Source organism: Blastococcus sp. SYSU DS0552, assembly GCF_054050815.1.
In genome coordinates this window covers 1-55054 of sequence record NZ_JBJHAB010000013.1, presented here as the reverse complement: position 1 = coordinate 55054, position 55054 = coordinate 1, and the positions used below count along the sequence as shown (strand labels likewise).

Annotated in this window: 58 protein-coding genes and 1 riboswitch (1 of these 59 cut by a window edge); of the genes, 33 read left to right on the top strand and 25 right to left on the bottom strand. The window is 75.2% G+C overall.

Annotated features, from left to right (window positions below; translation table 11 throughout):
• Nucleotides 1–624: the beginning of a M18 family aminopeptidase gene (locus ACI8AG_RS14230; protein WP_456597569.1), read on the bottom strand. The gene continues 672 nt to the left of window position 1, outside the view; the window shows 624 of its 1296 coding nt (coding positions 1–624); its start codon is at nt 622–624; its stop codon lies beyond the left edge, outside the window.
• A gap of 72 nt (nt 625–696) precedes the next feature.
• On the opposite strand from ACI8AG_RS14230, the gene ACI8AG_RS14225 reads away from it, so the two are divergent.
• The 5 genes from ACI8AG_RS14225 to ACI8AG_RS14205 all read left to right on the top strand — a co-directional run bounded on the left by ACI8AG_RS14225 (nt 697) and on the right by ACI8AG_RS14205 (nt 5280).
• Nucleotides 697–1584: an AAA family ATPase gene (locus tag ACI8AG_RS14225; RefSeq protein ID WP_456597568.1), complete on the top strand. Its 888-nt coding sequence runs from the start codon at nt 697–699 to the stop codon at nt 1582–1584.
• On the top strand, nt 1577–2758 hold the full coding sequence (locus ACI8AG_RS14220; RefSeq protein ID WP_456597567.1) for a vWA domain-containing protein: 1182 nt from the start codon (nt 1577–1579) through the stop codon (nt 2756–2758). Before ACI8AG_RS14225 ends, ACI8AG_RS14220 begins: the two co-directional genes overlap by 8 nt.
• Entirely contained in the window at nt 2739–3914 is a 1176-nt protein-coding gene (locus tag ACI8AG_RS14215) for an XdhC family protein (protein WP_456597566.1), read from the top strand. The genes ACI8AG_RS14220 and ACI8AG_RS14215 overlap by 20 nt, the downstream gene beginning before the upstream one ends.
• Nucleotides 3915–3919: 5 nt before the next feature.
• Nucleotides 3920–4492, top strand: a complete 573-nt coding sequence (locus ACI8AG_RS14210) for an MOSC domain-containing protein (protein ID WP_456597565.1) — start codon at nt 3920–3922, stop codon at nt 4490–4492.
• 110 nt (nt 4493–4602) lie between these two features.
• Nucleotides 4603–5280 carry a hypothetical protein gene (locus ACI8AG_RS14205; RefSeq protein ID WP_456597564.1) on the top strand — a complete coding sequence of 226 codons (678 nt, stop codon included), beginning with the start codon at nt 4603–4605 and terminating at the stop codon, nt 5278–5280.
• Between the two features lie 26 nt (nt 5281–5306).
• Here the strand turns inward: ACI8AG_RS14205 and ACI8AG_RS14200 are convergent, their stop codons facing one another.
• The 3 genes from ACI8AG_RS14200 to ACI8AG_RS14190 form a co-directional block, all read right to left on the bottom strand.
• On the bottom strand, nt 5307–6107 hold the full coding sequence (locus ACI8AG_RS14200) for a vWA domain-containing protein (protein WP_456597563.1): 801 nt from the start codon (nt 6105–6107) through the stop codon (nt 5307–5309).
• A 215-nt stretch (nt 6108–6322) separates the two neighbouring features.
• Nucleotides 6323–7216, bottom strand: coding sequence for an AAA family ATPase (locus ACI8AG_RS14195; protein WP_456597562.1), 894 nt, complete (start codon nt 7214–7216; stop codon nt 6323–6325).
• 141 nt (nt 7217–7357) lie between these two features.
• On the bottom strand, nt 7358–8530 hold the full coding sequence (locus tag ACI8AG_RS14190; RefSeq protein WP_456597561.1) for an NDMA-dependent alcohol dehydrogenase: 1173 nt from the start codon (nt 8528–8530) through the stop codon (nt 7358–7360).
• A gap of 122 nt (nt 8531–8652) precedes the next feature.
• Here ACI8AG_RS14190 and ACI8AG_RS14185 point away from each other — a divergent pair, with 122 nt between their 5' ends.
• Complete coding sequence (locus tag ACI8AG_RS14185) at nt 8653–10095, top strand: bifunctional 3-(3-hydroxy-phenyl)propionate/3-hydroxycinnamic acid hydroxylase (RefSeq protein WP_456597560.1); 1443 nt, start codon at nt 8653–8655, stop codon at nt 10093–10095.
• A 105-nt stretch (nt 10096–10200) separates the two neighbouring features.
• Nucleotides 10201–10725 (top strand): hypothetical protein, encoded by a 525-nt coding sequence (locus ACI8AG_RS14180; protein ID WP_456597559.1) that lies wholly within the window; start codon nt 10201–10203, stop codon nt 10723–10725.
• On the opposite strand, the gene ACI8AG_RS14175 is transcribed toward ACI8AG_RS14180, so the two are convergent.
• The 3 genes from ACI8AG_RS14175 to mftR form a co-directional block, all read right to left on the bottom strand.
• Nucleotides 10722–11138 (bottom strand): DUF1707 SHOCT-like domain-containing protein, encoded by a 417-nt coding sequence (locus ACI8AG_RS14175; protein WP_456591161.1) that lies wholly within the window; start codon nt 11136–11138, stop codon nt 10722–10724. The genes ACI8AG_RS14180 and ACI8AG_RS14175 overlap by 4 nt on opposite strands.
• Nucleotides 11139–11170: 32 nt before the next feature.
• A complete protein-coding gene (gene mftD / locus ACI8AG_RS14170; RefSeq protein ID WP_456591162.1) occupies nt 11171–12403 on the bottom strand; it encodes a pre-mycofactocin synthase MftD in 1233 nt (410 codons plus the stop codon).
• A 117-nt stretch (nt 12404–12520) separates the two neighbouring features.
• Nucleotides 12521–13105, bottom strand: coding sequence for a mycofactocin system transcriptional regulator (gene mftR, locus ACI8AG_RS14165; protein ID WP_456591163.1), 585 nt, complete (start codon nt 13103–13105; stop codon nt 12521–12523).
• A gap of 117 nt (nt 13106–13222) precedes the next feature.
• Between mftR and mftA the strand changes: the two genes are divergently transcribed.
• From mftA to mftC, 3 genes are read left to right on the top strand one after another with little or no spacing between them, the layout of a single operon-like run.
• Nucleotides 13223–13357 carry a mycofactocin precursor MftA gene (gene mftA, locus ACI8AG_RS14160; protein ID WP_456591164.1) on the top strand — a complete coding sequence of 45 codons (135 nt, stop codon included), beginning with the start codon at nt 13223–13225 and terminating at the stop codon, nt 13355–13357.
• A gap of 8 nt (nt 13358–13365) precedes the next feature.
• Complete coding sequence (gene mftB, locus ACI8AG_RS14155; protein WP_456597558.1) at nt 13366–13683, top strand: mycofactocin biosynthesis chaperone MftB; 318 nt, start codon at nt 13366–13368, stop codon at nt 13681–13683.
• Complete coding sequence (gene mftC / locus ACI8AG_RS14150; RefSeq protein ID WP_456591166.1) at nt 13680–14906, top strand: mycofactocin radical SAM maturase; 1227 nt, start codon at nt 13680–13682, stop codon at nt 14904–14906. The genes mftB and mftC overlap by 4 nt, the downstream gene beginning before the upstream one ends.
• A gap of 42 nt (nt 14907–14948) precedes the next feature.
• Here the strand turns inward: mftC and ACI8AG_RS14145 are convergent, their stop codons facing one another.
• Nucleotides 14949–15428 (bottom strand): pyridoxamine 5'-phosphate oxidase family protein, encoded by a 480-nt coding sequence (locus tag ACI8AG_RS14145; protein ID WP_456597557.1) that lies wholly within the window; start codon nt 15426–15428, stop codon nt 14949–14951.
• Between the two features lie 38 nt (nt 15429–15466).
• Nucleotides 15467–15844 carry a YchJ family protein gene (locus ACI8AG_RS14140; protein WP_456597556.1) on the bottom strand — a complete coding sequence of 126 codons (378 nt, stop codon included), beginning with the start codon at nt 15842–15844 and terminating at the stop codon, nt 15467–15469.
• A 33-nt stretch (nt 15845–15877) separates the two neighbouring features.
• Here ACI8AG_RS14140 and mftE point away from each other — a divergent pair, with 33 nt between their 5' ends.
• Nucleotides 15878–16573: a mycofactocin biosynthesis peptidyl-dipeptidase MftE gene (mftE, locus tag ACI8AG_RS14135; RefSeq protein WP_456597555.1), complete on the top strand. Its 696-nt coding sequence runs from the start codon at nt 15878–15880 to the stop codon at nt 16571–16573.
• A 36-nt stretch (nt 16574–16609) separates the two neighbouring features.
• On the opposite strand, the gene ACI8AG_RS14130 is transcribed toward mftE, so the two are convergent.
• Nucleotides 16610–17620 carry an iron-siderophore ABC transporter substrate-binding protein gene (locus ACI8AG_RS14130; RefSeq protein WP_456597554.1) on the bottom strand — a complete coding sequence of 337 codons (1011 nt, stop codon included), beginning with the start codon at nt 17618–17620 and terminating at the stop codon, nt 16610–16612.
• A 218-nt stretch (nt 17621–17838) separates the two neighbouring features.
• On the opposite strand from ACI8AG_RS14130, the gene ACI8AG_RS14125 reads away from it, so the two are divergent.
• From ACI8AG_RS14125 to ACI8AG_RS14105, 5 genes are all read left to right on the top strand, one after another.
• Nucleotides 17839–18312 (top strand): cysteine hydrolase family protein, encoded by a 474-nt coding sequence (locus ACI8AG_RS14125; RefSeq protein WP_456597553.1) that lies wholly within the window; start codon nt 17839–17841, stop codon nt 18310–18312.
• The gene (gene mftF, locus ACI8AG_RS14120) at nt 18309–19718 is read left to right on the top strand and encodes a mycofactocin biosynthesis glycosyltransferase MftF (RefSeq protein ID WP_456597552.1); all 1410 of its coding nucleotides are present in this window, start codon (nt 18309–18311) and stop codon (nt 19716–19718) included. The genes ACI8AG_RS14125 and mftF overlap by 4 nt, the downstream gene beginning before the upstream one ends.
• Before the next feature lie 106 nt (nt 19719–19824).
• Entirely contained in the window at nt 19825–21090 is a 1266-nt protein-coding gene (locus ACI8AG_RS14115) for a multidrug effflux MFS transporter (RefSeq protein ID WP_456597551.1), read from the top strand.
• A 68-nt stretch (nt 21091–21158) separates the two neighbouring features.
• A complete protein-coding gene (locus tag ACI8AG_RS14110; protein ID WP_456597550.1) occupies nt 21159–22487 on the top strand; it encodes a GAF domain-containing protein in 1329 nt (442 codons plus the stop codon).
• A 49-nt stretch (nt 22488–22536) separates the two neighbouring features.
• Nucleotides 22537–23853, top strand: coding sequence for an MFS transporter (locus tag ACI8AG_RS14105; protein ID WP_456597549.1), 1317 nt, complete (start codon nt 22537–22539; stop codon nt 23851–23853).
• On the opposite strand, the gene ACI8AG_RS14100 is transcribed toward ACI8AG_RS14105, so the two are convergent.
• Nucleotides 23775–24230: a hypothetical protein gene (locus ACI8AG_RS14100; protein ID WP_456597548.1), complete on the bottom strand. Its 456-nt coding sequence runs from the start codon at nt 24228–24230 to the stop codon at nt 23775–23777. The two genes, ACI8AG_RS14105 and ACI8AG_RS14100, sit on opposite strands and share 79 nt — an antisense overlap.
• A 359-nt stretch (nt 24231–24589) precedes the next feature.
• On the opposite strand from ACI8AG_RS14100, the gene ACI8AG_RS14095 reads away from it, so the two are divergent.
• The 5 genes from ACI8AG_RS14095 (at nt 24590) to ACI8AG_RS14075 (ending at nt 31405) form a co-directional block, all read left to right on the top strand.
• On the top strand, nt 24590–25126 hold the full coding sequence (locus ACI8AG_RS14095) for a (2Fe-2S)-binding protein (RefSeq protein ID WP_456597547.1): 537 nt from the start codon (nt 24590–24592) through the stop codon (nt 25124–25126).
• On the top strand, nt 25123–27591 hold the full coding sequence (locus ACI8AG_RS14090) for a xanthine dehydrogenase family protein molybdopterin-binding subunit (protein WP_456597546.1): 2469 nt from the start codon (nt 25123–25125) through the stop codon (nt 27589–27591). The genes ACI8AG_RS14095 and ACI8AG_RS14090 overlap by 4 nt, the downstream gene beginning before the upstream one ends.
• The gene (locus ACI8AG_RS14085; RefSeq protein WP_456597545.1) at nt 27588–28445 is read left to right on the top strand and encodes an FAD binding domain-containing protein; all 858 of its coding nucleotides are present in this window, start codon (nt 27588–27590) and stop codon (nt 28443–28445) included. Before ACI8AG_RS14090 ends, ACI8AG_RS14085 begins: the two co-directional genes overlap by 4 nt.
• 94 nt (nt 28446–28539) lie before the next feature.
• Nucleotides 28540–29640 (top strand): SRPBCC domain-containing protein, encoded by a 1101-nt coding sequence (locus ACI8AG_RS14080; protein WP_456597544.1) that lies wholly within the window; start codon nt 28540–28542, stop codon nt 29638–29640.
• Between the two features lie 214 nt (nt 29641–29854).
• Nucleotides 29855–31405, top strand: coding sequence for a DUF222 domain-containing protein (locus ACI8AG_RS14075; RefSeq protein WP_456597543.1), 1551 nt, complete (start codon nt 29855–29857; stop codon nt 31403–31405).
• 10 nt (nt 31406–31415) lie between these two features.
• On the opposite strand, the gene ACI8AG_RS14070 is transcribed toward ACI8AG_RS14075, so the two are convergent.
• The 3 genes from ACI8AG_RS14070 to ACI8AG_RS14060 are packed head-to-tail and all read right to left on the bottom strand — an operon-like array spanning nt 31416 to nt 33381.
• Complete coding sequence (locus ACI8AG_RS14070; RefSeq protein ID WP_456597542.1) at nt 31416–32039, bottom strand: alpha/beta hydrolase family protein; 624 nt, start codon at nt 32037–32039, stop codon at nt 31416–31418.
• Nucleotides 32036–32707, bottom strand: a complete 672-nt coding sequence (locus tag ACI8AG_RS14065) for an HAD-IA family hydrolase (RefSeq protein ID WP_456597541.1) — start codon at nt 32705–32707, stop codon at nt 32036–32038. The genes ACI8AG_RS14070 and ACI8AG_RS14065 overlap by 4 nt, the downstream gene beginning before the upstream one ends.
• On the bottom strand, nt 32704–33381 hold the full coding sequence (locus ACI8AG_RS14060; protein WP_456597540.1) for a DedA family protein: 678 nt from the start codon (nt 33379–33381) through the stop codon (nt 32704–32706). Before ACI8AG_RS14060 ends, ACI8AG_RS14065 begins: the two co-directional genes overlap by 4 nt.
• A gap of 71 nt (nt 33382–33452) precedes the next feature.
• On the opposite strand from ACI8AG_RS14060, the gene ACI8AG_RS14055 reads away from it, so the two are divergent.
• On the top strand, nt 33453–34751 hold the full coding sequence (locus tag ACI8AG_RS14055; protein ID WP_456597539.1) for an amidohydrolase family protein: 1299 nt from the start codon (nt 33453–33455) through the stop codon (nt 34749–34751).
• A gap of 2 nt (nt 34752–34753) precedes the next feature.
• Here ACI8AG_RS14055 and ACI8AG_RS14050 read toward each other — a convergent pair whose 3' ends face one another.
• Nucleotides 34754–35209 carry a hypothetical protein gene (locus ACI8AG_RS14050; protein WP_456597538.1) on the bottom strand — a complete coding sequence of 152 codons (456 nt, stop codon included), beginning with the start codon at nt 35207–35209 and terminating at the stop codon, nt 34754–34756.
• A 182-nt stretch (nt 35210–35391) separates the two neighbouring features.
• Between ACI8AG_RS14050 and ACI8AG_RS14045 the strand changes: the two genes are divergently transcribed.
• Both ACI8AG_RS14045 and ACI8AG_RS14040 read left to right on the top strand, forming a co-directional pair.
• The gene (locus ACI8AG_RS14045; protein WP_456591187.1) at nt 35392–35748 is read left to right on the top strand and encodes a metalloregulator ArsR/SmtB family transcription factor; all 357 of its coding nucleotides are present in this window, start codon (nt 35392–35394) and stop codon (nt 35746–35748) included.
• A complete protein-coding gene (locus ACI8AG_RS14040; protein ID WP_456597537.1) occupies nt 35745–36230 on the top strand; it encodes an SRPBCC family protein in 486 nt (161 codons plus the stop codon). Before ACI8AG_RS14045 ends, ACI8AG_RS14040 begins: the two co-directional genes overlap by 4 nt.
• 19 nt (nt 36231–36249) lie before the next feature.
• Here ACI8AG_RS14040 and ACI8AG_RS14035 read toward each other — a convergent pair whose 3' ends face one another.
• Complete coding sequence (locus ACI8AG_RS14035) at nt 36250–37053, bottom strand: MBL fold metallo-hydrolase (protein ID WP_456591189.1); 804 nt, start codon at nt 37051–37053, stop codon at nt 36250–36252.
• A 62-nt stretch (nt 37054–37115) separates the two neighbouring features.
• Here ACI8AG_RS14035 and ACI8AG_RS14030 point away from each other — a divergent pair, with 62 nt between their 5' ends.
• From ACI8AG_RS14030 to gdhA, 6 genes are all read left to right on the top strand, one after another.
• The gene (locus tag ACI8AG_RS14030) at nt 37116–38630 is read left to right on the top strand and encodes a TldD/PmbA family protein (protein ID WP_456597536.1); all 1515 of its coding nucleotides are present in this window, start codon (nt 37116–37118) and stop codon (nt 38628–38630) included.
• Complete coding sequence (locus ACI8AG_RS14025; protein ID WP_456597535.1) at nt 38627–40015, top strand: metallopeptidase TldD-related protein; 1389 nt, start codon at nt 38627–38629, stop codon at nt 40013–40015. Before ACI8AG_RS14030 ends, ACI8AG_RS14025 begins: the two co-directional genes overlap by 4 nt.
• A gap of 232 nt (nt 40016–40247) precedes the next feature.
• Complete coding sequence (locus ACI8AG_RS14020) at nt 40248–40550, top strand: hypothetical protein (protein ID WP_456591192.1); 303 nt, start codon at nt 40248–40250, stop codon at nt 40548–40550.
• Between the two features lie 97 nt (nt 40551–40647).
• Entirely contained in the window at nt 40648–41139 is a 492-nt protein-coding gene (locus ACI8AG_RS14015) for a hypothetical protein (RefSeq protein ID WP_456597534.1), read from the top strand.
• Nucleotides 41140–41316: 177 nt separating this feature from the next.
• Complete coding sequence (locus ACI8AG_RS14010; RefSeq protein ID WP_456597533.1) at nt 41317–42345, top strand: C40 family peptidase; 1029 nt, start codon at nt 41317–41319, stop codon at nt 42343–42345.
• Nucleotides 42346–42422: 77 nt separating this feature from the next.
• Nucleotides 42423–43772 carry an NADP-specific glutamate dehydrogenase gene (gene gdhA / locus ACI8AG_RS14005; RefSeq protein ID WP_456591195.1) on the top strand — a complete coding sequence of 450 codons (1350 nt, stop codon included), beginning with the start codon at nt 42423–42425 and terminating at the stop codon, nt 43770–43772.
• On the opposite strand, the gene ACI8AG_RS14000 is transcribed toward gdhA, so the two are convergent.
• On the bottom strand, nt 43769–44803 hold the full coding sequence (locus ACI8AG_RS14000; protein WP_456597532.1) for a uroporphyrinogen decarboxylase family protein: 1035 nt from the start codon (nt 44801–44803) through the stop codon (nt 43769–43771). The genes gdhA and ACI8AG_RS14000 overlap by 4 nt on opposite strands.
• 63 nt (nt 44804–44866) lie before the next feature.
• Between ACI8AG_RS14000 and ACI8AG_RS13995 the strand changes: the two genes are divergently transcribed.
• On the top strand, nt 44867–45400 hold the full coding sequence (locus ACI8AG_RS13995) for a gamma carbonic anhydrase family protein (RefSeq protein ID WP_456597531.1): 534 nt from the start codon (nt 44867–44869) through the stop codon (nt 45398–45400).
• Here ACI8AG_RS13995 and ACI8AG_RS13990 read toward each other — a convergent pair whose 3' ends face one another.
• The 8 genes from ACI8AG_RS13990 to ACI8AG_RS13955 form a co-directional block, all read right to left on the bottom strand.
• Complete coding sequence (locus tag ACI8AG_RS13990) at nt 45401–46600, bottom strand: cysteine desulfurase-like protein (RefSeq protein WP_456597530.1); 1200 nt, start codon at nt 46598–46600, stop codon at nt 45401–45403. It abuts the gene before it with no gap.
• A 25-nt stretch (nt 46601–46625) separates the two neighbouring features.
• On the bottom strand, nt 46626–47696 hold the full coding sequence (locus ACI8AG_RS13985; RefSeq protein ID WP_456597529.1) for a threonine aldolase family protein: 1071 nt from the start codon (nt 47694–47696) through the stop codon (nt 46626–46628).
• Between the two features lie 25 nt (nt 47697–47721).
• Entirely contained in the window at nt 47722–48300 is a 579-nt protein-coding gene (locus ACI8AG_RS13980; protein WP_456591200.1) for a YdeI/OmpD-associated family protein, read from the bottom strand.
• A gap of 41 nt (nt 48301–48341) precedes the next feature.
• Nucleotides 48342–49418, bottom strand: coding sequence for a homoserine O-acetyltransferase MetX (gene metX, locus ACI8AG_RS13975; RefSeq protein WP_456597528.1), 1077 nt, complete (start codon nt 49416–49418; stop codon nt 48342–48344).
• A 2-nt stretch (nt 49419–49420) separates the two neighbouring features.
• On the bottom strand, nt 49421–50713 hold the full coding sequence (locus ACI8AG_RS13970) for a bifunctional o-acetylhomoserine/o-acetylserine sulfhydrylase (protein ID WP_456597527.1): 1293 nt from the start codon (nt 50711–50713) through the stop codon (nt 49421–49423).
• 42 nt (nt 50714–50755) lie between these two features.
• A riboswitch (SAM riboswitch) is annotated at nt 50756–50871 on the bottom strand.
• Between the two features lie 87 nt (nt 50872–50958).
• A complete protein-coding gene (locus ACI8AG_RS13965; protein ID WP_456597526.1) occupies nt 50959–51483 on the bottom strand; it encodes a hypothetical protein in 525 nt (174 codons plus the stop codon).
• Nucleotides 51480–52376 carry a mechanosensitive ion channel family protein gene (locus ACI8AG_RS13960; protein WP_456591204.1) on the bottom strand — a complete coding sequence of 299 codons (897 nt, stop codon included), beginning with the start codon at nt 52374–52376 and terminating at the stop codon, nt 51480–51482. The genes ACI8AG_RS13965 and ACI8AG_RS13960 overlap by 4 nt, the downstream gene beginning before the upstream one ends.
• A 109-nt stretch (nt 52377–52485) precedes the next feature.
• On the bottom strand, nt 52486–53283 hold the full coding sequence (locus ACI8AG_RS13955) for a thioesterase family protein (protein ID WP_456597525.1): 798 nt from the start codon (nt 53281–53283) through the stop codon (nt 52486–52488).
• Between the two features lie 213 nt (nt 53284–53496).
• Here ACI8AG_RS13955 and ACI8AG_RS13950 point away from each other — a divergent pair, with 213 nt between their 5' ends.
• Together ACI8AG_RS13950 and ACI8AG_RS13945 are read left to right on the top strand one after the other, a co-directional pair.
• A complete protein-coding gene (locus ACI8AG_RS13950; protein ID WP_456597524.1) occupies nt 53497–53943 on the top strand; it encodes an STAS domain-containing protein in 447 nt (148 codons plus the stop codon).
• Nucleotides 53944–53986: 43 nt separating this feature from the next.
• Nucleotides 53987–54958 (top strand): EamA family transporter, encoded by a 972-nt coding sequence (locus ACI8AG_RS13945; RefSeq protein ID WP_456591207.1) that lies wholly within the window; start codon nt 53987–53989, stop codon nt 54956–54958.
• Nucleotides 54959–55054: the final 96 nt, after the last annotated feature.

Here is a 55054-nt window from a genome sequence, read left to right as displayed (position 1 = left end):
GACGACGTCGCCGGCGTCCACCCCGGCCGTGGCGGCGAGGGCCTCGGTGAGCCCCGGCCCGGTGCCGAGATCGCGGTCCCACACCGGCACCAGGTGCTGCTGCGGGTCGAGGGTCAGCCCCTCGCGGACGCTCCGGTCGAGGTGGATGGCGAGGGAGGGCAGCCGCAGCGGGGCGCCGGGCAGCCGCACCAGGGTCGTCCCGCCCCCGCGCAGCACCAGCCTCCCGGCCACGGTCAGCTCCCGGTCCAGCCAGGTGTGCCACAGCCCGCCGCCGTAGGGCTCGACGCCCACCAGGCGGTACCCCGACTGCCGGACGTCGTTGCGCGGCCGCACCTTGAACGTCGGCGAGTCGGTGTGCGCGCCGACCAGCCGCATCCCGGTCTCGGCCAGCGGGCCGCTGCCCATCCGGAAGGCGATGAGGCTGCCGTGCCGGACGACGAAGTGCTGCCCGCCGGGCGCCGGTGCCCAGGAGTCCGCCTCGGCCAGCTCGGTGAATCCGGCTGCGCGCAGCCGGCGCGCCAGCTCGGCGACCGCGTGTGCGGGGGACGGCGAGGCGTCGACGAAGGCGCGCAGGTCGTCGCCGAGGGCGAGCTCGTCGGTCGGGGCGGCATCCGGCGTCGGCATGCGGTCATCGTGCCCGACGCCCGGACGGAGGCGGGGGAGCGGGAGGAAGCGCCCAGGTGGGATGCTCGGGAGGTGAGCCAGCGCACGGTCCCCGGGAGCCCCGACGAGCTGTCCGCCGCCCTGGCGGGCACCGGCTACCTCGCCGACGAGGGGCTGGCCACCGCCGCGCACCTGGCGCTGGCCATGCACCGGCCGCTGTTCCTCGAGGGCGAGGCCGGCGTCGGGAAGACGGCGCTGGCCCAGGCGCTCGCGGAGATCACCGGCCGGCCGCTCTACCGGCTGCAGTGCTACGAGGGGCTCGAGGCCAGCCAGGCGCTCTACGACTGGGACTTCGGCCGTCAGCTGCTGCACCTGCGCGCCGCCGAGGCCGCGCACGCCGCCGACGACCCCGCGCGGCTGGAGGCCTCGCTCTACGACCGCCGGTTCCTCCTGGCCCGGCCGCTGCTGCAGGCGCTGGAGGACTCCCCGAGCGTGCTGCTCGTCGACGAGGTGGACCGCGCCGACGACGAGTTCGAGGCGTTCCTGCTGGAGGTGCTGTCGGACTTCACCATCTCCATCCCGGAGCTCGGCACGGTGCGGGCGGAGACCCCGCCGCTGGTGGTCCTCACCTCCAACCGCACCCGCGAGGTGCACGACGCGCTCAAGCGGCGCTGCCTGTACCACTGGCTGGCGCACCCCGACTTCGACCGCGAGGTGGCGATCCTGCGCCGTCGGCTGCCCCAGGTCACCGACGAGCTGGCCCGGCAGGTGGCCCGGGCGACGGCGACGCTGCGCACCCTCGACCTGCTCAAGCCGCCCGGGGTCGCGGAGGCGATGGACTGGGCGACGGCGCTGCACACGCTCGGGGCCCGGGACCTGGACCCCGACCTGGCGGCGCGGACGCTCGGCGCGGTGCTCAAGTACCGGGAGGACACCGATCGGGTGCGGTCGCTGGACCCGGAGGCGCTGCTCGGTGGCTGACGCGTCGGGGACGGCGGAGCGGGACGTCGTCGACACCGTGCTGGGCTTCGCCCGGACGCTGCGGCACGCGGGCGTGACCGCCTCCCCGGACCGGGTCCAGGCCATGCTCGCCGCCCTGGGCCACCTCGACGTCCTCCAGCCGTCGGCGGTCTACTGGGCCGGCCGGCTGACCCTCTGCGCCGGCCCCGACGACCTCGACCGCTACGACGCGGCCTTCCTGGCCTGGTTCTCCGGGCGACGCCCCCGTCCCGCGCCCGCCTCGGTGCAGGTGCGGCCGCAGCTGGCCGCGAGCGCGCCGCTCGACGCGGGCACCGGCGAGGGGGACGAGGACCCCGACACCCCCGACCTGGCCGCCCGCGCCAGCGCGGACGAGGTGCTGCGACACCGTGACGTCGCCGGGCTGACCGACGCCGAGCGCGCCCACCTGCGCCGGTTGTTCGCCCTGCTGGTCCCGGCCGCCCCGATGCGCCCGGCCCGGCGACGGCGGCCGGCGGCCCACGGCGGTGTGCACCCGGGCCGGACCGTGCGCCGGGCGCTGCGCGAGGGCGGCGAGGTCAGCCGGCTGGTGCACCGCCGCCCGCGGCCGCGCCCCCGCCGCGTCGTGCTGCTGGTCGACGTCTCCGGGTCGATGACGCCCTACGCCGACGCCCTGCTGCGGTTCGCCCACGCGGCGGTGCGGGCCCGGCCGGCGTCGACCGAGGTATTCACGATCGGCACCCGGCTGACCCGGGTCACCCGCGAGCTGCGGCTGCGCGACCCGGACCGGGCGCTGGCCGCCGGGGGGCAGGCGATCCCCGACTGGTCCGGCGGTACCCGGCTCGGCGAGGTGCTCAAGGCCTTCCTCGACCGGTGGGGCCAGCGCGGCACCGCGCGCGGCGCCGTGGTGGTGGTGTGCAGCGACGGCTGGGAGCGTGGGGACACCGGGCTGCTCCGGGAGCAGATGGCCCGGCTGCGGCGGCTCGCGCACGCCGTCGTCTGGGTCAACCCGCACAAGGGCCGGACGGGGTACGAGCCCCTCACCGGCGGGATGCAGGCGGCGCTGCCGTCGGTCGACCACTTCGTGGCCGGGCACAGCATGGCCGCGTTCGAGGAGCTGTCGGGAGTGCTGCAGGAGCCGCGCGGGCAGCACCGGAGATCTGGGGAGGAGTTGCCGGATGCGAGACGTGCTCGATGACCTGGTCGGCTGGTGGCAGGCGGGGGAGACCGTCGGCGTGGGCACCGTGGTGGGCACCTGGCGCTCGGCGCCCCGGCCCGCCGGCGCGTCGATGCTGGTCGGACCCGACGGCACGGCGGTGGGCAGCGTCTCCGGCGGCTGCGTCGAGGGCGCGGTGTACGAGGAGGCCAGGGACGCCGTCGCCACCGGGGAGCCCACGCTGCGCCGGTACGGGGTCAGCGACGACGACGCCTTCTCCGTCGGGCTGACCTGCGGCGGGATCCTCGACGTCTTCGTGGAGGCGGTGTCGCGCGAGTCCTTCCCCGAGCTGGGGGAGGTCGCGGAGTCGGTGGGGCGGCACGAGCCGGTCGCCGTCGTCACCGTGGTCGCCGGCCCCGACGACCGGCTGGGGCGCCGTCTGGTGCTCTGGCCCGACCGGTCCTCGGGGACGCTGGGCTCGCGACGGCTGGACGACGCCGTGGCCGACGACGCCCGCGGCATGCTCGTCGGCGGCCGCACCGGGCTGCTGCACGTGGGGCGCGACGGCGAGCGGCGCGGCGACGACCTCACCCTGTTCGTGAACTCCTTCGCCCCGGCCGCCCGCATGGTGGTGTTCGGCGCCATCGACTTCGCCGCCGCCGTCGCCCGGGTCGGTGCGTTCCTGGGCTACCGGGTCACCGTCTGCGACGCCCGGCCGGTGTTCGCCACCCCCAAGCGGTTCCCGGAGGCGCACGAGGTGGTGGTCGAGTGGCCGCACCGCTACCTGCAGGCCGAGGTCGACGCCGGACGCATCGACGAGCGGACGGTGCTCTGCGTGCTCACCCACGACCCGAAGTTCGACGTCCCGCTGCTGGAGGTGGCGCTGCGCACCCCGGTCGCCTATGTCGGGGCGATGGGCTCGCGGCGCACCCACGACGAGCGCCTCGTCCGGTTGCGCGAAGCCGGGCTGGGCGACGAGGAGCTGGCCCGGCTCTCCTCGCCGATCGGCCTGGACCTCGGTGCCCGCACCCCGGAGGAGACGGCGGTGTCGATCGCCGCGGAGATCATCCAGGGGCGCTGGGGCGGCAGCGGCCGGCGGCTGGCCGAGGTCTCGGGCCCCATCCATCAAGGACCCCCCGGCCCCCCGCCACTCGCAGGCTCGCGACGGGCCCCTGCCGAGGGGCCGAGAGACCGCTGAGGGACGTGTCCGCGCTCCCCTTCCGCTACGGGGTGGAGGTCGTGGGTCTGCTGGCCGCGCCGGCGCACCGGTACGACGGCCGCCCCGGCGCGGCGGTGCCTGCGCAGGCCGACGACCGGCGGGAGCGGCTGGAGATCCGGGCGGGGGTCGGCATCGCCGGGGACCGGTACGCCGGGCGGCCGGCCCACCGGGACGCCCAGGTCACGGTGCTGGCGGTGGAGTCGCTGGAGTCGCTCGCCGCCGAACTGGGCGCCCCGCCGTTCGACCCGCTGCTGGCCCGGCGGAACGTGGTGCTGCGGGGTGCCGAGGTGGAGGCGCTCCGCGGCCGGGAGTCCGCGCTGGACTGCGGCGCGGGACCGGTGCTGCTGCGCGGCGGGCGGGCGGCGAACCCCTGCGCCTGGATGGACCTGGTCCTCGCGCCCGGCGCGCACCGCGGGATGCGCGGTCGCGGCGGGGTGCGCTGCGCGGCGCTCTCCGACGGCCGGCTCGAGCTGGGGCCCGCCGTCCTGACCAGCGCCGTGCCGCTGGATCCCGCCGCGGCCGGGCGGGCCCGTTCCCTGGCGCCGGGTCGGCGCTGACCTGCGACACGCCGGGCGGACCGGCTGCTGGCGGTCGCGCCGCACGCCCCGCAGTATTCCGTCCGGCCGGACGCCCGAGATCCGGAGACGTGTACTCCGGAGGTCCTCCCGTGCGCATGCGCATCCCCCAGCTCGCCGTCGCCGCCGCGAGCGCCCTGCTCCTCACCGCCTGCGGGAGCAGCAGCCCGCTCGACGGCATGACCGGGCCCGAGGTCGCCGACGCGGCCGCCGACGCCCTGGAGGAGGCCGGTTCGTTCCACGTCACCGGCACCATGGCGGAGGGCGGCGAGGAGGGCGAGCTCGACCTGCACCTGCAGGGCGACGACGTCACCGGTTCGGTGACCATGGGCGGGTCCGAGATCGAGCTGCTCCGGGTCGACGGCGAGGTGTACCTGCAGGCACCGTCGGACTTCTGGGCCTCCTTCGGCATGCCGGCGGAGATGGCCTCGCAGTTCGACGGCCGCTGGGTGATCGTCCCCGGTGAGGCCGTGGCCGAGTTCGAGGAGATCTCACTCGACGGTTTCGTCCAGCAGTTCCGCGACCCGGACAGCGAGATCGCCGAGGAGGTCAGCTCCGAGGAGCTCGACGGCGAGGACGTGGTGGTCGTCGAGCAGGAGGACGGCAGCCGGTTGTTCGTCGCCGACGACGAGCCGGCCTACCCGCTGCAGGTCACGACCGGCGAGGGCGGCGACTCCGGCACCGTCACCTTCAGCCGGTTCGGCGAGGAGGAGGAGATCTCCGCCCCCGCCGACCCGATCGACCTCATGTCGATGATGGGCGTCTCCTGACGCCTGCTGCCCCGGCGTCGCGCCGGTCAGCCCAGCAGCTCCCGAACGGCTGACGGGGCCTGCGACGCCCGGTGCAGCGCGGCCACCCTCCCGCCGCCGGCGGCGGCGAGGGTGGTGCAGGAGGTCATCGCCTCGTCCTCGGACGACAGTGCGAGCACCTGGAGCCGCGCCGGTACGCGAGCCAGCGACGCCGCGGCGTCCACCGGGTCGGGGCTGTCGGTCGCGACGCCGTCGGAGAGCAGCAGCACGTGGCGCTCGGCGGCGCGGGAGCGCGCGAGCTGCGTCGCCGCCGTCCGCAGCGCCAGCTCGAGGTCGGTGGTGCCGCCGCCCCTGAGGTCGCAGAGCCGGTCGACGACGACGTCCGCGCGGGGATCGGCCGACAGCGGGCGCAGCACCACGGCCTTCGACCAGAAGGCGACGACGCCGAGCTCGTCGCCCGGCCGCATGCGCTGGGCGAGGGCCGACGCCGTGAGCACCGCGGCGGCGAGTTCGTCCCCGGCCACCGACCCCGACGCGTCGACGAGCAGGACCACCGCGCGGCCGGTGGAGCGCCAGCCCCTCGTGTGCAGGTGCTCGGCGCGCCACCGGGGCTCGGCCCCCCGCGCGGCCAGCGTCGCGTCGAGGTCGACGTCCGAACCGGTCGGGTCGCGCCGGGTGACCATCCGGCTGGTGCCGGGGCGGTCGGGAGTGCCGGTGCGCGGGTTGCCCAGGGGCAGCCGTGCGGCCAGCGCCCGCGCCGCGGCGCGCAGCCGGGGGTCGAACGCGCGGGCGGCCGCGGCGAGCACCCGGGCGGCGGCGTCCGGGTCGCGGGCGGCCAGGTCGGCCACGGCCTCGGCGTCGAGGGTCCCCGCCTCCGGTGAGACGGTGTCGAAGTCCGGGTTGCTGCGCGAGAGCTCGTCTCGGCTGGACCGGCGCGCGCCCTGGGCACGCAGCAGCTCATCGACCTGCTCGGGGTCCTCGACGACGCGGGGCGGGCCCGACGCCGGTCGCTCGCCGGCCGGCGCCGGCGGGGGTGGCGGCCCGGGGGACGCCTCCCCGGGCGTCAGGCTTTTCCCAGCTCCTCACCGGCCCGGCGCCAGATGTCGGCGACGACGTCCTCCACCGGGCGCGCCACGCCGTCGCCCCGGGTCACCTTGCCGGTGAGCGCGGCGAGGGCGGCGTCGAGCCCGGTCGCCTCCTGCAGGGGGGAGGTCTCCCGGACGGCGGCGAGCTCCACGGCGATCAGCACCGTGTCGATCGCCCCCCGCACGGAGGCGCCGATGCGCAGCTCGGGGTGGTCGCGCGTGATGCGGACCGCCCGCACCGCCCGGGCGACCAGCGTTGCCTCCCCACCGGTCACCGCCTCGACCACCCGCAGCTCGGCGTCCTCGTCCTGGTAGGCCATCGCCACCCGGCAGGAGCGGTCGTAGAGGGCCGGCGTGACCCGCGCGGTGCCCACCGCGTCGAACGGGTTCATCGCCGCCACCAGCCGGAAGGTGGGCCGCGCCGCGACCCGGCCGTAGCGGGGCACGTGCATCTCCCGCTCGGAGAGGACACCGAGCAGGACGTTCATCGTCTCCTCGGGGACCCGGTTGAACTCCTCGACGTAGAGCAGCGAACCCTCGGTCATGGCCCGGGTGAGCGGCCCCTGCACGAAGTTCTCCGGCCGGTAGTCCTCGGTGAGGACCCGGGAGGCGTCGTGGTGGCCGACCAGCCGGGTGGGTGTCAGCTCCGCGTTGCCCTCGACGAGCACGAGGGGGACCCCGGCGCCGTCGGCCAGGGCGCGCAGCAGCGTGGTCTTGCCCGTGCCGGGTGGGCCCTCCAGCACGACGTTGCGCCCGGCGGAGAGCGCGGCGGCGACCACCTCCGCCTCCCGCAGGCGGTCCACCACGCGCTGGCGCGCCACGCGGACCATCCCGCCCACGTCGAGGTGGGCGGCGCTGCGCGTGCTGGTCACGATCCTGTCCCGGCCGGTGCCACGTCCTGGCTCAGCTCCCGTCGTCCTGGCTCACCTGGTGTGGTCCTGGCTCACAGTCGACCGTGAGCCAGGACCCCTGATGATCAGGTGACCTGATCATCAGGGGTCGGAGGCCGGGGCTCAGTCGTAGACGATGACGCCGCGGATGTTCTTGCCGGCGTGCAGGTCCTCGTAGCCCTGGTTGATGTCGTCGAGCTTGTACCGCTTGGTGATCAGCTCGTCGAGCTTGATGGCACCCTCCTGGTAGAGCCGCAGCATCTTCAGCATGTCGGCGCTGGGGTTCTGGTCCCCGAACAGCGCGCCCCGGATCTCCTTGGTGAACAGCGCCAGCATGCTCGGGTTGATCGGGATGCCGACGTCGGTGAGGTCGCCGAGGCCGGTGATGACCACCCGGCCGCCCTTGCCGAGCGCCTCGACGCCCTGGGCGACGTGCTCGCCCTTGAGCACGCCCACGGTGATCAGGACCTTGTCCGCGCCCTGGCCGTTGGTGACGCTGCGACCGAACTCGGCGGCCTCGTCGATGCTCGCGAAGGCGTGCGTGGCGCCCAGCTCCATCGCCTTCTCGCGCTTGAAGTCGATGGGGTCGACGGCGATGACGTGGCTCGCGCCGGCGTGCGCAGCGCCCTGGACGGCGTTGATCCCGATGCCGCCGATACCCATGACGATGACGGTGTCGCCGGCCCGCACCTCGCCGGCCTGCACGGCGGTGCCCCAGCCGGTGCCGACGCCGCAGCCGACCAGGCAGGCGACGTCGAGCGGGATGTCCTTCGGGATCTTGACCGTGGAGCGGACGTCGACCGTCGTCACCTCGGCGAACGTGCCCAGCCCGCACATCTGGCCGACCGGGGTGCCGTCGGAGGTCTGGAAGCGGAAGCTCTCGGCGTCGTCCCAGCGGGAGCCGACCAGGAGGTTGGCGCCGGAGTCGCAGATGTACTGCTGGCCGTTCGCGCAGTACCGGCAACGGCCGCAGCCGGGGAGGAAGGAGAAGACGACGTGGTCACCCTCCGCGAAGTCCTTCGTCCCGGGGCCCACCGCGGTGACGACGCCGGCGCCCTCGTGGCCGCCGAGGAAGGGGTAGTGCCCGACGGGCATGTCCCCGGTGGCGATGTGGTCGTCGGAGTGGCACATGCCGGAGGCGGCGAGCTTGACCTGGAGCTCACCGACCTGGGGGTCGTCGGCGACCAGGTCGGTGATCTCCCACTTGCCGGGGGCTGAGCGCAGGATCGCGCCGCGGGTGTTCACGGGCACAGGAACCTCCTCGTCGCCCTCGTCGTCGAGGGCCGTCCACCTCATGCGCGGGCACGCATGCCTGCCGCGCACGCTATGACCCCGATCACACCCTGGGAAGGGGCATGCAACGTTGGCGCCGGGCCCACCGGCCTCGGTGCAACGTTCGGGGCACGCACACTGGTCCGGTGCCCCGCCCTCCGGTCGTCGTCGTCGGCGCGGGGCCCGTCGGGCTCACCGCCGCGCTGCTCCTGGCTCGCACCGGGCTCCCCGTCGTCGTCGTGGAGCGGCACGCGGCCCCCTATCCGCTGCCCCGCGCGGTGCACCTGGACGACGAGGTGTTCCGCGTGCTGCAGGCGGCCGGCGTGGCCGACGACGTCGCTCGCCGCTGCCGGCCGATGGCCGGGCTGCGCCTGCTGGACGCCGCCCACCGGGTGCTGGCGGAGTTCCGGCGCGCCCCGGACGCCGGCACGAACGGCTGGCCGCAGGGATCGTTCGTGCACCAGCCCGATCTGGAGGAGGTGCTGGCGGCCGCGGTCGCGTCGACGCCCGGGATCGAGGTGCACCGCGGGAGCGAGGTGACCGGGCTCGACCAGGACGGCGGCGGGGTGACCGTGCGGGTGACCGACCGAACCTCCGGGGCGGACCGGTCCGTCCGCGCGGTGGGGGTCCTCGGCTGCGACGGCGCGAACAGCACCGTGCGGCAGCTGATCGGCGCCCGGATGCGTGACCTCGGCCCCGCCGACCGCTGGCTCGTGGTCGATGCGCGCGCGCCGGTCCCGCTGCCGGTCTGGCCGGGGGTGCACCAGGTCTGCGACCCGGGCCGGGCGGCCACGTTCATGCCGGTGACCGGCGACCGCTACCGCTGGGAGTTCAGGTTGGTGCCAGGGGAGACGGCCGAGGAGCTCGCCGACCCGGCCTCGCTGGCGGCGCTGCTGGCCCCGGTCGCCCGCGGCACCGGGGTTGAGGTGGTCCGTGCAGTGGAGTACACGTTCCGGGCGCAGGTGGCCGACCGCTGGCGCGACGGCCGGGTGCTGCTGACCGGCGACGCCGCCCACCTCACCCCGCCGTTCGTGGGGCAGGGCCTGGGCCTGGGGCTGCGCGATGTGCACCAGCTGGCCTGGAAGCTCGCCGCCGTGCTGGCCGGGGAGTCCGGTGAGGAGCTGCTGGACACGTACCAGGCCGAGCGCGAGCCGCATGCCCGGGCGCTGATCCGGGTGGCGCTGCTGCTCGGGCGGCTGATCACCGGCGGCGGGCGCGGGGGCGCCGTCGCGCGCCGGGTCGTGCTGGCCGCCGTCCGACGGATCCCGGCCGTCGCCCGGCTGGCCACCGACAGCCGGACGCCGCCGCTGCGCCGCGGTCCGCTGGTCGACCGCGGCGGTCGGGCCGGCCGCCGGCTGGCCGGGACGCTGGTCCCGCAGCCGGAGGTGCTCGTCGACGGCCGGCCGTGCCGGCTGGACGACGTCCTCGGCGAGGGGTGGGCCGAGCTGTCCGCGGAGCTCGTGGTGCGCCGGGCCGACGGGACGGAGGTGCGGATCGCCGATCCCAGCGGCACGCTGCGCCGATGGCTGGGGTCGGCCACCGCGGTGCGGGTCCGCCCCGACCGCATCGTGGCCGCCGTCCGCCGGTGAGGCTCCCGCCCACCACCGAGAGCCGGTGCACCCGGACGGGTGTTCCGGCCGAGGAGGGCGCCTCGACCGCTTGTCCCGGCGGGCGGGCGTGGTGATCCTCGGTCGGTGAACGAGTGGTTGACGCGGGCGTCGCGCACGCAACTGGGGCTGATCATGGGGCTCTTCTGCGGGGCGGGTGCGGCGTTCGGCGTCGCGGTCCTCGGCGGGCAGGGCTGGAGCGCTGCCGTGCCCGGAGCCGTCGGAGCGGCGATCGGTGGAGGCCTGGTCGGGGCGACGCTGATGCACGGACAGCTCCGGCGCCAGGCAGAGGCGGTCGGCGTGCTGGGGGGACGCGCCCGGCGCGCCGCCGGGCGGGCGTCGCTGCGGGGGCCCGTACCCGAGGACCCGGAGACCCGCGCCGCCGCCTACGCGCTGGTGGAGCACGCACTCGCCGAACGCCGGCGCAACCGCGTTCCCAGCGTGGTCGGCGCGGTGGTCCTCCTCGCGATGACGGTCTACCTGGCCGTGCAGGCGTCACCCTGGTGGTGGGTCGGGGTGGCGGTCCTGGCCGGGTTGCTGGCGTACGGCTGGTTCGTGCTGCCCCGGCGGTTGCGGCGCCGGGCCGAGCTGCTGGACCCCGACGCCGGCTAGCGCGGCCGGCCGATGCCGACCGCGTAGAGGGTGCCCAGCACGGCACCCGGCGGGAGCGCCACGTAGAGCCACCACGGGTGGATCCCGCCCACGGTGGCCTCGAGGATCCCCCAGACCACCAGGTTCACCAGGCTGATGCACGCCCAGATGATCACGAGCACCTTCATCGCGGTGCCGGCGTCGTCGTCGCTGAACGCCCGGCGCGGCCCCGGGGGCGGGGGCAGCGCGGGCAGGTCGGCGGTGACCCGGGCAAGGTCGCCCCGGGTCCGCGCCGCCCACACGGCCTGCACCCGCTCGTCGAACTCGTGCAGGTCGAGCTGCCCGGCGTCGTGCGCCCGCTGCAGCCCGGCCTGCACGTCGGCGCGCTCGGCGTCGGAGATGCGGAGGTCCTCGGGGCGGACCGGCTGGCTCACACCGGACATCCTGGCAGGCGTCCGGCCCGGCGTCAGGCCTCGCGGCGCCGCCGGGCCGGGGAGGTGGCCAGGAGCGCGTTCTCCACCGCGGTGTCGCCGAGTGCCCGCTCGAACCCCGGGGGGACGACGAGGTCGTCGCGGGAGAGGTCGGCGACGTCGGAACGGCCGAGGCCGACCATCGCCGAGCCGAGCCCGTCGCGCAGCAGGTCGAGGACGTTCTCCACCCCGGCCTGGCCGTTGGCGGCGAGGCCCCAGAGGTAGGCGCGGCCGATCATGACCGCCTTCGCGCCCAGCGCCAGGGCCTTGGCGACGTCGCCACCGCGCCGGATCCCGCCGTCGAGCAGCACCTCGATCTGGTCGCCCACCGCGTCGGCGACCGCGGGCAGGGCCCGGACCGAGGCGGGGGTGCCGTCGAGGTTGTTGCCGCCGTGGTTGCTCACCGAGATGGCGGTGACGCCGGCGTCGACGGCGCGCTTGGCGTCGTCCACCCGCATGACGCCCTTGAGCATGAACGGGCCGTCCCACTGGGAGCGCAGCCAGGCGACGTCCTCCCACGTGGGCATCGGCGACTGTTGCCACATGCCGTAGGCGCCGAAGAACGTCGGCGCCGGCTCGCCCGGCGTCGCCACCATGTTGGGCACGGTGAGGTCGGGCAGCTTGCGGGTCCTCGCGAAGTCCAGCAGCCAGCGCGGCTTGACCAGCACCTGCGGCGCGTACTTGCGGGCGGCCTGGAAGTCGATCTTCTCCGGGATGAACGGGCTGCCCCAGTCGCGGCCGTAGGCGAACGACCAGTCGAGGGTCGCGATCATCCCGACGGCCCCGGCCTGCTTCGCCCGGTCCATCCGGGCGAGCATCTCGTCGCGCGTGCCCACCCAGTACATCTGGAAGAACGTCTGCGGGTTGGCTGCGACGACCTCCTCGATCGGCTTGCTGGCGAAGCTCGACAGGCCCATGGCCACCCCGCGGGCGGCAGCGGCCCGCGCGACGGCCACCTCACCGTCGGGGTGGACGGCCTGCACGCCGGTCGGGCTGATCATGACCGGCATCGACATGGGCTGGCCCATGACCGTCACGGCCGTGTTCCGCTCGTTGGCCAGCCCGGCGGTGTGCGGCGCGAAGCCGATCTCGGCGAAGGCGGCGAGGTTGTCCTCGAGGGTCAGGCCGCGCTCGGAGCCGGCGACCAGCGCGCCGTAGACGCCCTTCGGCAGCCGCTTCTTCGCCCGGCGCTGCGCCTCGGCGACCGATTCGAACCACGCGTTGGCCATGGGCATCTCCTTCGTCGGCCCGGTGCGCCGGGCGGTGGGTCGGCGCGAGGCCGGTGGCACTGAGTGTCAGGCTAGCGCCGTGGGTGAGACGGCGGCCACACCGGCCGCCCGGACGGGTCAGCCGCGCAGGCTGGGGAAGCCCGCCGCCATCTCGTCGAACGCCAGGTGCAGGTGCCCGGTCAGGGACGACGCGTCGTCGGCGAGCCAGGCCTCGAAGGCCGTCGTCGCCGCTGCGCGCGTGCTCGCCGCGACCAGGCGGGGCAGCAGCCCGCTGGGGGAGCTGCCCGTCCGGGCGGCGACGTGCTGGGCGACGACCCGGTCGACCTCGGCGAAGCGCAGCTGGCTGTGGGCCAGCAGGGCGGGCTCGGTGAGGATCAGCCGCATGCGCTCCCGCAGCAGCGGCAGCTCGGCTGCCGGGTAGTCGTTGACCTCGAGGTACGCCGCGCAGACCGAGGTGAGCACCGGCTGCGCCGGGTCGGCCGCGGCGAGCAGCTGCTGGAGCCGGGCGACGTGACCGGCGAAGTCGCCCCACACGGCGTCGGCCTTGGTGGGGAAGTAGCGGAAGAAGGTCCGGCGGCTGATGCCGGCGGAGTCGGCGACCTCGTCGCTGGTGACCTCCTCGAAGCCGCGCACGGTGAAGAGGTCCAGGGCCGCGCGCTCGACCCGGGCGCGCCCCGCCGGCGCCGTCCTCGTCTCCACCACGCGCGCATTCTGCCCGGTGGGCGTGGCGCCCGGCGCCCGCCGACCCCGCTCTTGCTCCTGGCACCGGGTGTCACTAACGTCCGCCTCGACCATGTGACCGCGTTCACGGAGGCCCCCATGCCCGAGCCCACCCAGACCGACGTCGCCGCCGCCGAGTTCCGGACCCCCGAGGCCCCCGCCACCGAGGAGGCCCTCGTCGAGGAGTCGCTCGTCGAGGAGGTCTCCATCGACGGCATGTGCGGCGTGTACTGATCGACGCCGTGCCGACGACGAACGGGACCGGCCCGGCGACCGGGACGGCCGCCGCCTTCGACGCGGAGCTGCCCTGGCGCCGGGCCCGTTCCGTCGCGCTGCGGCCGGAGCCGTTCGGCGCGCTCGTCTACCACTTCGGCAACCGGAAGCTGTCGTTCCTGAAGTCGAAGACGCTGGTCGCGGTCGTCGAGGCGCTGGGCGACCACCCCAGCGCGGCGGCGGCCCTGACCGCGTGCGGCGTCCCCGACGCCCAGCGCGGCGCCTACGTGAAGGCGCTGGCCGACCTCGCCCGCTCGCAGATGATCGAACGCCGGGAGACCCAGTGACCGCAGTGCTGCCCGCCCGCCCCGAGCGCCCCACCGGCGGGCGGCTGATCGACCAGTTCGAGTACGGGCTGGACGCCCCGATCTGCCTGACCTGGGAGCTCACCTACGCCTGCAACCTGGCGTGCGCCCACTGCCTGTCCTCCTCGGGCCGGCGCGACCCGCGCGAGCTCTCCACCGCCGAGGCCGAGGCGGTCATCGACGAGCTGCAGCGGATGCAGGTCTTCTACGTCAACGTCGGCGGCGGCGAGCCCACGGTGCGGCCGGACTTCTGGCACCTGCTCGACTACGCCATCGGCCACGACGTCGGGGTCAAGTTCTCCACCAACGGCGTCAAGCTGGACAAGCAGCGGGCCGCGCAGCTGGCCCGCACCGACTACGTCGACGTGCAGATCTCCCTGGACGGCGCCACCGCCGAGGTCAACGACCGCGTCCGCGGCACCGGCTCCTACGCCACCGCGATCCGGGCGTTGGAGAACCTGGCCGAGGCCGGGATGAAGGACTTCAAGGTCTCCGTCGTCGTCACCCGGGAGAACGCCGGCCAGCTGGACGAGTTCAAGGCGCTCACCGACTCCTTCGGCGCCCAGCTGCGGATCACCCGGCTGCGCCCCTCGGGCCGCGGGGCCGACGTCTGGGACCAGCTGCACCCGACGGCCCAGCAGCAGCGGGAGCTGTACGACTGGCTGCTGGCCAACGGCGAGGGCGTGCTGACCGGCGACTCGTTCTTCCACCTGTCGGCGTTCGGCGAGGCGCTGCCGGGGCTCAACCTCTGCGGCGCCGGCCGGGTGGTCTGCCTGATCGACCCGGTGGGCGACGTCTACGCCTGCCCGTTCGCCATCCACGAGAACTTCCTCGCCGGCAACGTGCGCTCACCCGGCGGCTTCCGGAAGGTGTGGCAGGAGAGCGAGCTGTTCGCCGACCTGCGCAGCCCGCAGACCGGCGGCGCCTGCACGAAGTGCGCGCACTTCGACGCCTGCCGCGGTGGCTGCATGGCCGCGAAGTTCTTCACCGGGCTGCCGCTGGACGGCCCCGACCCCGAGTGCGTGCAGGGCTACGGGGAGACGGCGCTGGCGGCCCGCGACGTCGAGCTGGTCACCCCGCGCAGCCACATCGACCACTCGCACAAGGGCCCGGTCCGCGGGCAGCCCACGCTGCTCGGCATGCCCGCGCTGCCGCCGGCGAAGGCCTGCGACGAGTCGCCCCTGGCGGGCCTCGACCTGCGCTGAACCCCGGCGCCGGCCCGCGGGGCCGGCGCCGGGCGGCCGCTGCTAGAGGTCGACCTTCTTGTTCTCCCCCGCGTCGATCCGCTCGCCGGTGGCCTTGGCCTTCACGAAGCTGAACGCGGTGGCCAGCCGGCCGCCCGGGCTGTCCCAGTACTCCGCCGAGTCGCCCTCGACCTTGATCAGCACGACGTCGCGGTCCTCGGGGCGGTTCGGGAACCAGGCCTCGACGCCGCCGTTCCACAGCTCCTTCTTCTTGGCCAGGTCGTCCACCACGACGGCGTGACCGGTGAGCGACACCCAGGTGCCGCCGGAGCCGATGCCGACGTTCACCTGGGGCTGCGCGGCGATGTGCGCCACCGGGTGGGAGCCGCGCTCGGCGAAGAACCAGAGGTCGCCGTCGAACTCGACCTCCTGCAGCGTCATCGGGTGGCTGGTCAGCTTCCCGCCGGGAGCGATCGTGGTGAGGAAGCCGAAGCGCTCCCCCTTGATCAGCTCGGCGACCTTGCGGGTGTCCTCGGTACTCATGCCGGGCTGGTGCCCACGGTGGTCCCGCCCGACACCCCTCAGCGCGCGTCGAGGTAGCGCCAGGCGCCGTCCTCCCGGACGAACCGGCTGATCTCGTGCTGGCTGCCACGCTGGCCGCCGGCGACGTACCAGGCGCGGAACTCCACGGTCCCCTCGGTGGCGAGCAGCCCGCCGCCGGTGGTCGCGAGCACGTCCAGGCCGGTCCAGCGCACCTGCGGATCGAGCTCCACCGACGCCGGCCGGGTGGTGGAGTGCCAGCTGGTCAGCAGGTGGCCGGCGTCGCCGACGGCGAAGGCGCTGTACCGCGACCGCATGAGCTGCTCGGCGGTGGCCGCCGTCGCCTCGCCGGCGTGCAGGCGTCCGCAGCACTCGGCGTAGGGCAGGCCGGTGCCGCACGGGCAGCGTCGGGGAGCCATGGGGCCAGTCTGCCGTCGTGCGAGGCTGGCCCGGTGACCTCCCTCGGCGACGCCACCTGGCCAGAGCTGCCCGAGCGGCCGCTCCTCGTCGTCCCCCTGGGATCGGTGGAGCAGCACGGCCCGCACCTGCCGCTGGCGACCGACACCCGGACGGCGGAGACGGTGGCGCAGGCCGCGGTGCCCGGGATCGGTGGCGCGCTGCTCGCCCCGGCGATCCCCTACGGGGCGAGCGGGGAGCACGAGGGGTTCCCGGGCACGGTGTCGATCGGCACGGAGGCGCTGACGACCCTGCTCGTGGAGTACGGGCGATCGGCCTGCCGCTGGGCGGGGCGGGTGCTGGTCGTCAACGGCCACGGGGGCAACTACTCCGCCCTGCGGGCGGCGGTGCCGCTGCTCCGGGCCGAGGGGCGGGACGTGGCCTGGTGGCAGCTCGCCGTTGCCGGCGGCGACGCCCACGCCGGCCGCACCGAGACGTCGCTCATGTTGCACGTGGAACCTGCTGGGGTCCGCCGGGAACGGGCGGAGGCGGGGGAGACGGCGCCGCTGCGGGAGCTGCTGCCCCGGATGCGCGCCGAGGGCGTGCGGGCGGTCAGCCCGAACGGGGTGCTCGGGGACCCGGCGGGCGCGTCGGCGGCCGAGGGGGCGGAGCTGGTGGCGGACCTGGCCGGCCGGCTGGCTGCCGCCGTGGCGACCTGGCGCATCGACGACGCGGGGCGGCTCCGGGAGTGATCCCGGAACCGCCCCGCGCCGGAGGTGGTGGCCCGATCAGTTCAGGGCGTCGGCGAACAGCGGCACGCTGTTCTCGATCGCGTACAGCAGGCCCGGTGCCGAGGCGCTGGAGAAGGCGTTGAGCAGCGTCAGGTCGTCGAGGACGACGGCGCGACCCTCCTGGACGGCGGGCAGCGACTGCCACACCGGGCTGCCGGTGAACGCCGAGGCCTCGACGAAGATCGGGAAGACCACGGTCAGCTCGGCGTCGAGCAGGGTGAGCTGCTCCTCGCCGATGGGCACAAAGAAGTTCTCGGTCGCCAGCGCCTCGATCTCGGCCTTGTTCTCGAAGCCGAGCTGCTCCATGAACTGCACCCGCGAGTCGCCGGTGAGGTAGACGTTCCAGCCCTCGGCGGAGTAGGCGCCGACGGCGACCTCGGTGCCCTGGAACTCGGGGTGCTCCTCCCGGGCCTGCTCGAACGCCGCCTCGACCTCGGCCGCGAGCTCGTCGGCCTCCTCGCCCCTGCCGAGCGCCTCGCCGATCATCTCCAGCTGCTGCTGCCAGGTCGTCTGGTACGGGCCGACCCCTTCGGGCTGGCCGATCGTCGGGGCGATCTCGTTCAGCAGGTCGTAGCGCTCCTGGTCGCCGGACGAGCGGGTGTCGAGGATGAGGTCGGGCTGCAGCGCCGCTATCTGCTCGAAGCTGGGCTCGAGCGTGCCGATGATCACGGGGGGCTCGTCGTAGCCCTGCTCGACCCAGTCCCCGAGACCGTCGTCGCCGCCGACCGCCAGCCAGTCGCTGGCGCCCACCGGCTCCACACCGAGCGCGAGGGCGGTCTCGGCGTCGGACCAGCCGAGCGCCACCACCCGCTCGGGCTCCTCCTCGACCGTGACCTCGCCGAAGGCGGTCTCCACCGTCACGGGGAACGCCGACGACGAGTTCCCGGTCGTGTTCCCGGCCGCCCCGCCGTCGGAGGTGGCGGGCTCGTCGCCGGAACCGCAGCCGGTGACGACGAGAGCGGTGGCCGCGAGCGCGGCGGCACCCCGGAGGGCGGAAGGGAAAGGCATGACACAACTCCTTGGCGGGTCAGGTAAGGGTGACCTAAGCACAAGAACCTGGGAGCGGGGCGGCCGGGACCGGATCGTTACTGTCGCGGGGCCCGTACGGCGGGAGCCGAGGGCACCGACGCGCGAGGAGGGCCGGGCATGAGCGGGGCGATCGAGGGCCGCGAGGGCTGGCTGGTCGTGATCGACCTGCAGCACGTCTTCGGCGAGCAGGACTCGCCGTGGACCGCGCCGCGGTTCGAGGAGTCCGCCCGCGCGTCCGCCGGCTGGTCGAGGCGTTCGGCGAGCGGGTGGTCTGGACCCGGTTCGTGGCGCCCGCGGAGCCGGTGGGGGCGTGGAAGGAGTACTACGCGCAGTACGACTTCGCGCTGCAGCCCCCCGACGCGCGGTGCTACCAGCTCGTCGAGGACCCGGGCGGCGCCCCGGTCGTGGACGCCACCACGTTCGGCAAGTGGGGGCCGCGGCTGGCCGAGGTGGTCGGCGAGGGTCCTCTCACCGTCGCCGGGGTGGCCACCGACTGCTGCGTCATCTCCACCGTGCTCCCGGCGGCCGACGCGGGGGTGCACGTCCGCGTGGTCACCGACGCGTGCGCCGGGGCGGGCGACGAGGAGCACGAGCGGGCCCTGCAGGTGATGGCCGGCTACGCACCCCTGGTCTCGTTCGCCACGACGGACGAGGTCCTGGCGCAGGGATGATCCCCGCCCCGCCGGAGCGCCGGCTGCCCGACGGGTTCGCCGTGCGGCTCGACCCGCGCACCCGCCGGCGCGACGGCGGCGCGACCCTGCTCGGGGGTTCCCCGCTGCGGCTGATCCGGCTGTCCCCGCGCGCGGCGGGGCTGCTGGCCACCGACCGCCTGGTGGTCGGCGACGCGACCGGTGCCGCCCTGGCCGCGCGGCTCCTCGACGCCGGCCTCGCCCACCCGGAGCCGCCGCCGGACGCCGGCGGGGCGGACGTGACCGTCGTCGTCCCGGTGAAGGACCGACCGGCCGGGCTTGGCCGGCTGCTCGCCGCGCTGCGCGCCGATCCGCGGACGGCGGCTGTGCCCGTGGTCGTCGTCGACGACGGCTCGGCGGCGCCGGTCACCGCTCCCGACGGCGTCCGCGTCCTCCGGCACGAGGTGTCCCGGGGCCCGGCGGCTGCCCGCAACGCCGGCCTGGCCGCGGCAGGCACCGAGCTGGTCGCGTTCCTCGACTCCGACTGCGTCCCCCTCCCGGGCTGGCTGGGCCGGCTGCGGCCGCACCTGGCCGATCCCCGGCTGGCCGTGGTGGGCCCCCGGATCGTGCCGCTGGCGGGCGCGGCACGCGGGTGGACGAGCCCCTACGAGGACGTCGCCGGCGCGCTCGACATGGGCCCGGAGCCGGCGGCGGTGCGGCCGCTGTCGGCGGTGTCCTACCTGCCGAGCGCGGCCCTGCTGGTGCGCCGGTCGGCCCTGGGCGCGGGCTTCGACGAGGCGATGCGGGTCGCCGAGGACGTCGACCTGGTCTGGCGGCTGACCGCGGCGGGCTGGCGGGTGCGGTACGAACCGGCGGCCGAGGTCGCGCACGAGCACCCGGCGCGCACCGCAGACTGGCTGCGGCGGCGCGCCTTCTACGGCACCGGCGCCGCCCTGCTGGCCGCGCGGCACGGGTCGGCGGTGTCCCCCCTGGTGATCGCGCCGGAGACGGCGCTCACCTGGGCGCTGCTGCTCGCCGGGAGGCGGTGGGGGCGGGCGGCCGGGGTCGCCGTGCTGGGGGTCACCGTGGCCCGGCTCGCGCGCCGGCTGGCCCGGCCGGGGGAGGCCGTCCCGGCCGCGCTCGCCACCGGCCTCGTGGTGCGCGGCCTCGCCGCGTCGGGCCGGGCGCTGACCCGCGCGGCCACCCGGCACCACTGGCCGGTGGCCGCCGCCGGGGCGATCGCCTCCCGGCGCGTGCGCAGGGCCGTGCTGGCGGCGGCGCTCGCCGACGGGTTGCTGGCCTGGACACCGCACCGGGGCCGGGTCGGACCGGTCCGTCACCTCCTGGCGCGGCGGCTCGACGACCTCGCCTACGGGGCGGGCCTGTGGGCCGGGGCCGTGCGGGCCCGCGACGTCCGGCCCCTGCTGCCGGCGCGCCCACCCCGCTGACGACCCGCCCGGCCGCGGAATGCGCGGCGGGCCTCGCGCCTTGCACGGCGTCGTACTGCGGTTCGACCAGCGTGGGTCCCGCTCAGCACCGATCGACGGGAAACCCGTGACCACCACCCAGGACCGCCCCCAGCCGCAGGCGACCCCCGATGCGCCCGCGCGACCGGGCGCCGCCCGCACCGCGCTGACGCTCGGCGCCTTCGTCGCCCTCGGCCCGCTGACCATCGACATGTACCTGCCGGCGCTGCCCAGCATCACCAGCGACCTGCTCACCACCTCGGCGACCGTGCAGCTGACCCTCACCGGCACGCTGATCGGCCTGGCGCTCGGTCAGCTGGTGCTCGGCCCGCTGTCGGACGCGTACGGCCGCCGCGGGCCGCTGCTGGCCGGCACCGCGCTGCACGTCGTCGCCTCGCTGCTCGTGCTCGTCGCGCCGACCATCGCCGTCCTCGGCGCGCTGCGGGTGCTGCAGGGCGTGGGCGCCGCCTCCGGCGCGGTCATCGCCCTCGCCGTGGTACGCGACCTCTACGACGGCCGCGCCGCGGCGACGATGCTCTCCCGGCTGTTCCTGGTGCTCGGCGCCGCGCCGGTGCTGGCGCCCACCATCGGCGGGGAGATCCTGCGCTTCACCACCTGGCGCGGGGTGTTCGGCGTGCTGGCGGCCTACGGCCTGCTGCTGCTGGTCGTCGGGTGGGCGACGCTGCGGGAGACCCTGCCGCCCGCGCGGCGGAGCAGCGCCGGGGTGCTCGGGACGCTGCGGGTCTACCGCGGCCTGTTGCACGACCGCGTCTACGTCGGGCTGGTGCTGGTCGCCGGCCTCACGATGGCCGGGCTGTTCAGCTACGTCTCCGGCTCCGCGTTCGTCTACCAGGACCAGTTCGGGCTCGACGAGCAGCAGTTCGGGCTGCTGTTCGGCGCCGGCGCGTTCTGGCTGATCGCCGCCACCCAGCTCAACCCGCTGCTGCTGCGCCGCTGGTCGCCGCAGACGCTCCTCGTGGCCGGCACCGTGGCCGGCGCGCTCGCCGGCGCCGCGCTGGTCGGGCTGGCCGGCACGGGGACCGGTGGCCTGGTCGCCGTCACCGGGGCGCTGTGGGCGGTGCTGTTCGCGTGCGGGCTCGCGCTGCCCAACGCCCCGGCGCTGGCGCTGTCCCGGCACGGCGAGGCGGCCGGGAGCGCGGCGGCCCTGCTGGGCGCCATCCAGTTCGGCGTCGGCGCGGCGGTCTCCCCGGTCGTCGGCCTCCTGGGCAACGACGCGGTGGCGATCGGCCTCGTCGTCGTCACGGCGCTGGTCCTGGCGATCGTCGTGCTGGCCGCCGTCGTCCGGCCGTGGCAGCTGCCGGCCGGGGATGCGGCGGCGGCCCCGGCGCACTGACCCGCGCCGGCCGCTCTGGTGGAAACCGCCGGCAGCGGCCACGATGACCGGGAGATGAGCGACTCCCCGTGGCGCGGCCGGTGACCACCGCCGTCAACCCGTGGCTGGCGCTGCCCGACGGGTCGCCGTCGGCCGCCCGCACGCGCCGGTTGCGCGCGGCGCACGAACGCCTGGTCACCGCCGGTGCGCTGCCCGTCGACGACGCCGTCCGCCCGGTCGTCCGCGACTCGTGGCGGCGCTCCCTCGGCAGCGGCGTGGACCCCGACGGCGGGCTGCCCCCCGTGGAGCTGCTGGACGCCGACCTGCTCGCCTACCGGGCGGCCCACCCGCTGGCGCCGGTGCTGCCGGTGATCCGCCGGCTGCTGGTGCAGGACGCCGAGGCCGACCGGATGATCGTGGCGGTCACCGACGCCGCGGGGCGGATGCTCTGGGTGGAGGGCGACCGCCGGCTGCGGGCGCAGGCCGAGGGCGTGAACTTCGTGGCGGGCGCTCGCTGGTCGGAGGAGGTGGCCGGCACGAACGCGCCCGGGACGGCGCTGGCTGTCGACTCCGCCGTGCAGATCTACGGCAGCGAGCACTTCCGGCGCTCGGTGCAGCCCTGGAGCTGCTCGGCCGCGCCGGTGCACGACCCGGCAACCGGTGCGCTGCTCGGCGTCATCGACGTCACCGGTGGCGACCACGTGGCCAGCCCGCACGTGCTCACCCTCGTCCGCGCGACGGTGGCCGCCGTCGAGTCGGAGCTGCGCTGGCTGAACCGGGAGCGGCTCACCACCGGCCCGGCCACCGGGGCGCCCGCACCGGCGGCGGCGCGCCTGGAGGTGCTCGGCCGGGAACGCGCCCGGCTGCTGCTGCCCGGCGGGCCGCTGGAGCTGTCTGTCCGCCACTCGGAGCTGCTGTTCCTGCTGGCAGAGGCGGCCGCCTCGGGGCAGGGCCGGGACGCCGCCCAGCTCGCCGCCGAGGTGCACGCCGGGTCCGCGGCGACCGTCACGGTGCGGGCGGAGCTGTCGCGGCTGCGCCGCCTGGTGGGCAGCGAGCTGCTCGCGTCCCGCCCCTACCGCCTGGTCGGCCGGCTGCACACCGACGTGGAGCAGGTGCGCCGGCTCGTCGCGCGCGGGGAGGTCGGTGCCGCGCTGGAGCACTACGCGGGGCCGGTGCTGCCCGGCTCCCAGGCGCCGGGGGTGCGGCAGGCCCGCGACCGACTGCTGGCGGTGCTCCGCCGGGCAGTGCTCACCGGGCGCCGCCCCGACCTGCTGCTGCGCCTCGCCCAGCTGCCCGAGGTGCGGGAGGACGCCGGGGTCTGGCAGGCGCTGTGCGAGGTCCTCCCGGCGGGCTCGCCCCGCCGGGCGGCGGTGACGGCGCACCTGCACCGCCTGCGGCTGGCCGGCCGCACGCGCTGATCCGCCCGGTGCGGGAATGCTGAGGGCTGCTCACGACTTCGCAGCTGGCGTGACCGCAGCACCCCTCGTCGACCGACCACCCCTGAGCCCCGTCCGGGTCGTCGTGGCCATCGTGGCGCTGGCGCTCGGCGGGTTCGCGATCGGCACCACCGAGTTCGTGACCATGGGCCTGCTGCCCGACATCGCCGAGGGCGTGGGCGTCGACATCCCCTCGGCCGGCCACGTCATCTCCGCCTACGCCCTCGGCGTCGTGGTCGGCGCCCCGGTGATCGCGGCGATGAGCGCCCGCCTGCCCCGGCGCGCGCTGCTGGTCGGCCTGATGGGTGCCCTGCTGGTCGGCAACGTGCTCACCGCCCTGGCGCCGGGCTACCCGACGCTGCTGGGCGCCCGGTTCCTCGCCGGCCTGCCGCACGGCGCCTACTTCGGCGTGGCCTCGCTGGTCGCCGCGTCGCTGGTCGCGCCGCGGCTCCGTGGCCGCGCGGTCAGCTCGGTGATGCTCGGCCTGGCCGTCGCGCTGGTCGCCGGCGTCCCGGCCGCGACCTGGCTGGGGCAGGCGGCCGGCTGGCGGGCGTCGTACTGGCTGGTGGTCGTCCTGGCCGCGGCCACGGTGGCGGCCGTGCTCGTCGTCGTCCCGCCGTCACCGGGGCGGCCCGACGCGACGGTGCGGGGCGAGCTGGGCGCGCTGCGCCGGCCGCAGGTGCTGCTCACCCTGGGGGTCGGCGTCGTCGGCTTCGGCGGCATGTTCGCGCTCTACAGCTACATCGCCCCGGTCGTCACCGACGTCGCGGGCCTCTCCCGGGGCACCCTGCCCGTGGTCCTGCTGGTGTACGGGATCGGCGGGATCATCGGGACGGCGCTGGCCGGGCGGCTGGGCGACTGGTCGCTCTTCCGCTCGCTCGTCGGCGCCCTGGTGGCCCTGATGGTGCTGCTCGCCGTGGTCGCCGGGGTCGCGTCCTGGGTGCCCGGCCTCGTGGCCGGCGTCTTCCTGGTCTCGGTCAGCGGCTCGACCCTGGCGATCCTGCTGCAGCTGCGGCTGATGGAGACCGCGGGGGAGGCGCAGATGCTCGGGGCCGCCCTCAACCACTCGGCCCTCAACATGGCCAACGCCCTCGGCGCCTGGGCCGGCGGGCTCGTCATCGCCGCGGGCCTCGGCTACCGGGCGCCCAGCGCCGTCGGCGCCGGGCTGGCGGCCGCCGGGCTGATCCCGCTCGCGGTCTCCGCCGTCCTCCGCCGCCGTGAGGGGGCGGGCCGGGACGCGCCGGGCGCGGGGGCCCGTTCCGCGGAGGCCTACGCCTCCGCGCCCTGGGACTCGTCGGTCCGCGGGGACAGCAGTGCCCCGAGCGCGGTCTCGATCCGCCGGCCGTAGCGGTTCGCGTACCGGATCCCCGGCCTCCCCGGGCCCTGGTCCAGGCGGGCGGGGAGCCCGTCGGCGACCAGCCGGTCGACCACCGCGGCGGTCAGCGCCGGGTCGTCGGTGAACGAGAACCCGGTTTCCATGGCCCGCCACTTCCGGCGGTCGAGCACCACCAGGGCGGTCACGACCGCCGCGGGACCCGCACCGGCCCGGGCCGGTAGCGGCCACCCCGTCGGCCGCAGCACCGGCACGGACGCCGCCGCAGCGGCGGAGCAGGCCCCGAGGAGGGCGCCCCAGCCCACCGCGTCGAGCCGCGCCGTCCGCAGGAACGACCGCCGTCGGCGACGGGCGAACCAGGGCTGCGGCCGGAGCGGCACCACGGATCCCACGGGTCACCGATCCCGGGAGCGCGCGGTCACCGGCATCATCGGCCGAGACTAGGTAGACCCGGGTCCCGGCACCACGCCTGCCGCCCCCTTTCTGCTCCGGACGGCCGTGCCGCGCGCGGTGAGCTGCAACGGGGACGCAACGTTGTCCCGCCGGCGGTGCCGCGGCCGTCCACCACCGGAGCGCCCGGAAATCCTGGTCTTTCCGGGGGACTTCGGCTCCCACCGGCGGATCGGGGCAGGCTCGCGTGCAGTTAAGCGTGGCCAAAGTCACTCCTTTCGGGTCAGACTCCGCGGCAGGTCCACGGTCGACCGTGGGCGCGGTCTGCAACGAGGGACCCCTGCAACGAGGCGGAGGACTGATGACCCGGATCAGCGTGCGGGTGGACGGGGCGTCCTACCAGGACGACGTCGAACCCCGGACACTGCTCGTGCACTACCTGCGCGAGCAGCTCGGCAAGGTCGGGACCGTGGTCGGTTGCGACACCAGCAACTGCGGTGCCTGCACCGTCCACCTGGACGGCGAGGCCGTGAAGAGCTGCACCGTGCTGGCGGTCCAGGCCGACGGTGCCGAGGTGACCACCATCGAGGGCGTCGCCCGCGACGGCGAGCTGCACCCGGTGCAGAAGGCCTTCCACGAGATGCACGGGCTCCAGTGCGGCTACTGCACCCCCGGGATGATCATGGCCTCGATCGACCTGCTCCAGGACAACCCCGACCCGAGCGAGGACGAGGTGCGGGAGGGCATCGAGGGCAACCTCTGCCGCTGCACCGGCTACCAGAACATCGTCCGCGCCGTGCAGCAGGCCGCCGGTGAGCTGCGTGGCGCCGGCAGCGGCTCCGTCTCGCCCGCGGCGGTCGACACCGCCGCCGCGCCGCACGTGGTGGGGCAGGCATGACCGCCGTGGGGGAGCGCACCGGCGCCCCGGCCCCCGAGATCGGCAAGGCGCGCCGCCGCAAGGAGGACGCCCGGCTGATCACCGGCGAGACCACCTGGACCGACAACATGGTGCTGCCGGGGATGCTGCACCTCGCGGTCGTGCGCTCACCCGTAGCGCACGCGCGGATCACGAACGTCGACGTCAGCGCCGTCCGGGAGGCGCCCGGCGTCATCGCCGTCTACACGGGTCAGGACCTCGCCGAGGAGCAGGGCTCGCTGCCCTGCGCCTGGCCGGTCACCCCGGACATGGTCAACCCCGGGCACCCGTCGATCGCCGTCGACCAGGTCAACCACGTCGGCGAGGCGGTCGCGGTGATCGTGGCGCGCAGCAAGACCGCGGCGCAGGACGCCGTCGAGCTCGCGGACATCGACTACGAGCCGCTGCCGGTGGTACTGGACATGGAGGAGGCGGTGAAGGAGGGCGCGGACCTGGTCCACGACCACCTGGAGTCCAACACCAGCTACCACTTCGTCTTCGACGCCGGCGAGATGGGCACCGGCGCGGACACCGAGCAGGCGTTCGCCGACGCCGACGTCGTCGTCAGCCGGCGGCTGATCCAGCAGCGGCTGATCCCGGCGTTCATGGAGCCGCGCTCGGTCGTCGTCCAGCCGCAGGGCGACAACTACACGATGTGGTCGGCGACCCAGATCCCGCACATCCTGCGGGTGATGGCGGCGATGGTCACCGGCATCCCCGAGCACAAGCTGCGTGTCGTCGCCCCCGACGTCGGCGGCGGGTTCGGCGGGAAGCTGCAGGTCAACCCGGAGGAGATCCTCTGCCTGCTGATCGCCCGGCGCCTGGGCAAGCCGGTCAAGTGGACCGAGACCCGCAGCGAGTCGCTGATGACCGCGCACCACGGGCGCGACCAGATCCAGTACGTCGACGTCGCCGCCGACCGCGAGGGCAACCTCAAGGGCCTGCGCGTGCGGCTGCTCGCCGACATGGGCGCCTACCTGCGGCTGATCACTCCCGGTGTTCCGGCCCTGGGCGCCTTCATGTTCCCGGGCATCTACAAGTTCCCGGCCTACCGGTTCGAGTGCGACGGGGTGTTCACCAACAAGGTGCCCACCGACGCCTACCGCGGCGCCGGCCGCCCGGAGGCCACGTTCGCGATCGAGCGGATCATGGACGAGCTCGCCGTCGAGCTCGGCATGGACCCCCTCGAGCTGCGCCGCAAGAACTGGATCAAGGCCGAGGAGTTCCCGTTCACGACGGTGGCCGGGCTGGCGTACGACAGCGGTGACTACGACACCGCGACGCAGCAGGCGCTGGAGCTGCTCGGGTACGACGAGCTCCGTGCCGAGCAGCAGCGGCGGCGGGAGTCGAACGACCCGGTGCAGCTGGGCATCGGCATCTCCACCTTCACCGAGATGTGCGGGCTGGCCCCCTCCCGGGTGCTCGGCTCGCTCTCCTTCGGCGCCGGCGGCTGGGAGCACGCGGCGATCCGCATGCTGCCCACCGGCAAGGTCGAGGTCGTCACCGGCTCGACGCCGCACGGCCAGGGCCACGAGACGGCGTGGAGCCAGCTGGTCGCCGACTCCCTCGGCGTGCCGTTCGAGGACGTCGAGGTGCTGCACGGGGACACCGCGATCGCCTCCCGCGGGCTGGACACCTACGGCTCCCGGTCGCTGGTGGTCGGCGGCTCGGCGGTGGTCAAGGCGGCGGACAAGGTGATCGCCAAGGCCCGCAAGATCGCCGCGCACCTCCTGGAGGCCAGCGAGGACGACCTCGACTTCGAGGGCGGGAAGTTCTCCGTGCGGGGGACCCCGGGCACCGGGCTCGGCATCCAGGAGATCGCGCTGGCGATCTTCGCGGCGCACGACTACCCGGAGGGGATCGAGCCCTCGATCGACGCCGAGGCGACGTTCGACCCGGAGAACTTCTCCTTCCCCCACGGCACGCACCTGTGCGCCATGGAGGTCGACACCGAGACCGGGTTCGTGAAGATCCGCAAGTACGCCTGCGTCGACGACGTCGGCACGATCGTGAACCCGCTGATCGTCGAGGGGCAGGTGCACGGCGGGCTGGCGCAGGGGATCGCCCAGGCGCTGTACGAGGAGGCCGTCTACGACGCCGACGGCAACCTCACCACCGGCACCTTCGTCGACTACCTGGTGCCCGCGGCATCGGACCTGCCGCACTTCGACACCGGCAACACGGTGCACACAGCGCCGGGCAACCCGATCGGCGCCAAGGGCGTGGGGGAGGCCGGCTGCATCGCCTCGACGCCCGCGGTGGTCAACGCCGCGCTGGACGCCGTCCGGCACCTGGGCGTGCAGGACATCCGGATGCCGCTGACCCCCGAACGGGTCTGGCGGGCCATCCACGCCGGAGGCGACGGCGGCGACCGGGCATCGGCCCGGACGAACGCGCAGGCCGTCGACTCCACCGACGCCCCGTCCACCTCCGGAGGTGCCCAGTGATCCCCGCGCCGTTCGAGTACGCGCGTCCGACCAGCGTCGACGAGGCGCTGGAGGCGATCGCCGCCGGCGGGGAGGACGTGAAGATCCTCGCCGGCGGGCAGTCGCTCATCCCCGTCATGCGGCTGCGGCTGGCCGCGCCGGAGACCGTCGTCGACCTGGGGCGGGTCGCCGAGCTGCGGGGGGTGCGGGACGACGGCGACGCGATCGTCATCGGCGCGATGACCACCCACTCCGACGTCCTCGCCGACCCGCTGATCGCGCAGCACGGCCCGCTGATCGCCGAGGCCACCGGCACGGTGGCCGACCGGCAGGTGCGCCACCGGGGCACCTTCGGCGGGGCCCTCGTGCACGCCGACCCGGCCGGTGACCTGCCGTCCGTGGCGCTGGCGCTCGACGCCGAGTTCGTGATCGCCGGGCCCGAAGGACGCCGGACCGTCGGTGCCGCAGACTTCTTCGTCGACTACCTCACCACCGCGGTCGAGGAGGGCGAGCTCCTGGTGGAGGTGCGGGTGCCGAAGCTCGCCGGCCAGTGGGGCATGCGGTACGAGAAGTTCAACCGCGTGGCGCAGGCCTGGTCGATCGTCGCGGTGGCCGCCGCGGTGCGCCGCGAGGACGGGCACATCGCCGAGGCGCGGATCGGGCTGACCAACATGGGCCCGACGCCGCTGCGGGCCGGCGCGGTGGAGGCCGCGCTGTCCGGGGCCGAGGCGACGCCCGAGGCGATCGCCGCGGCGTCCGCCCGCGCCGCCGAGGGGACCGAGCCGAGCAGCGACCTCAACGCGCAGGCGGACTACCGGCAGCACCTGGCGACCGTCCTCACGCGCCGGGCGGTGACGGCCGCCGCGGGGCTGTAGCTTGTCGAAGGACCCCCTTGCCCCCCAGCACTCGCAGGCTCGCGCCGGGTCCCTGCAAGGGGGCCGTGCCAGTCCGTCACCCGGAGGTTGACCCGTGCAGCTGGAGAACTCGTTCACCGTCCCGGTGCCCGTCGACGAGGCCTGGCGGGTGCTGCTCGACATCGAGCGGATCGCCCCGTGCATGCCCGGCGCGGCGCTGGACTCCGTCGACGGTGACGACTTCACCGGGCGGGTGAAGGTCAAGCTCGGGCCGATCAACCTGACCTACCAGGGGAAGGCGTCGTTCATCGAGAAGGACGAGGCCGCGCACCGGGCGGTCATCGACGCCCGGGGCAAGGACCAGCGGGGCAACGGGACGGCGGCGGCGGTGGTCACCGCCAACCTCCGCGCGGAGGGCTCGGTCACGCGGGTCGACGTGCTCACCGACCTGAACATCACCGGGCGTCCGGCCCAGTTCGGGCGCGGCGTGATGACCGACGTCGGCAACAAGCTGCTGGGGCAGTTCGCCGACAAGCTCGCCGCCCAGCTCGGTGAGGGGGACGCGCAGGGCGACGCCGACCGCGCGGCCGCATCGGCGGAGGCCGGCCAGGCGGCGGATGCCGGCCCGGCGGCGAAGGCGGCGGCGACGGCCACCGGCGTGGTCGAGGAGGTGGCGGCCTCGGCGGAGCAGGCCGCCGGCGAGGGGACGGCGGCCAAGAAGGCCGCCGCCGCCACCAAGAAGGCCGCCGCGTCGGCGACCGACAAGGTCAGCGCCGCGGCCGAGGAGCCGCCGGCGAAGAAGGCGGCCCCGGCCAAGAAGGCCGCCGCGAAGGCGGCGCCCGCCAAGGCCGCGCCGGCGAAGAAGGCGGTCGCGGGCAAGGAGACGGCGACCACGGAGACCCCGGCCAAGGAGACCGCGGCCAAGGTGACCGCCGAGAAGGCCGCCGACACCGCGCCGGCGGGCAAGGCGCCCAGCGGGCCGCCCACCGGCAACACCGCTCCGCCCGGGCGCCCGGCCACGGGTGCGCCGCTGCGGAGCGTGCCTGACGCCGCCCCGGCGGAGCGACCGCGTCCGGCGCAGTCCGAGCCGGAGCCGATCGACCTGCTGGAGGTGGCCGGAGGGGCCGCGTTGTCCCGCTACGCCGCCCCGGCTGCCGGGGTCGCCGCGCTGGTGCTGGTCGTCGCCCTCGTCGTACGGCGCCGCCGCCGTCGCTGAGGCCGTCGGACCGGTCCGTCACGTTCCGGGTTCCGGGTCCGGGGCATGACCTCCGGGCGGCGGCGCCGCGTCGGTCGATCCCTCGGTGCGGCACGAACCGAGCCGCTGCCCCGGTTCCGCTTAGCCATGCCTCGGCGCCTGGACGGGCAGCCGTGATCCAGTCGCCGGGCTCTGACCTGCGGGAACTGTCGTACCCCCCGCTTAGCCTGCGGGTATGTCGGTGGTCGGGTTCGCGGTCGGGGTGACCGTGATGCCGGTGAGCCCGCCGTCGGAGTGGGAGCTGGCCGACCCTGATCCGTTGCCGCGGCTGGGTGAACCGTTGAGCGCGTGGCTGCCGGCCCGGCGGGGTGCGGCGGAGGCGGCGGAGCTGCTGGGGCAGATCGTGGCCGCGGAGGCGCAGCTGGCGGCGCTGCGGGCGGAGCTGGTGATGGATCTGGCCGCGGCGCGCCCGGCCCCGGCCGATCCGCTGCCCGGCGGTGAGCGGGCCGGCACCGTGGGGCCGCCAGAAGTCAGTGAGTTCGTGCCCGATGAGCTGGCCGCGGTGCAGAACTGCAGCCGCACGGCGGCGGTGACGCAGCTGGAGCACGCCGAGGTGCTCACCACGCTGCTGCCCGCGACGTACACACGGCTGCGGCTGGGGCGGTTGGACTGGCCCCGTGCCCGGGCGATGGCCGCGGAGGTCGCCGTCACCGGGCGGGAGACAGACCCGGGCGTGATCGCCGCCATGGAGGCCGCCGTCCTGCCCACCGCCACCGAGCTGGGGGTGGGGAAGCTGCGGGAGGCGGTGCGCGCCGAGCTGATCGCCCGCGACGCCGCCGCGGCCGACCGCCGCCGACGGGCCCGGCAGCGGGCAGCGGATGTGACGGTGCGCCCGGTCGGGGACGGGATGAGCGAGCTGCGCGCCCTGCTGCCCCATCCCGAGGCCCGGGCCTGCCGGGACGCCGTCGATGCCCATGCCCGCGCGGCGAAGGACGCCGGCGATGCCCGGCCGATCGGCATGCTCCGCTCGCTCGCCACGGCGGATCTGCTGCTGCGCCCCTGGCAGGACCGGCCGGCGGTGACCGCCCAGCTGACGGTGGTCGCGCCCCTGTCCGCGCTGACCCCGGCCGGGTTCCTGGCCTCGGGCGCCCCGGCACCGGCCGCCTTCACCCCACCCGGCGCCGCGTCCCCGGTCGGGGAGGTCGACGGGGAGCCGATCACCGCCGCCCACCTGCGCGAACTACTCGCCGCCCTGGATGCCGCCGGCGTGCAGGCCCCGCCCGCCGGCAGCCTGCAGATCGCGCTCACCGACGCCACCGGAAGACTGCGGGCGGTCACCGGCCGCCGCGAAGTGGAGCGGCTGGCCACCCACGGCTGCCCCGACCACCCCGACCGGTCCTGCGGCTGCCCGCTGCTCGGCACACCGGGTCCGGTGGACCGCTACCGGCCCTCGGCCGCCCAGCAACGCTTCCTCGCAACGCGGGATCGCACCTGCCGGCACCCCGGCTGCACCGTGCCCGCCGGCTGGGCCGATCTGGACCACGTCATCCCGCACGCCGACGGCGGGGCCACGGCCTGCGACAACTTGTGCTGCCTGTGCCGTCGCCACCACCGGCTCAAGACCTTCGCCCCCGGCTGGACCCACACCCTGGGCGACGACGGCGTCCTCACCGTCACCACCCCGTCCGGGGTCACCCGCACCACCCGACCACCCGGCTACCGCGTCCTCACCGCACCACCGCAACCGCCACCGCCGCCCGAACCGCTGGAGCCACCCCCGTTCTGACCCCGAGCGGTCAGCCCGGGAGCACCTCGGCGAGCCAGGAGGCGGCGGCCGCGCCGACGAGGTCCGGGTTCTTCTTCAGCGAGTGGTCACCGGGGACGGCGTACACCGATGCGCTGCCCCGGCCGGTCAGCACCGCGGCCACCTCGGCCGGCGAACCGAACGCGTCCCGCTCGCCCTGCACCACGACGACCGGGACGGTCACGCCCGCGAGCTCGTCCGCCCGGCTCTTCTCCGGCCGGCCCGGCGGATGGAGCGGGAACGCCAGCGCGAGCACGCCGTCGGCGCGGACCTGTGCCGCGGTGCGGCAGGCCACCCGCGCCCCGGCGCTACGGCCCCCGACGACGAGCGCACCGGTCAGGTGCCCCGACCCCGAAAGGTGCGCCAGCACCGCCCGCCAGCCCTCGTCCAGGCGGGCCGGCGCCGGGGCGATCTTCTTCCCCGCCACGCGCCACGGTTGCTCGATGCGCAGCACCCGCCACCCGCCCTCGGCGGCGTCGCGGGCGACCGCCTGCAGGTCGGCCGAGTCGGCCCCACCCCCGGCCCCGTGCCCGAGCAGCAGCGTCCCGCGGGCTCCGCCGTCGGTCAGGTGGGCGCGGGCCGGGCCGTGCGGCGTCCCGATGTCGAAGGCGGTCACCGCGGCGGGAGGGCCAGCAGCGCGTCCACCGCGCCGGGGAGGTCAGGGGCGGCGACGTCGGGCTCGCCGTACACCGCGGGGAACACCCGCTCGCTCCGGGGGAACCACGCGCCGGTGAGCCCCGCCCGCTGCGCGCCCAGCACGTCCCAGCCGTGCGCGGCGACGAGCGCCATCCGCTCCGGCGCCACGTCGCAGACGCCGGCCGCCCACAGGTACACCTCCCGTGACGGCTTCCAGGCGCGGATGGTCTCGCTCGTCATGCTGCGCTCCACCAGCGGCGTGATCCCGCCCCGCTCCAGCCCCGCCTCGGCCACGCCGGGCGAGCCGTGGGACAGCGTGACGACCCGGACCCCGGCCTCGGCCAGCCGGCGCAGCGCGGGCTCGACGTCGGGGTGCGGCGCGAGCTCCCCGAAGGCATCGGCCACGGTCGCGCGCTGGTCGGCCGACAGCTCGCTCTCCTGGGCCAGCGCGGCGTCGAAGGCGTCCCGGAACCGGCACCAGGAGCCGACGGCGGCCGCCGCGAAGCCGGTGAGCAGCGTGCGGGCGAACACGGTGCCCAGCAGCGCCTCGGGCTCCCCTGACTCGACCAGGGTGGCACGGACGGGCGCGAGGTCGAGCAGGGTCTCGTTGACGTCGAAGGCGACGACCTCGGGGCGATGCCGGATCACGATGTCGGGTCCCAGTCCTCGTCCAGGTGCTTCCCGGCCTGCGGGGGCCGGCGCATCCTCCCGGTGGCCTTCTTGTAGACGAACCAGGAGACGCCCAGCACCACGGCGGCCACGACCACGTAGTCCAGGTACCGCAGGTTCTCGTAGATGAAGTCGCCGGCCGCCACGCCCAGGGTGACCAGGACGGTGTTCCAGATCAGGCTCCCCGCCGCGGTGAACAGCAGGAACTGCCCCAGCGGCATCCGCACCACCCCGGCGGGCACCGAGATGAAGCTGCGCACGATCGGCACCATGCGGCCGAGGAAGACCGCAGCGCGGCCGTGCCGCTCGAACCAGGCGAAGGTCCGGTCGACGTCCTCGGTCTCCACCAGGGGCAGCCGGTCGAGGAAGGCGTGCGACCGGCGTGGCCCCAGCGCCCGCCCGACGTAGTAGAAGAAGATCGCGCCCAGCAGCGAGCCCAGGGTGGCGAATACGATCACCGGGACGATCGACATCCGGCCGTCGTTGATGAGCACGCCCGCCAGGCCGAGGACCGCCTCGCTCGGGATGGGCGGGACGACCGTCTCGAGGAGGATCGACAGCCCGACCCCGACCGGCCCCAGGGTCTCGACCAGGTCCAGCAGGAAGCCGGTGATGCCACCCTCGTCGGAGGCCGCAGCGGCGAGGAACGACATGGGCTCCACGGTATCGGCGCCCTCCGCCCGCCGCCGCGCCCCTGGGCCGGCGCGGAGCTAGGTTCGGGACCATGCGGCAGCGCTTCACCGCCCGGGCACTCGTCGTCGGCGACCGCGCCGGGACGGTCGTCCCCGACGGCGTCCTGGACGTCGCGGACGGTGCGATCGCGTGGGTCGGGCCGGCCACCGAGGCGCCCCCGGTCGAGGACGCCGACGTCGTCGCGCTGCCCGGGGTGCTCACCCCCGGCCTGGTCAACGCCCACTCGCACGCGCCGATGGTGCTGTTCCGCGGGCAGGGCGAGGGGCTGCCGCTGGACCGCTGGCTGCGCGAGGTCATGTGGCCGCGCGAGAGCCGGCTCACCCCGGAGGACGTCGAGGTCGCGATGACCGCGGCGTCGGCGGAGCTGCTCGGCAACGGCGTCACCACCAGCGTGGAGATGTACTTCCACCCCGAGCGGATCGCCGCCGCCGTCACCACCACCGGTGCCCGGGCGGTCGTCGCCACGCCGCTGCTGGCGCTCCCGGGCATGCCGCCGATGGCCGAGCAGCTCGACGCCGCCGTGGCCCTCGCCGCCGGCGCGCCCGGCGACGGGACGATCGAGTACGGCATCGGCCCGCATGCGGCCTACACCGTTCCGCTCCCCGTGCTCGCCGACGCCGCACGGGCCGCCCGCGAGCACGAGCTGCTGCTGCACCTGCACGTCGCCGAGACCGCCACCGAGGGCGCCGACCTGCTGGCCGCGCACGGGCTGTCGGTGCCCGCGCTGCTCGCCTCCTACGACGTCCTCGGTGGCCGGGTGCTCGCCGCGCACTGCGTGCACATGGACGACGGCGACCTCGAGCTGTGGCAGGAGTACGACGTCGCCGTCGCCCACTGCCCGGCCAGCAACGCCAAGCTCGCCAGCGGCGTCGCGCCGGTGCGCCCGATGCTCGACCGCGGCATCCGGGTGGGGCTGGGCACCGACGGCCCCGCGTCCAACGACTCCCTGGACCTCTTCGCCGACCTGCGGCTGGCCGCGGGGATGGCGCGGCTGCGTGAGCGGTCGGCGACGGCGCTGACGGCGGCCGAGGCGTTCTGGATGGCCACCGGGGGAGCGGCCGACGCCCTCGGCCGCCCGGACCTGGGTCAGCTGGCCCCCGGCCGGCGGGCCGACCTGGTGCACGTCGACACCCGGGACCTGGTGTTCGAGCCGGTCGGCGACCCGGCCGACGTGCTGGCGCACCTGGTGTGGTCCGGCGCGGGGCGGCACATCCGTGACGTGTGGGTGGGCGGCCGCCCCGTCGTGCGCGACGGTGCCTCGACCACGGTCGACGTCGCGGCGCTGCGTGCCGACGTCGCTGCCCGCGCCGCCCGGCTCGCGGCGGGCTGAGCTCAGCCCGCCGCGGCCTGCAGGTCGTCGCCGGTCCAGGTGTAGAGCCGGTCGCCGAGGACGACGGTCACCCAGCCCTCGCAGAGCTGCGCCTCGTCGCCCAGATCGGGCCAGTTCCCGCCGCCGTCGAAAGGCATGCCCACCTGGGGGAGCGCGGTGCAGTCCGCCGGCGGTCGAGCTCCCTCGTCCAGCGTCATCTCCGCCCGCACGCTGCCGGAGTCGTCGCCGGCGGCCTCGCCGGGTCGGACGACGGTGACGTCGTGCCCCACCGGGCGGGTCCAGCCCGGCACGTCCCCGCGCGGGGCGTCGTCGGCGTCGGCGTGGTCCGACGTCTCGGTGTGACCCTGCAGCTCCGCCAGCATCGCCCCGGGCCCGTCCACGCCCGCCGGCATGGTCACCACGATCCCTGCCACGGCCACCGCGCCGACCGCCACCACTCCGGCCACCGTCCCGAGCACTGCCTTTGTTCTTGTCCATGGGGGGAGCGTCGGTCCTCCCGCCGTCAGCGCGCGTCGGTCGCCGGGCTGATCCGCACCCTCCGCCCCCGGGCGGACGACACATTCCTCAACCGACCGGTTGACAAAGCTCGGAGGTGCGGCCTAGCGTCTTCGTCAACCGAAAGGTTGAGAAAGGATGTGACGTGGTGGCGGATCCGCTCTCCCGGGTGTTCTCGGCCCTGGCCGACCCCACCCGGCGGGACATCGTGGCGCGGCTCGCGGTCGGCGACGCCACGGTGGGCGAGCTCGCCGCGCCCTATGACGTGACCGTCCAGGCCGTCTCCAAGCACCTGAAGGTGCTGGAGGACGCCGGCCTGGTCAGCCGGAGCCGGGAGGCCCAGCGCCGCCCGGTGCACCTCGAGGCCGAGGTCTTCGACCTCATGACGAAGTGGATCGAGCGCTACCGGCGCCAGGCCGAGGAGCGCTACCGCCGGCTGGACGACGTCCTGCGATCGATGCCGGACGCCCCCGCCCCGTCCCAGGAAGGAAGCCCCTCATGACCACGAGCACCCACCGCGAGACCCAGATCGCCGCCGATCCGGACGTCCCGCTCATCCGCATCACGCGGGAGTTCGACGCGCCGCGGGAGAAGGTCTTCCGCGCCCACACCGAGCCCGACCTGGTCGTCCAGTGGCTCGGCCCGCGGGGCCTCGAGATGACGATCGTCCGCTACGACTGCCGGACGGGTGGTTCCTACCGCTACGTCCACAGCCAGGACGGCGAGGAGTACGCCTTCTACGGCAGCTTCCACGAGGTGCGCCCCGACGAGCTGATCGTGCAGACGTTCACGTACGAGGGCATGCCCGCCGAGGTCGTCCTGGAGAGGCTGCGCCTGGAGGACCTCGGCGACGGCCGCACCCGGCTGACCACGACCTCGCTGTGCGACTCCTTCGCCGGCCGCGACGCGATGCTCGTGAGCGGCATGGAGGTCGGCGTGAACGAGGGCTACGAGAAGCTCGACGACCTGCTCGCCCGCAGCTGACCCGCACGCGGCGAGACGGTCAGGCGCGCAGGCTGATCGTCTCGCCGCGGTGGGCGGGGCGGACCGTGCCGGGCAGCTCGCGGCGGGCCACCTCGGCGACGAAGTCCCCGAGCGGGCTCTTGAACAGCGAGTAGTCGTCGTAGTGCACCGGCACGGTGACCGGCGGCTTCAGCAGCTCCACCAGGTCCGCGCCCTGGCGGCCGTCCATCGTGACGGTCAGCCCCAGCACCTTGGTGCCGCCCAGGTGCGGGATGACGACGTCCAGCGGGCCGCAGCGCTCGAGCACCTCGCCGAGGAACGGCCGGTACAGGGTGTCGCCGCTGATGTAGCCCCGCCAGCTGACCTCCCCGTCGCGCACCAGCTCCAGCACGCTGCCCATCACCTGCGGTAGCACCCGGGCCAGCGGGCCGGGGCCGTGCACGCCCGGCACGGAGGTCACCCGCAGCTCCTCGTCGTCGCGGGCGAACGTGTGCGTCTGCCAGGGCCGCAGGTCGGCGGTGCCGGTGAAGCCCCGGTCGGCCAGGCATTTCGACGCCTCCGGCGTGGTGACGACCGGCGTCTCCTTGGGCAGCGCCTTGGTGGCGATCCGGTCCCAGTGGTCGCCGTGCATGTGCGAGAGCAGGATGCCGTCCAGCTCCGGCAGCTGGGCCGGCAGCAGGGCCGGGTCGGTGAGCCGCTTGCTGCGCAGCCCGTACCCCAGGTGCGCCCGCTGCCCGCGGTGCAGGAAGTTCGGGTCGGTGAGCAGCGTGAACCCCCCGATCCGCAGCAGCATCGTCGCGGTGCCGCCGAAGGTCATGGTCACGTCGTCCGCAGCCCGGTCCATGCGCAGGCGTTTACCCCGGGCGCCCCACCTCACCCGTGCCCGGGCGCTGGTAGACAGGGGCGGTGCCCGTTCGCCGCACGATCGACGAGTCGTTCCTCGCCCTCCCGCTGTCCGCGCTCACCGACGCCGCGCTGACCCGCGCCATCGACCTCGGGTGCTCGCACGCCGACCTGCGGGTCGAGCGCATCCGCACCCAGACGATCAGCCTGCGCGACGCCCGCCCCGAGGCCTTCACCGACGGGGAGGACCTCGGCCTGGCCGTCCGCGTGGTGCACGAGGGCACCTGGGGGTTCGCCGCCGGCGTCGTCCTCACCGCCGCCGAAGCCGTCCGCCTCGCCGAGGAGGCCATCGCGGTGGCGCGGGTGGCCGCCGCGCTGAACTCCGACCGCGTGGAGCTGGCCCCGGAGCCGGCGTACCCGGACGCCGAATACGTCTCCGCCTACGACGTCGACCCGTTCACCGTGCCGGACGCCGAGAAGACGGCGCTGCTCACCGACCTGTCGGAGCAGCTGCTGGCCGGCGACGGAGTCGAGCACGTGCAAGCCACCTGCATGCTGGTCAAGGAGCAGAAGTACTACGCCGACACCGCCGGCACCCGCACCCGCCAGCAGCGGGTGCGCCTCAACCCCGACCTGACCGCGCTCACCGTGGACCGGTCCACCGGGTCCTTCGAGAGCATGCGCACCCTCGCCCCGCCGGCCGGCCGCGGGTGGGAGTACCTCACCGGCACCGGCTGGGACTGGCGCGGGGAGCTGGCGGAGATCCCCGAACTGCTGCGCGAGAAGACCAAGGCGCCCACGGTCACGGCGGGCCGCTACGACCTCGTCGTCGACCCCTCGAACCTGTGGCTGACCATCCACGAGTCCGTCGGCCACGCCACCGAGCTCGACCGGGCGCTGGGCTACGAGGCGGCCTACGCCGGCACGTCCTTCGCCACGCCCGACCGGCTCGGCACCCTGCGGTACGGCTCCCCGCTCATGGACGTCACCGGGGACCGCACCGCACTGCACGGGCTGGCCACCGTCGGCTGGGACGACGAGGGCGTGGCCGGCCAGCAGTGGGACATCGTCCGCGACGGCGTGCTCGTCGGCTACCAGGTGGACCGGAACATGGCCCGGCTGCAGGGCATGTCGCGCTCCAACGGCTGCGCCTACGCCGACTCGCCGGGGCACGTCCCCGTGCAGCGGATGGCGAACGTGTCGCTGCAGCCGGTGCCCGACGGCCCCTCCACCGGGGAGATCATCGCCGGGGTCGAGCACGGCATCTACGTCGTCGGCGACAAGAGCTGGTCGATCGACATGCAGCGCTACAACTTCCAGTTCACCGGCCAGCGCTTCTACCGGATCGAGAACGGCCGGCTCGCCGGCCAGGTGCGCGACGTCGCCTACCAGGCGACGACGACGGACTTCTGGGGCTCGATGACGGCGGTCGGCGGCCCGCAGACCTACGTCCTGGGCGGCGCGTTCAACTGCGGCAAGGCGCAGCCCGGCCAGACGGCGGCGGTCAGCCACGGCTGCCCGACCGCCCTGTTCGAGGGCGTGGCGATCCTCAACACGGTCGAGGAGGCCGGGCGATGAGCTACCAGCGGCCCCAGGACGTCGTCGAGCAGGCGCTGGCCGCCTCGACCGCCGACGGGCAGGTCACCGTCGTCGTCGAGGGGTCCGAGGCGAACCTGCGCTGGGCCGGCAACAGCCTGACCACCAACGGGGCGATGCGGTCGCGCTCGGTCGTGGTGATCTCCTTCGTCGACGGCGGCGCCGGGATGGCAGCCGGCACCGTGAGCCGTTCGGGCGCCCCGGACGTCGCCGAGCTGGTGCGGATGAGCGAGCAGGCCGCCCGGGATGCCGGGCCGGCCGAGGACGCGATGCCGCTGATCGCCGACACCCCGCCCGGAGCCGGCGACTGGGACGCCGAGCCCGCGCAGACCTCGATCGAGGTGTTCACCGAGTTCGCCCCGGCGCTCGGCCAGGCCTTCGGCGAGGCGGGCGACCGCGGCGAGCTGCTCTTCGGCTTCGCCGAGCACTCGATGCGCACCACCTACCTGGGCAGTTCCACCGGGCTGCGGCTGCGCCACGACCAGCCGACGGGGCGGGTGGAGCTCAACGGCAAGACGCCCGACTTCGGCCGCTCGGTGTGGGCCGGCACCGGCACCCGGGACTTCACCGACGTCTCGGTGGCCGCCCTCGCCGCCGACGTGCAGCAGAAGCTGGCGTGGTCCCGGCGACGGGTCGACCTGCCGGCCGGCCGGTACGAGACGCTGCTGCCGCCGTCGGCGGTGGCCGACCTGATGATCTACCTCTACTGGACGATGGAGGCGCGGGACGCCGACGAGGGCCGCAACGTCTTCGCCCGGACCGGCGGGGGCAACCGCACCGGCGAGCGGCTGGCCGCCCTGCCGCTGACGCTGCGCAGCGACCCGCACGCCCCTGGTCTGGAGGCAGCACCCTTCCAGGTGGTGGGCGCGTCGTCGGGCTCGGCCTCGGTGTTCGACAACGGCATGGCGGCGCCGGCGGTGGACTGGATCTCCGGCGGGGTGCTCACCAACCTGATCCGCCCGCGGGCCTGGGCGCTGAAGACCACCGCCCCGGTCACCGTCGCCGTGGACAACCTGATCCTCGAGGACCCGACCGCCACGGCCTCCCTCGAGGAGATGGTGGCCGCGACCGACAGCGGGCTGCTGCTCACCACCCTCTGGTACATCCGCGAGGTCGACCCGCAGACCCTGCTGCTCACCGGACTCACCCGCGACGGCGTCTTCCTGGTCGAGAACGGCGAGGTGACCGGTGCGGTGAACAACTTCCGGTTCAACGAGTCCCCGGTCGACCTGCTCGCCCGGGCGGTGCAGGCCGGCCGCACCGAGCGCACCCTGCCGCGGGAGTGGAACGACTGGTTCACCCGCACCGCGATGCCGACCCTGCGGGTGCCGGACTTCAACATGAGCAGCGTCAGCCCCGCCAGCTGAGCCCTCCCCGGCGGGTCGGGGCCGTTCCGTCACAGTTCCGCCAAGTCGATCTCGCGCACGCTGGCGGAAACTGACGGGGACGTCGTGTGTTCATCGAACTACGCTCAGTTGCGATACCTGAGCGAGCGGATCGCTTTACCCAGACCCGGGTTCTGCCGAAACCTCTCGTAGCTCGATGACCGAGTACCGCACGCGAGCCCCGCTCCCACGGGGCTGTCGAGGGGAGGACTCCGTGACCAGGAGTCGCAAGCCGTCCGTCTTCCAGGTGGGCAAGGTCCGCGACGACGGGTACACCGTCGTCATCTCCGGCTGGGGGCTGGGCCTCTGCGCCGCCGCCTGCGCCTGCCACCGTCACCCGTCGGCCGGCCACCTCGCCATCGCCGAGGACCAGGCCGGTGGCTCCATCGGTCTGGTCAGCTTCCGCGAGGGCGGCTGCGACTGCTGCGAGCCGTGGACCTCCGAGGAGCTCTCGGCGATCCTGCGCGACTTCCAGGCCCTGGCCGGCCTCCAGGTGCAGGAGCCCCTCGCCGGCTGATCGAAGGACCCCCGTGCCCCCCCGCCACTCGCAAGCTCGCGGCGGGACCCTGCACGGGGGCCGTTCCACGACGTCACCTGCCGGGTAGGGGCGTCCCATGATGGGACGCGCTGCCCTGCGGGGCGCACTCGCCGGCCTGGCCGGCGTCGCCGTGATGACCCTGGGCGAGAAGGCCGAGCAGGCCCTCACCGGCCGCCCGGACAGCTACGTGCCGGCGCGCACGCTCACGGCGGTGAGCACCGGCCGGCGCCTGCCCGGCTCGGCCCGGCCGCCGGTCCGCAACCACCTCATGCACTGGGGCACCGGCGCGGCCGTCGGGGCGCTGCGCGGCATCTGGGCCGCCAGCGGGCTGCGCGGTCCGCGCGCGTCGGCCTGGCACACCTCCGTCCGGCTGGCCACCGACCAGACGCTGGAGAACGCCAGCGGCGTCGGTTCCCCGCCCTGGACCTGGTCCCGTCGCGACCAGGTCGTCGACGTCGCCCACAAGGCCGTCTACTCCTTCGTGACCGGCGCCGTCGCCGACCGTCTCGTCCCGCTCGCGCCCGACCGGCTGCCGGACGGCACCGCGGCGGGCCCGCGCCGTCGCTGAGCCCCCACCCTCGTGGCGGTGGGCCCCTCCTGGGGCGCGTGTGACTCAGGAGGTGAACCCGGGGCGGGTCACCCGCGCGCCCCCCGCTACTCGTCGACAACAGCTCCCTACGGTCCGTTCTGACGCGCATGGTTGCGGCCCCTTCCCCGGGCCCGGCGCAGGTGATCGGAGGCCAGGGTGCACACGCAGCACACGACCACCCGTCGCCGCTCGCGTGCCGTCCTCGCGGTCGGCGCCGTGCTGGTGGCGGCAGCGACGGGCGTTCTCACCCCCACGGCGGCCTCGGCCGCGCCGGGCTCCGCGGCCGAGGCCGCCGAGCTGGTGCGCAAGACCGCCCAGGAGCTCACCGTCATCGACGAGCAGGTGCACGAGGCCCGGCTGACCGTCGCCGAGCAGCAGCGGATCGCCGAGGAGGCCACCGCCCACGCGGCCACGGCCCAGGCCGCCGTCGCCGCGTTCGAGCCGCAGATGCGGGCCATCGCGCACACCGGCTACACCGGCAAGACGCGGTCGCGGGTGGCCGCGTTCCTCACCAGCGGCTCGGCTGACGAGCTCGTCCAGCAGATGACGACGCTGGACCTGATCGCCGACCACACCAACGGCGTCATCGCCCAGGTGGCCGCCGCCCAGGCCGCAGCGGAGCAGGCCCAGGCCACCGCCGACCAGGCCGCGGCGGCGGCGAAGGCCGGGCTCGAGCAGGTCACCGCCCAGCAGGCCGAGCTCGAGAAGCAGATCGCCGACCACCGCGCCGACTACGCCCGGCTCTCGGCCGCCGAGCAGGCCCGGGTCGCGACCGCGCTGGCCGGGCCGGCCCTCGCCACGCCGTCGGCCGGCAGCCTTCCCGACGCTCCCAGCGGTGCCGCGGCGGCGGCCGTGCAGGCCGCACTCGGCCAGGTGGGCGACCCCTACGTCTGGGGCGCCTCGGGCCCCGACGGCTTCGACTGCTCCGGCCTGACGTCCTACGCCTACGCCGCCGCCGGCATCTCCCTCCCGCACAGCAGCCGGGCGCAGTCCCAGCTCGGCCGCGAGGTGCCGCGGTCGGAGCTCCAGCCCGGCGACCTCGTCTACTTCTACTCGCCGGTCAGCCACGTGGGCCTCTACATCGGCAACGGGATGATGGTGCACGCCCGCACCTTCGGCCGGCCGGTCGCCGTCACCAGCGTCGACCAGAACGGGTACCGGGGCGCCCGCCGCCTCGTCGGCTGACGGCCCCCGGCCCAGCGCGCGGCGCCGCCGCGACGTACGTTGCCCCTGCACGGCGACGGACGGCGAGGAGGCCGGAGATGAGCGGCGAGGTACCGGCCACGGTGCTGGGCATCTACGACGAGGTGCTGCGGCGCAACCCTGGCGAGACGGAGTTCCACCAGGCCGTCCGCGAGGTCCTGGAGTCGCTGGCCGTGGTGCTCGACCGGCACAGCGAGTACACCGAGATGAAGACCGTGGAGCGGATCTGCGAGCCGGAGCGGCAGATCATCTTCCGCGTCCCGTGGCAGGACGACCGCGGCGAGGTGTGGATCAACCGCGGCTTCCGCGTGGAGTTCAACTCCGCGCTCGGCCCCTACAAGGGTGGGCTGCGGTTCCACCCCTCGGTGAACCTGGGCATCGTCAAGTTCCTGGGCTTCGAGCAGATCTTCAAGAACGCCTTGACCGGCATGCCCATCGGCGGCGGCAAGGGCGGCTCCGACTTCGACCCCAAGGGCCGGTCGGACGCCGAGATCATGCGGTTCTGCCAGTCGTTCATGACCGAGCTGTACCGGCACCTCGGCGAGTACACCGACGTCCCCGCCGGTGACATCGGCGTGGGCGCGCGGGAGATCGGCTACCTCTTCGGCCAGTACAAGCGGATCACCAACCGCTACGAGTCCGGTGTGCTCACCGGCAAGGGGCTCGGCTGGGGTGGCGCGCTGGTCCGCACCGAGGCCACCGGGTACGGCGCCGCCTTCTTCGCCGACGCCATGATGCGGGCCCGCGGGGAGTCCTTCGACGGCCGGCGGGTCGTCGTCAGCGGGTCGGGCAACGTGGCCGTCTACGGCATCGAGAAGGTGCACCAGCTGGGCGGCACCGTCGTCGCCTGCTCCGACTCCGGCGGCTACGTCGTGGACGACGCCGGCATCGACCTCGACCTGCTCAAGCAGGTCAAGGAGGTCGAGCGTGGGCGGGTGGCCGACTACGCGGAGCGCCGGGCCTCGGCGAGCTTCGTGCCCGGCGGCAGCATCTGGGACGTGCCCTGCGACGTCGCCGTCCCCAGCGCCACGCAGAACGAGCTGGACGGCGACGCCGCCGCCGTCCTCGCGCGCAACGGCTGCCGGTACGTGGTGGAGGGCGCCAACATGCCCGCCACCCCGTCGGCGGTGAAGGTGTTCCGGGAGGCGGGCGTCGGCTTCGCCCCCGGGAAGGCGGCCAACGCCGGCGGCGTCGCGACCTCCGCGCTGGAGATGCAGCAGAACGCCTCGCGCGACCGCTGGACCTTCGAGCACAGCGAGGCGCGGCTCGAGGAGATCATGCGGGACATCCACGCCCGCTGCCACGAGACCGCCGAGGAGTACGGCTCACCGGGTGACCTGGTGCTCGGTGCCAACGTGGCCGGGTTCCTCCAGGTGGCCGAGGCGGTGCACGCGCACGGCTTGATCTAGAGCTCGGCGCGCAGCAGCTCCGCGGCGAGGGCGAGCGAGCGCATCTTGCCGGCCGCGGACTCCCGGGGCAGGTACTTCAGCCCGCAGTCGCTGGTGAGCACCAGGCGGGCGACGTCCACGTCGTCCAGCGCGCGGCGCACCCGGTCGGCCACGACCTCGGGGGTCTCGACCTCCGGTGTGGACAGGTCGAGGACCCCCAGGGCGATGCCCTTGCCGCGCAGCGGCCGCAGCGTGGCCGGGTCGAGGTGCGACTGCGCCGTCTCGACGGCGACGGTGTCGACGGGGGTGTCGGCGAGCTCGGGGAGGAACGAGTAGCCGGTGGGGCGCTCGGAGACCATCGCCGCGTAGCCGAAGCACAGGTGCAGGTGCACCGGACCCGGCGCGCCCTCCACCGCGCGGGTCACCGCCTCGGCCCCGTACTCGCGCGCGACCTCGGGGCGGGCCTGCAGCCACGGCTCGTCGATCTGCACGATGTCGGCCCCGGCGGCGAAGAGATCGGCGATCTCCGCGCGGACGACGTCGGCGTAGGCCAGGGCCAGTGCGCGGCCGTCGCCGTAGTGGTCGTCCTGCGCCTGCTGCGCCATGGTGAAGGGGCCGGGGACGGTGATCTTGACGGTCCGCTCGGTGTGCGCCCGCAGGAAGCGCACGTCGTCGGCCTGGATCGGGGCGGGCCGGGTGATCGCGGCCCGCACCCGCGGCACCGGGATCGGCTTCCCGGACCGGTTGAGCACGGTGCCGGGGTCGTCGACGTCGACGCCGGTCAGCGCCGTCGCGAAGTGGTTGGAGTACGACTCCCGCCGGATCTCGCCGTCGGTGACGATGTCCAGCCCGGCCTCCTCCTGCGAGCGGATCGCCAGCCGGGTCGCGTCGTCCTGCGCCTCGGCCAGCAGGTCCGGCGCCACCCGCCACAGCTCCCGTGCGCGCACCCGGGGCGGGAACTGGTGGGCCAGCCGGTCGCGGTCGATGAGCCAGCCGGGCTGGGGCAGGCTCCCCACGATCGACGTGGGCAACGGGGGGAGGTGCGCGGGCATGCCGGGAAGTCTGCCGGGAGTGCGACCGGTGCGCGCCGCCCGGGGCTGTGTTGAGGTGGGCGGGTGGACAACGCATTCATCGGAGCCCTGGAGTTCGGCGAGCCGCGGATCGACGAGGCCGCGTTCGTGGCGCCGACGGCGGTGGTGGTGGGCGCGGTGACGATGGGGCCGCGGTCGAGCATCTGGTACGGCGCCGTCGCCCGGGCCGACGCCGAGGTCATCGAGATCGGCGCCGACTCGAACATCCAGGACGGCTGCGCACTGCACTCCGACCCGGGCTTCCCCCTGGTCGTGGGGGAGCGCGTCTCGGTGGGGCACCGGGTGGTGCTGCACGGCTGCCGCATCGACGACGAGGTGCTCGTGGGCATGGGCAGCGTGATCATGAACGGCGCGCACATCGGCTCCGGGTCGATCGTCGCCGCCGGCGCCGTCGTCACCCAGGGCAAGGTCTTCTCGCCGCGTTCGCTCATCGCCGGCGTCCCCGCGAAGGTGCTGCGCGAGGCCACCGACGACGACCAGCTGCACATCCAGGGCAACGCGATCAGCTACACCGACCGGCTGGACTCCGCCCGCCGGGTCCGCCGGCTTCAGGGCTGATCAGGTCGCGAGCCACTCCCGCAGCCCGGTGAGCAGACGGTCGACGTCGTCGGCGTCGCTGTAGGGGGCCAGCCCGGCCCGCAGGCCGCCGGTGTCGCCGAGCCCGAGCCAGCGGCTCGCCTCGATCGCGTAGAAGTGCCCGGCCGGCGCGTTGACGCCCCGACCGGCGAGGAACCGGTAGGCGTCGGCGGGGTCGCGGTCGGCGAAGGTCAGCAGCAGCGTCGGGGTGCGGTGCGCCGCCCGCGACCACAGCCGGACGCCCGGCAGCTCCGCCAGCCCGGCCTCCAGGCGCTTCCGCAGCCGGTCCTCGTACTCCTCGATCGCGAGCATCGCCGCGGCCAGCCGCTCCCGGCGCCGCCCGGAGCCCCCGAGGCCGGCCAGGAAGTCCACCGCCGCCGTCGTCCCGGCCAGCAGCTCGTAGGGCAGCGTGCCGAGCTCGAAGCGCTCGGGCACCGCGTCCGTCGACGGCAGCAGCTTGGCCGGGCGCAGGGTGGCCAGGAACGCGGGATCGGCGGCGAGCACGCCGCAGTGCGGGCCGAGGAACTTGTACGGCGAGCAGAGGAAGACGTCGGCGCCCAGCGCCCGGACGTCGACCGGGGCGTGCGCGGTCAGGTGCACGCCGTCGACGACGAGCAGCGCGCCGGCCGCGTGCACCCGCCCGGCTATCGCGGCCAGGGGCGGGCGGGTGCCGATCAGGTTCGACGCCCCGGTCACCGCCACCACGCGGGTGCGGTCGGTCAGCACCGCTGCGACGTCGTCGGCGGTCAGCTCCCCGGTGGCCGGGTCGAAGGCGGCCCACCGCACCGTGGCGCCCGCGCCCTCGGCGGCCCGCACCCAGGGCCGGATGTTCGCGTCGTGGTCGAGCCGGGTCACCACCACCTCGTCGCCGGGGCCCCAGCCGGCGGCGAGGGTGCGAGCGAGGTCGAAGGTGAGCGCGGTGGCGCTGCGGCCGAACACGACGCCGGTGGGGTCGGCGCCCAGCAGGTCCGCCATGGCCAACCGCGCGGCCAGCACCGTCTCGTCGGCGAACCGCTCCGCAGCGGTGACGGCGCCGCGGTTGCTGATCGGCGCGGTCAGCGTCGCCGCGACCGCGCGGCCCACCTGCTCGGGCACCTGCGTGCCGCCGGGGCCGTCGAAGTGCGCGGTGCCGCTCGCCAGCGACGGGAAGGAGGCGCGGAGCGCGGCGACGTCGAGGCCCATGGATGCCGACGCTAACCGCCGCCCGTCAGGCTTCCCCGGCCAGGGCAGCGATCGCGGCCCGCGCCTCCTCGATCGGCAGCGCCAGCGTCGCGTCGCCCACCGGCAGCTCCACCCGCACCACCGCGGGGTCGCCGGTGGGCATCGCCCGCGGCCAGGTCCACAGGCCCTCGTCCACGGCCAGCCGGCGCGCGGCCGCGGTGAAGGCCGCGGGGGTGGTGCGCAGCAGCAGGTGGAGCATCGGCGTCTGCGGCGGGTCGGGGACGACGGTGACGCCGGGCAGGTCGCGGACGGCGTCGGCGAGCTCCCGGGCACGCGCCAGGTAGGCCGGCATCAGCGGCAGCCGCCGGCGCAGGCAGGCCAGCGCCGACGCCGCGCCCGGCCACATCCCGAACAGGGTGCCGCCCAGCCGCCGGCGCCACTCCCGGACCTCCGCGACGACGTCGGCCGGGCCGGCCAGGCAGCAGCCGGCCAGCGCGCCGATGCCCTTGTAGAAGCTGACGTAGACGGTGTCGAACAACCCGGCGATCTCGGCCGGCGTGCGGTCGTAGCCGGCCGAGGCCTCCCACAGCCGGGCGCCGTCCAGGTGCGCCGCGGCGCCGCGCTCGCGGGCCCAGGCCACCTGCTCGGCCAGGTCGTCCCACGGCGGCAGCCGCCCGCCCAGATCGCGCTGGGGCAGCTCCACCAGCAGCGCGGCAGGCAACTCGGCGACCGCGTCCAGATCGGTGCGCAACAGCGGCCCGTACCGGTTCCCCGCCGGGCGCAGCGCCATGCCGTGCAGCCGCTCGAACGCCTGCTCCTCGTGCCGGATCAGGTGGCTCTCGGGGTGGCAGACGACGGTGCGCCGGCCGCGACGGTCGGCGTGCACGCGCAGCGCCGCCTGCTGCGCCATGACCCCGCTGGGCAGGTACGCCGCCGCCGGCAGGCCCAGCAGCCCGGCGACCTCGGCCTCCAGCTCGGCCACCACCCCGCCCTCGCCGTACCGGTCCGGGGCGGTGCCGGGCGGGACCGTGGCCAGCAGGTCGGCCGGCCGCCACTCGCCGTGCCCGGTCAGCGCGCGGGTGCAGGCCTCGCGCAGCGCGAGGAGGTCGTCGTCCACCCGGGAAGTCTCGCCCGCCGGGTGGTCAGTGGAAGCGGCGCCCCTCGGCGAGCATCTGCACGGCGGCGGCGATCCGCTTGGCCCGGCCCGCCGGCGTGACGGCGGTGTGCACCCGCCACAGGACGGCGTAGCGGTTCTGGCCGTCGAGGGCGTCGAAGGCGGCCCGCGCGCCGGGCTGCGCGTCCAGGGCCGCGGCGAGGTCGTCGGGCACGGTGATGGTGGCCGCGCCCGGATAGGCGCGTGCCCACCGGCCGTCGGCCTGCGCGGCCGCCACGGCGGCCAGGCCCGCCGGGCGCATCCGGCCCTCGGCGGTCAGCCGCTCCACGGTGGCGACGTTCTTCTGCGACCACACGCTGCGCGCGCGGCGCGGGGTCAGCCGCAGCAGGTGGTAGGAGTCGTCCAGCCGCTGGCCGCGCCCGTCGATCCAGCCGAAGCACAGGGCCGACTCGACGACCTGCGCCGCGGTGACCGAGGGGATGCCCGAGCCCTTGCGCGCGATCTGCACATAGAGGCCCGGCGCGGTGGCGTGGTGGGCCTCCAGCCAGGCCTCCAGGGCGGGCTGGTCGGCGAACGGCAGCATCGGCAGATCCGTCGGCGCGGGCACGGCCCCATCCTGGACCCGCGGTACGACGGGTTCCGGCGGTGTCAGCCCGCCAGCAGTTCGCGCAGCAGCGCGTCCACCGCGGGGGCCTCGACGAGGAAGCCGTCGTGGCCGTACGGGGAGGAGATCAGCCGCAGCGGGACGCCGAGCGCGTCGGCCACCCGCTGCTGCTGCTCCGGGGGGTACAGCCGGTCGCTGTCCACGCCGGCGACGAGCGGGCGGGCGGTCACCCGGCCCAGCGCCGCCTCGACGCCGCCGCGGCCCCGGCCGACGTCCCAGCTGTTCATCGCCTCGGTGAGGAGCACGTAGCTGCCGGCGTCGAATCGGCCGGTCAGCTTCGCCCCGTGGTGCTGCAGGTAGGAGGCGACCGCGTAGCGGCCGTCCTCCTGCACCCGGGTGCCGAAGCGCGCCTCCAGCTCCGCCGCGCTGCGGTAGGTGAGGTGGGCGATCCGCCGGGCGATGTCCAGGCCGTCCGCCGGCGGGTCGGCGAGCGGGTAGTCCCCGCCCCGCCAGCGGGGGTCGGCCCGCACGGCCGCCTGCTGCGTGGTCTGGGTGCCGATCTGGTCGGCCGAGGCGACGGCGGTCGAGGCGAGGAAGAAGAGCGCGGCCACCCGGCCGGGGAACGCGACCGCCCACTCCAGCGCCCGCATGCCGCCCATCGAGCCGCCGGCGACGCACGCCCAGCGACGCACGCCGAGCGCGTCGGCCAGCGCCACTTCGGCGCGCACCTGGTCGCCGACGGTCACCCCGGGGAAGCGTGCCCCCCACGGAGCGCCGTCGGGGGCGGCCGACGACGGCCCCGTCGTCCCCTGGGAGCCACCGAGCACGTTGGCGCAGACGACGAAGAACCGCTCGGTGTCCAGGGCGGCACCCGGGCCGACCACGCCGCTCCACCAGCCGGGGGTCGGGTGGCCGGGCCCGGCCGGCCCGACGACGTGGCTGTCACCGGTGAGTGCGTGCTCGATCAGCACCGCGTTCCCGCCGTCGGGCGCGAGCGTGCCCCAGCACTCGTAGGCGATGCGCACGCCGGGCAGGCTCCCGCCGCGCTCCAGCTCGAACGGGCCGGGCAGGTCGAGGAACCGGCGGTCGCCCGCCGGGTCGCCCTCGACCCACCCGCCCACCGTCAGGCCGACTTGGCGGCGCGGAACCCGGCCTCCAGGTCGGCGAGGATGTCCTCGATGCCCTCCAGGCCGACGGCGAGGCGCACCAGACCCGGCGTGACGCCGGTGGTCAGCTGCTCCTCGGGCGTGAGCTGGGAGTGCGTCGTGGAGGCGGGGTGGATGACCAGGCTGCGCACGTCGCCGATGTTGGCGACGTGGCTGTGCAGCTCCAGCGCCTCCACGAACCGCTTGCCGGCCTCGACGCCGCCGTGCAGCTCGAAGGTGAGGACGGCGCCGGCCCCCTTCGGCGCGTACTTCTGCTGCGCCGCGTGCCACGGCGAGGACGCCAGCCCCGGGTAGTTCACCCGCTCGACGGCGTCGTGGCCCTCGAGGAACTCGGCCACCCGCTGCGCGTTGGCGACGTGCCGCTCCATGCGCAGCGACAGGGTCTCGATGCCCTGCACCACGAGGAAGGCGTTGAACGGCGAGACCGCCGGCCCCAGGTCGCGCAGCAGCTGCACCCGGGCCTTGAGCGCGAACGCCGGCGCGCCGAGGCCGGCGTAGACGACCCCGTGGTACGTCGGGTCGGGGGTGGTGAACATCGGGTGCCGGCCGCCGGTCCAGTCGAACGTGCCGCCGTCGACGATGAGCCCGGCGATGACGGTCCCGTGGCCGCCGAGGTACTTGGTGGCCGAGTGGACGACGACGTCGGCGCCGAACTCCAGCGGGCGGATCAGGTACGGCGTCGCGATGGTGTTGTCGACGATCAGCGGGACGCCGTTGCGGTGGGCGACACCGGCGACGGTCTCGATGTCGAGGATGTCGCCCTTCGGGTTGCCGATCGACTCGGCGAAGAACGCCCGGGTGTTCTCCTGGACGAGGGACTGCCAGTTCTCCGGGTCGTCGGGGTCCTCGACGAAGGACACGGTGATGCCCATCTTCGGCAGCGAGTGGTGCAGCAGGTTGTAGGTGCCGCCGTAGAGCGAGGCGGACGCCACGATGTGGTCGCCGGCCTCGGCGAGGTTGAGGATCGCCAGGGTCTCCGCGGCCTGCCCGGAGGCGACGGCGAGCGCGGCGACGCCGCCCTCCAGCGACGCGACGCGCTGCTCCAGCGCGTCCTGCGTCGGGTTCATGATCCGCGTGTAGATGTTGCCCATCTCGGCCAGCGCGAACAGGTCCGCGGCGTGCTGGGTGTCGCGGAACTGGTAGGCCGTCGTCGCGTAGATGGGCAGTGCCCGGGCACCGGTGGCCGGGTCCGGGCTCGTGCCGGCGTGGATCTGCCGGGTCTCGAAGCTCCAGCTCTGCGGGTCGGTCATGCGCCGTCTCCTCTCGCTCGCGGAGACCCGCGGCGCACGGGAGCTCCGTCCTTGCCGGGGGGCGGGCGCCTCCCGGCCGGCTCTTCCCCTGGAGCACCTCAGACGGAGTAGAGGTTGCCGGGCAGCCAGCCAGGTGCTTCGCGCTGCCTCTCAGGAGCCGAGGTGATCCTAGGACGCGCCGCAGGGGAGTGCGCGCCGCCCCCGTGGCGGGACGGATGTCCCACGTGAAACACCGGCCCCGTCGGTCACCCGGTCGGGGAGCCGGGGTCGGTCTCGTCGCCGGTGCCCCCCGTGTCGGCGGTCGGCTCCGGTCCGGTGGTCTCCGGAGCCGTCGTGGTCGGCTCGGTGGTCGGGGACGGCGAGCCGGTCGTCGGGGTGCTGGGCGGGGACGTCGTCGTCGGGGCCGGCTCCGTCTCCTCGGTGGTCGTCGGCTCCGTCTCCTCGGTGGTGGCCGGCTCGGTCTCCTCGGCCTGCTCGGTCTGCTCGGTGACCTGGCCCCGGGTGTCCGGCTCGCCGGGGGCCGGCGGCTTGACGTTGAGGTACAGCGCGAAGACGGAGACGAACAGCACGGCGAGCACGACCGTGGAGGTGCGCGCCCGGCCCAGGTGCTTGGGCACGGCCGACCACCAGCGGTGGCGCGGCGCCGCGGTCGTGCCGGTGGGCGCCCCGGCATCGGCGGCCGCGGCGGCGGGCGCCGTGCTGACGACGGGCTCGTCGGAGGCCCGGGCGGTGCCGTCGGTCGGGTCGCGACGCTCGTCGGGGGCGGTCACGAAACCTCCTCCTGGACGGCGGTCGCGCCGTCCCGCGCCGCGACCGAGGTGGTGGGCTGCGGCACCTGCATGCCCTGGCTGCGGAAGGCCTGGACGATGCGCGCCCGCAGGTCGCGGCCGACCTCGAACTGCTTGCCGGGGAGCGTGCGGGCGACCACCCGCACGTTCACCTCGTCCAGGCCGAGGGTCTCCACCCCCATGACCGTGGGCGGGTCGAGCAGCAGCGGCCGCATCGCCGGGTCCCGGAACGCCTCCCGGCCCACCTCCCGCAGGATCTCGTTGGCCCGGTTCACGTCCACCGTGGTCGGCACCGGCACGTCGACGACGGCGCGCGCCCAGTCGCGGGACAGGTTCACGACCTTGACGATCTGGCCGTTGGGCACGGTCACGACCTCGCCGTTGGGCGAGCGCACCCGCGTGACGCGCAGGGTGACGTCCTCGACGGTGCCGTTCGCCGGGTCGCCACCGCCCACGACCTGGATGGAGACGACGTCGCCGAACCCGTACTGGCGCTCGGTGATGATGAAGAAGCCGGCCAGCACGTCACCGACGATGCGCTGGGCGCCGAAGCCCAGGCCCACGCCGAGCACCGTGGCGGGCGCGACCAGGCCGGTCACCGGGATGCCGAGCCGGTCGAGGATGAAGAAGACCGAGATCGAGTAGATGAGCACGACCGCCGCCCAGGTGAGCACCTGGGTCAGCGAGTGGCGGTGCTTGGCCGCCTCCGACCGGACCAGCGCGTCCCCGCCGGTGGAGTTCCGGTCGATCCGGTCGGTGATCTTGTCGCCCACCCAGCCGACGAAGCGGGCGAGCAGGACCGAGCCGAGGACGATCAGCACCACTTCGAGACCCCGGCCGGACAGCCAGTCCAGCACGTCTCTCAGCGCGTCCACGGGGCGGCACTCCGATCATCGGGGGAAGCGACCTCTCCACCTTGCGCACCGCCGCCCGGCGATGCCAGCCCGACCCGCCGCCCAGTGCCGGTGGTGACGGAGAGATCGCTCACGGCGTCTCCCGCGGCTCGACGAACAGCGACTGCGTGGACCGCCCGATCGGGCCGTCGACGTCGAAGAGGACCGCGAAGCACTGCGCCGCCCCGGTGCCGCCGTGCACGGTCTCGGCGGCCATCCCCAGCCATTCCCCGCGCGGGGGTCGGTGCAGCGCGACGGAGAGGTCGACGTTGGCGAACGTGGCCCGCGTCCAGTCGAGGCTGGCGGAGATGCCGCTCGCGGCGTCGGTCATGACCAGCAGGTGCTGCAGCGGCGTCATCGGCTCTCCGGCGACCAACTCGCACTCGGCGCGGGTCCAGGCCGTGGCCGGCCCCGGGCCGTTGAAGGTCCCCGCGGCGAACCGCCACTCCAGCGCCCGGTGGTAGGCGATCTCGGTGGTGAAGAACCCCGCCCGCTCGGGGCGGCTCTCCTCGGGTCCGGACGGCGCCGGGTGCGGCTGCCCGGTCGCCGGGGCGGCGTCGTCGCGGGAACGCATCCGCCAGGCCGACAGCCGCATGAGCGGGCGGTCGTCGCCGGTGTCGAGGACCGCCTCCACCAGCTCGATCCGCCGGCCGGGGCGGATCACCGAGGTGCGCACCCGCACCGGGCCGACCGGGACCGGCGCCAGGATGTCGTAGGCCAGCCGCACGGTCTGCCCGCCGACGATCCCGCCGGCCCGCTCGACGGCGCGCAGGAGCAGGGCGGCGGGCGGCCCCGCGTGCTGGTGGGCGGCGTCCCAGGGGCCGATGGTCAGGGCCGTGGCGGTGAATCCGTCGCCGTCGGGCAGGTAGAGGGCCTCGGGCACGTCCATGGACGGAAGTCTGTCGCCGTCGGTCGCCGCTCCGGGCGCCGGGTCTCCCGCGGCGCCTCCGGTGCGTGCTGCCGCGGTGCCGCGCCGTCACAGCACGCCTGCCGGGCGTGGCTCTTCGGCCGATCCGGTATCGCAATCCGTTGTACCGCCGGACCGCCGTCCGTACGGTCCGCACGACGGGGGCAGCGACCGTCGGCACGAGGGGGAACACGGATGGTGCGGGCGCACGAGTGGGACATCAGCCGGCGGCTGTCCAGGCCACCCGGGGGGCGCCGACCGTGGTGGGTGTCGCACCCCGCTCCGGAGCCGGCCAGGCTGCGCCTGCAGTGGGAGGCGGCCGGCGGCCACGCCCTCGTCGTGGTGGACGGGGACATCGACCTGGTGACCGCGCCCCAACTGGAGGCGTTCGTCGCCGAGCGCCCGCTCGCCGGCTGCACGGTCCTCGAGCTCGACCTCGGCGGCGTCCCCTCGATGGGCTCGGGCGGGCTCTCGGTACTCATCGGCGTCCGCCGGTGGTGCCTCCAGCGCGGCATCGACCTGCTGCTGCGCAACGCCCAGCCCTCGGTGTGGCGGGTGTTCGAGGCGACGGGGCTGGACGCCGTCTTCACCGCCTCCGGTCGCGAGTCGCACCCGCCGGCGCAACAGCTCGCCCTCTTCTGAGCCGGTAGGTGTCTCGGCCGCGGTAGCCCGCTACCGTGCGCGCGTGCCCCGTACCGTCCGCCCCGGCCTCGGGTACGCGCTCACCCTCGCGGCGGCGGCGTTCTTCGCGGTCAACGGCACCGTCTCCACGCTCGCCCTCCAGGCCGGTCTCTCCGCGCCGCGGTTGACCGCGTTGCGGTGCACCGGCGCAGCCGTGGCCCTGCTCGCGGTCCTGCTGGTGGTGGCCCCGGGCCGGCTGCGGGTCGCCCGCCGGGAGCTTCCGCTGCTGGCGGTCCTCGGCGTCGTCGGGATCGCCATGACCCAGTACCTCTTCTACGTGGCCATCGGTCGCCTGCCCGTGGGCATCGCGCTCGTCTTCGAGTTCACCGGGACCGTGCTCATCGCCGTCTACGTGTGGCTCGTCCGCCGCGAGAAGGTGCGCCGCCGGGTGTGGGCGGCCCTGGTGCTGTCGTTGTCCGGGCTGGCCCTGGTGACCGAGATCTGGACCGGAGGCGGTTCGCTCGACGTGCTCGGCGTCGCAGCGGGCCTCGGCGCCGCCGTGGCTCTGGCGACCTACTACCTCATCGGCGAGCGGGGCACCGTGTCGCGGGACCCCGTCACCCTCACCTGCTGGGCCTTCGTCGCCGCCGCCGTCTTCTGGGCGGTGGCCGCGCCGTGGTGGCAGTTCGATGCCGCGGTGCTCGGCCGCGACGTGCCCGTCTCGATCGGCTCCCTCGAGCTCCCGCTGTGGGTTCTGGTGGCCTGGATCGCGGTGATGGGCGCGGTCGTGCCGTTCGGGCTGTCGATCGCCGCCCTGCGCCACCTGCCGCCGACCGCGGCGGGGCTGGTGGCCACGGCGGAGCCGGTGTTCGCCTCCGTCGTCGCCTGGCTGTGGGTCGAGCAGGTCCTCACCGCCTGGCAGGTCGTGGGTGGCGCCGTCGTCCTCACGGGGATCGCGCTGGCGCAGACGGCGCGCACCGCGGTCCCGCCGACCGCGCCGCCCCTGCCGGAGAGCCCGGCCCCGCTGTCGAGGTGACCCGGAACCGCCGGAACCGGCGCGATCACGTGATCTCGGCGGGTGCGGGGGCGGGGTGGGGCGCGTTGTCGTGTTCTCGGGCGGGGGGCGGGGGGT

What these genes read in the sequence shown, in the direction of transcription:
- ACI8AG_RS14215 (WP_456597566.1), top strand. Translation starts at nt 2,739, where the DNA reads ATGCGAGACGTGCTCGATGACCTGGTCGGCTGGTGGCAGGCGGGGGAG.
- ACI8AG_RS14190 (WP_456597561.1), bottom strand. Translation starts at nt 8,530, where the DNA reads ATGAGGTGGACGGCCCTCGACGACGAGGGCGACGAGGAGGTTCCTGTG.
- mftD (WP_456591162.1), bottom strand. Translation starts at nt 12,403, where the DNA reads ATGGCCAACGCGTGGTTCGAATCGGTCGCCGAGGCGCAGCGCCGGGCG.
- mftA (WP_456591164.1), top strand. Translation starts at nt 13,223, where the DNA reads ATGCCCGAGCCCACCCAGACCGACGTCGCCGCCGCCGAGTTCCGGACC.
- ACI8AG_RS14145 (WP_456597557.1), bottom strand. Translation starts at nt 15,428, where the DNA reads ATGAGTACCGAGGACACCCGCAAGGTCGCCGAGCTGATCAAGGGGGAG.
- ACI8AG_RS14140 (WP_456597556.1), bottom strand. Translation starts at nt 15,844, where the DNA reads ATGGCTCCCCGACGCTGCCCGTGCGGCACCGGCCTGCCCTACGCCGAG.
- ACI8AG_RS14130 (WP_456597554.1), bottom strand. Translation starts at nt 17,620, where the DNA reads ATGCCTTTCCCTTCCGCCCTCCGGGGTGCCGCCGCGCTCGCGGCCACC.
- mftF (WP_456597552.1), top strand. Translation starts at nt 18,309, where the DNA reads ATGATCCCCGCCCCGCCGGAGCGCCGGCTGCCCGACGGGTTCGCCGTG.
- ACI8AG_RS14095 (WP_456597547.1), top strand. Translation starts at nt 24,590, where the DNA reads ATGACCCGGATCAGCGTGCGGGTGGACGGGGCGTCCTACCAGGACGAC.
- ACI8AG_RS14090 (WP_456597546.1), top strand. Translation starts at nt 25,123, where the DNA reads ATGACCGCCGTGGGGGAGCGCACCGGCGCCCCGGCCCCCGAGATCGGC.
- ACI8AG_RS14075 (WP_456597543.1), top strand. Translation starts at nt 29,855, where the DNA reads ATGTCGGTGGTCGGGTTCGCGGTCGGGGTGACCGTGATGCCGGTGAGC.
- ACI8AG_RS14060 (WP_456597540.1), bottom strand. Translation starts at nt 33,381, where the DNA reads ATGTCGTTCCTCGCCGCTGCGGCCTCCGACGAGGGTGGCATCACCGGC.
- ACI8AG_RS14055 (WP_456597539.1), top strand. Translation starts at nt 33,453, where the DNA reads ATGCGGCAGCGCTTCACCGCCCGGGCACTCGTCGTCGGCGACCGCGCC.
- ACI8AG_RS14040 (WP_456597537.1), top strand. Translation starts at nt 35,745, where the DNA reads ATGACCACGAGCACCCACCGCGAGACCCAGATCGCCGCCGATCCGGAC.
- ACI8AG_RS14035 (WP_456591189.1), bottom strand. Translation starts at nt 37,053, where the DNA reads ATGGACCGGGCTGCGGACGACGTGACCATGACCTTCGGCGGCACCGCG.
- ACI8AG_RS14025 (WP_456597535.1), top strand. Translation starts at nt 38,627, where the DNA reads ATGAGCTACCAGCGGCCCCAGGACGTCGTCGAGCAGGCGCTGGCCGCC.
- ACI8AG_RS14015 (WP_456597534.1), top strand. Translation starts at nt 40,648, where the DNA reads ATGATGGGACGCGCTGCCCTGCGGGGCGCACTCGCCGGCCTGGCCGGC.
- gdhA (WP_456591195.1), top strand. Translation starts at nt 42,423, where the DNA reads ATGAGCGGCGAGGTACCGGCCACGGTGCTGGGCATCTACGACGAGGTG.
- ACI8AG_RS14000 (WP_456597532.1), bottom strand. Translation starts at nt 44,803, where the DNA reads ATGCCCGCGCACCTCCCCCCGTTGCCCACGTCGATCGTGGGGAGCCTG.
- ACI8AG_RS13990 (WP_456597530.1), bottom strand. Translation starts at nt 46,600, where the DNA reads ATGGGCCTCGACGTCGCCGCGCTCCGCGCCTCCTTCCCGTCGCTGGCG.
- ACI8AG_RS13970 (WP_456597527.1), bottom strand. Translation starts at nt 50,713, where the DNA reads ATGACCGACCCGCAGAGCTGGAGCTTCGAGACCCGGCAGATCCACGCC.
- ACI8AG_RS13955 (WP_456597525.1), bottom strand. Translation starts at nt 53,283, where the DNA reads ATGGACGTGCCCGAGGCCCTCTACCTGCCCGACGGCGACGGATTCACC.
- ACI8AG_RS13950 (WP_456597524.1), top strand. Translation starts at nt 53,497, where the DNA reads ATGGTGCGGGCGCACGAGTGGGACATCAGCCGGCGGCTGTCCAGGCCA.